At 70.3% G+C, this 57,241-nt stretch carries 49 protein-coding genes and 1 pseudogene (2 of these 50 only partly in view); 29 read left to right on the forward strand and 21 right to left on the reverse strand.

Annotated elements, in window-relative coordinates:
* The 6 genes from ACYVGQ_RS12930 to guaA form a co-directional block, all read left to right on the forward strand.
* Positions 1-38, forward strand: the final stretch of a protein-coding gene (locus ACYVGQ_RS12930; protein ID WP_460785048.1) for an ABC-F family ATP-binding cassette domain-containing protein. 1,651 nt of this gene lie to the left of the window's left edge; 38 of the gene's 1,689 nt are visible here — the last part of the coding sequence; its start codon lies beyond the left edge, outside the window; its stop codon occupies positions 36-38.
* A 70-nt stretch (positions 39-108) separates the two neighbouring features.
* Positions 109-1,227: a GuaB3 family IMP dehydrogenase-related protein gene (locus tag ACYVGQ_RS12935; protein WP_460785460.1), complete on the forward strand. Its 1,119-nt coding sequence runs from the start codon at positions 109-111 to the stop codon at positions 1,225-1,227.
* A 13-nt stretch (positions 1,228-1,240) separates the two neighbouring features.
* Complete coding sequence (locus tag ACYVGQ_RS12940; protein ID WP_460785049.1) at positions 1,241-2,041, forward strand: SURF1 family protein; 801 nt, start codon at positions 1,241-1,243, stop codon at positions 2,039-2,041.
* A 224-nt stretch (positions 2,042-2,265) separates the two neighbouring features.
* The gene (locus ACYVGQ_RS12945; RefSeq protein ID WP_460785051.1) at positions 2,266-6,951 is read left to right on the forward strand and encodes an ExeM/NucH family extracellular endonuclease; all 4,686 of its coding nucleotides are present in this window, start codon (positions 2,266-2,268) and stop codon (positions 6,949-6,951) included.
* Between the two features lie 111 nt (positions 6,952-7,062).
* Complete coding sequence (locus ACYVGQ_RS12950; protein ID WP_460785052.1) at positions 7,063-7,545, forward strand: DUF3817 domain-containing protein; 483 nt, start codon at positions 7,063-7,065, stop codon at positions 7,543-7,545.
* Positions 7,542-9,119 (forward strand): glutamine-hydrolyzing GMP synthase, encoded by a 1,578-nt coding sequence (gene guaA / locus ACYVGQ_RS12955; RefSeq protein ID WP_460785053.1) that lies wholly within the window; start codon positions 7,542-7,544, stop codon positions 9,117-9,119. Before ACYVGQ_RS12950 ends, guaA begins: the two co-directional genes overlap by 4 nt.
* Before the next feature lie 148 nt (positions 9,120-9,267).
* Here guaA and ACYVGQ_RS12960 read toward each other — a convergent pair whose 3' ends face one another.
* On the reverse strand, positions 9,268-11,286 hold the full coding sequence (locus tag ACYVGQ_RS12960) for a TPM domain-containing protein (RefSeq protein WP_460785054.1): 2,019 nt from the start codon (positions 11,284-11,286) through the stop codon (positions 9,268-9,270).
* Between the two features lie 222 nt (positions 11,287-11,508).
* Between ACYVGQ_RS12960 and ACYVGQ_RS12965 the strand changes: the two genes are divergently transcribed.
* Both ACYVGQ_RS12965 and ACYVGQ_RS12970 read left to right on the forward strand, forming a co-directional pair.
* Positions 11,509-11,934 (forward strand): YciI family protein, encoded by a 426-nt coding sequence (locus tag ACYVGQ_RS12965; protein ID WP_460785055.1) that lies wholly within the window; start codon positions 11,509-11,511, stop codon positions 11,932-11,934.
* Between the two features lies 1 nt (position 11,935).
* Entirely contained in the window at positions 11,936-13,243 is a 1,308-nt protein-coding gene (locus tag ACYVGQ_RS12970) for an RNA polymerase sigma factor (protein WP_460785056.1), read from the forward strand.
* Here the strand turns inward: ACYVGQ_RS12970 and ACYVGQ_RS12975 are convergent.
* Positions 13,209-13,481: a GlsB/YeaQ/YmgE family stress response membrane protein gene (locus ACYVGQ_RS12975; protein ID WP_460785057.1), complete on the reverse strand. Its 273-nt coding sequence runs from the start codon at positions 13,479-13,481 to the stop codon at positions 13,209-13,211. The genes ACYVGQ_RS12970 and ACYVGQ_RS12975 overlap by 35 nt on opposite strands.
* Positions 13,482-13,603: 122 nt before the next feature.
* Entirely contained in the window at positions 13,604-14,515 is a 912-nt protein-coding gene (locus ACYVGQ_RS12980; protein ID WP_460785059.1) for a Bax inhibitor-1/YccA family protein, read from the reverse strand.
* 87 nt (positions 14,516-14,602) lie between these two features.
* Here ACYVGQ_RS12980 and ACYVGQ_RS12985 point away from each other — a divergent pair, with 87 nt between their 5' ends.
* On the forward strand, positions 14,603-15,589 hold the full coding sequence (locus ACYVGQ_RS12985; protein WP_460785060.1) for a glycerophosphodiester phosphodiesterase family protein: 987 nt from the start codon (positions 14,603-14,605) through the stop codon (positions 15,587-15,589).
* A 37-nt stretch (positions 15,590-15,626) separates the two neighbouring features.
* On the opposite strand, the gene ACYVGQ_RS12990 is transcribed toward ACYVGQ_RS12985, so the two are convergent.
* Genes ACYVGQ_RS12990 through ACYVGQ_RS13020 form a run of 7 tightly spaced genes read right to left on the reverse strand, consistent with a single transcriptional unit; the run spans position 15,627 to position 21,864 of the window.
* A complete protein-coding gene (locus ACYVGQ_RS12990; RefSeq protein WP_460785061.1) occupies positions 15,627-16,394 on the reverse strand; it encodes an HpcH/HpaI aldolase family protein in 768 nt (255 codons plus the stop codon).
* Positions 16,395-16,416: 22 nt separating this feature from the next.
* Positions 16,417-17,739: a M20/M25/M40 family metallo-hydrolase gene (locus tag ACYVGQ_RS12995; RefSeq protein ID WP_460785461.1), complete on the reverse strand. Its 1,323-nt coding sequence runs from the start codon at positions 17,737-17,739 to the stop codon at positions 16,417-16,419.
* Complete coding sequence (locus ACYVGQ_RS13000) at positions 17,739-18,473, reverse strand: HpcH/HpaI aldolase family protein (RefSeq protein ID WP_460785062.1); 735 nt, start codon at positions 18,471-18,473, stop codon at positions 17,739-17,741. The genes ACYVGQ_RS12995 and ACYVGQ_RS13000 overlap by 1 nt, the downstream gene beginning before the upstream one ends.
* On the reverse strand, positions 18,470-19,186 hold the full coding sequence (locus ACYVGQ_RS13005) for an RraA family protein (protein WP_460785063.1): 717 nt from the start codon (positions 19,184-19,186) through the stop codon (positions 18,470-18,472). Before ACYVGQ_RS13005 ends, ACYVGQ_RS13000 begins: the two co-directional genes overlap by 4 nt.
* Positions 19,183-19,962: an amino acid ABC transporter ATP-binding protein gene (locus ACYVGQ_RS13010; RefSeq protein WP_460785064.1), complete on the reverse strand. Its 780-nt coding sequence runs from the start codon at positions 19,960-19,962 to the stop codon at positions 19,183-19,185. Before ACYVGQ_RS13010 ends, ACYVGQ_RS13005 begins: the two co-directional genes overlap by 4 nt.
* Positions 19,959-20,894, reverse strand: a complete 936-nt coding sequence (locus tag ACYVGQ_RS13015) for an amino acid ABC transporter permease (RefSeq protein WP_460785065.1) — start codon at positions 20,892-20,894, stop codon at positions 19,959-19,961. Before ACYVGQ_RS13015 ends, ACYVGQ_RS13010 begins: the two co-directional genes overlap by 4 nt.
* 43 nt (positions 20,895-20,937) lie before the next feature.
* Entirely contained in the window at positions 20,938-21,864 is a 927-nt protein-coding gene (locus tag ACYVGQ_RS13020) for a transporter substrate-binding domain-containing protein (protein ID WP_460785066.1), read from the reverse strand.
* 159 nt (positions 21,865-22,023) lie between these two features.
* Between ACYVGQ_RS13020 and ACYVGQ_RS13025 the strand changes: the two genes are divergently transcribed.
* A complete protein-coding gene (locus ACYVGQ_RS13025; protein ID WP_460785067.1) occupies positions 22,024-22,944 on the forward strand; it encodes an amidohydrolase family protein in 921 nt (306 codons plus the stop codon).
* A gap of 87 nt (positions 22,945-23,031) precedes the next feature.
* Here ACYVGQ_RS13025 and ACYVGQ_RS13030 read toward each other — a convergent pair whose 3' ends face one another.
* Positions 23,032-23,583 (reverse strand): Lrp/AsnC family transcriptional regulator, encoded by a 552-nt coding sequence (locus tag ACYVGQ_RS13030; RefSeq protein ID WP_460785068.1) that lies wholly within the window; start codon positions 23,581-23,583, stop codon positions 23,032-23,034.
* Positions 23,584-23,662: 79 nt separating this feature from the next.
* Positions 23,663-24,895, reverse strand: coding sequence for an MFS transporter (locus ACYVGQ_RS13035; RefSeq protein ID WP_460785069.1), 1,233 nt, complete (start codon positions 24,893-24,895; stop codon positions 23,663-23,665).
* A 93-nt stretch (positions 24,896-24,988) separates the two neighbouring features.
* Here ACYVGQ_RS13035 and ACYVGQ_RS13040 point away from each other — a divergent pair, with 93 nt between their 5' ends.
* From ACYVGQ_RS13040 to ACYVGQ_RS13060, 5 genes are all read left to right on the forward strand, one after another.
* Complete coding sequence (locus ACYVGQ_RS13040) at positions 24,989-26,200, forward strand: aminotransferase-like domain-containing protein (RefSeq protein ID WP_460785070.1); 1,212 nt, start codon at positions 24,989-24,991, stop codon at positions 26,198-26,200.
* The gene (locus ACYVGQ_RS13045; RefSeq protein ID WP_460785071.1) at positions 26,197-27,354 is read left to right on the forward strand and encodes an amidohydrolase family protein; all 1,158 of its coding nucleotides are present in this window, start codon (positions 26,197-26,199) and stop codon (positions 27,352-27,354) included. Before ACYVGQ_RS13040 ends, ACYVGQ_RS13045 begins: the two co-directional genes overlap by 4 nt.
* 126 nt (positions 27,355-27,480) lie before the next feature.
* Positions 27,481-30,384, forward strand: a complete 2,904-nt coding sequence (locus ACYVGQ_RS13050; protein ID WP_460785072.1) for a lamin tail domain-containing protein — start codon at positions 27,481-27,483, stop codon at positions 30,382-30,384.
* Positions 30,385-30,546: 162 nt separating this feature from the next.
* Positions 30,547-31,515, forward strand: a complete 969-nt coding sequence (locus ACYVGQ_RS13055; protein WP_460785073.1) for an ABC transporter ATP-binding protein — start codon at positions 30,547-30,549, stop codon at positions 31,513-31,515.
* A complete protein-coding gene (locus ACYVGQ_RS13060) occupies positions 31,512-32,549 on the forward strand; it encodes an ABC transporter permease (RefSeq protein ID WP_460785074.1) in 1,038 nt (345 codons plus the stop codon). Before ACYVGQ_RS13055 ends, ACYVGQ_RS13060 begins: the two co-directional genes overlap by 4 nt.
* Positions 32,550-32,583: 34 nt before the next feature.
* Here the strand turns inward: ACYVGQ_RS13060 and ACYVGQ_RS13065 are convergent, their stop codons facing one another.
* Complete coding sequence (locus ACYVGQ_RS13065) at positions 32,584-32,979, reverse strand: pyridoxamine 5'-phosphate oxidase family protein (RefSeq protein WP_460785075.1); 396 nt, start codon at positions 32,977-32,979, stop codon at positions 32,584-32,586.
* A gap of 122 nt (positions 32,980-33,101) precedes the next feature.
* On the opposite strand from ACYVGQ_RS13065, the gene ACYVGQ_RS13070 reads away from it, so the two are divergent.
* Both ACYVGQ_RS13070 and ACYVGQ_RS13075 read left to right on the forward strand, forming a co-directional pair.
* The gene (locus tag ACYVGQ_RS13070) at positions 33,102-35,591 is read left to right on the forward strand and encodes an ATP-dependent helicase (protein WP_460785076.1); all 2,490 of its coding nucleotides are present in this window, start codon (positions 33,102-33,104) and stop codon (positions 35,589-35,591) included.
* Positions 35,592-35,615: 24 nt separating this feature from the next.
* Entirely contained in the window at positions 35,616-36,737 is a 1,122-nt protein-coding gene (locus ACYVGQ_RS13075; protein WP_460785077.1) for an SseB family protein, read from the forward strand.
* 8 nt (positions 36,738-36,745) lie between these two features.
* On the opposite strand, the gene ACYVGQ_RS13080 is transcribed toward ACYVGQ_RS13075, so the two are convergent.
* Positions 36,746-37,405, reverse strand: coding sequence for a type 1 periplasmic-binding domain-containing protein (locus ACYVGQ_RS13080; RefSeq protein WP_460785078.1), 660 nt, complete (start codon positions 37,403-37,405; stop codon positions 36,746-36,748).
* A gap of 132 nt (positions 37,406-37,537) precedes the next feature.
* Between ACYVGQ_RS13080 and ACYVGQ_RS13085 the strand changes: the two genes are divergently transcribed.
* The 4 genes from ACYVGQ_RS13085 to ligD all read left to right on the forward strand — a co-directional run bounded on the left by ACYVGQ_RS13085 (position 37,538) and on the right by ligD (position 43,223).
* A complete protein-coding gene (locus ACYVGQ_RS13085) occupies positions 37,538-38,782 on the forward strand; it encodes a HupE/UreJ family protein (RefSeq protein WP_460785079.1) in 1,245 nt (414 codons plus the stop codon).
* A gap of 159 nt (positions 38,783-38,941) precedes the next feature.
* Positions 38,942-40,870, forward strand: coding sequence for a purple acid phosphatase family protein (locus tag ACYVGQ_RS13090; RefSeq protein WP_460785080.1), 1,929 nt, complete (start codon positions 38,942-38,944; stop codon positions 40,868-40,870).
* Between the two features lie 67 nt (positions 40,871-40,937).
* Entirely contained in the window at positions 40,938-41,993 is a 1,056-nt protein-coding gene (locus ACYVGQ_RS13095) for a WxL protein peptidoglycan domain-containing protein (protein ID WP_460785081.1), read from the forward strand.
* 177 nt (positions 41,994-42,170) lie between these two features.
* A complete protein-coding gene (gene ligD, locus ACYVGQ_RS13100; protein ID WP_460785082.1) occupies positions 42,171-43,223 on the forward strand; it encodes a non-homologous end-joining DNA ligase in 1,053 nt (350 codons plus the stop codon).
* A gap of 1 nt (position 43,224) precedes the next feature.
* Here the strand turns inward: ligD and ACYVGQ_RS13105 are convergent, their stop codons facing one another.
* Complete coding sequence (locus tag ACYVGQ_RS13105; protein ID WP_460785083.1) at positions 43,225-44,265, reverse strand: ATP-dependent DNA ligase; 1,041 nt, start codon at positions 44,263-44,265, stop codon at positions 43,225-43,227.
* 251 nt (positions 44,266-44,516) lie between these two features.
* A complete protein-coding gene (locus ACYVGQ_RS13110; RefSeq protein ID WP_460785084.1) occupies positions 44,517-45,968 on the reverse strand; it encodes a phytoene desaturase family protein in 1,452 nt (483 codons plus the stop codon).
* A 71-nt stretch (positions 45,969-46,039) separates the two neighbouring features.
* Between ACYVGQ_RS13110 and ACYVGQ_RS13115 the strand changes: the two genes are divergently transcribed.
* Positions 46,040-46,540 (forward strand): hypothetical protein, encoded by a 501-nt coding sequence (locus ACYVGQ_RS13115; RefSeq protein ID WP_460785085.1) that lies wholly within the window; start codon positions 46,040-46,042, stop codon positions 46,538-46,540.
* A 6-nt stretch (positions 46,541-46,546) separates the two neighbouring features.
* Here the strand turns inward: ACYVGQ_RS13115 and ACYVGQ_RS13120 are convergent, their stop codons facing one another.
* Positions 46,547-47,782, reverse strand: coding sequence for an acyl-CoA dehydrogenase family protein (locus ACYVGQ_RS13120; RefSeq protein WP_460785086.1), 1,236 nt, complete (start codon positions 47,780-47,782; stop codon positions 46,547-46,549).
* Between the two features lie 134 nt (positions 47,783-47,916).
* Positions 47,917-48,579: a TetR/AcrR family transcriptional regulator gene (locus ACYVGQ_RS13125; RefSeq protein ID WP_460785087.1), complete on the reverse strand. Its 663-nt coding sequence runs from the start codon at positions 48,577-48,579 to the stop codon at positions 47,917-47,919.
* Positions 48,580-48,708: 129 nt separating this feature from the next.
* Between ACYVGQ_RS13125 and sucC the strand changes: the two genes are divergently transcribed.
* Entirely contained in the window at positions 48,709-49,875 is a 1,167-nt protein-coding gene (sucC, locus tag ACYVGQ_RS13130; RefSeq protein ID WP_460785088.1) for an ADP-forming succinate--CoA ligase subunit beta, read from the forward strand.
* Positions 49,876-49,895: 20 nt separating this feature from the next.
* Entirely contained in the window at positions 49,896-50,798 is a 903-nt protein-coding gene (gene sucD, locus ACYVGQ_RS13135) for a succinate--CoA ligase subunit alpha (protein ID WP_460785089.1), read from the forward strand.
* A 234-nt stretch (positions 50,799-51,032) separates the two neighbouring features.
* Here the strand turns inward: sucD and ACYVGQ_RS13140 are convergent, their stop codons facing one another.
* Positions 51,033-51,443 carry a hypothetical protein gene (locus ACYVGQ_RS13140; protein WP_460785090.1) on the reverse strand — a complete coding sequence of 137 codons (411 nt, stop codon included), beginning with the start codon at positions 51,441-51,443 and terminating at the stop codon, positions 51,033-51,035.
* A 12-nt stretch (positions 51,444-51,455) separates the two neighbouring features.
* On the opposite strand from ACYVGQ_RS13140, the pseudogene ACYVGQ_RS13145 reads away from it, so the two are divergent.
* The 5 genes and pseudogenes from ACYVGQ_RS13145 to purH all read left to right on the forward strand — a co-directional run bounded on the left by ACYVGQ_RS13145 (position 51,456) and on the right by purH (position 56,197).
* Positions 51,456-51,562 (forward strand): annotated as a pseudogene (locus ACYVGQ_RS13145).
* A gap of 47 nt (positions 51,563-51,609) precedes the next feature.
* Positions 51,610-52,350 (forward strand): hypothetical protein, encoded by a 741-nt coding sequence (locus ACYVGQ_RS13150; protein ID WP_460785091.1) that lies wholly within the window; start codon positions 51,610-51,612, stop codon positions 52,348-52,350.
* A 230-nt stretch (positions 52,351-52,580) separates the two neighbouring features.
* Positions 52,581-53,954, forward strand: a complete 1,374-nt coding sequence (locus ACYVGQ_RS13155; protein WP_460785092.1) for a cell division protein PerM — start codon at positions 52,581-52,583, stop codon at positions 53,952-53,954.
* Between the two features lie 21 nt (positions 53,955-53,975).
* Positions 53,976-54,563: a phosphoribosylglycinamide formyltransferase gene (gene purN, locus ACYVGQ_RS13160; RefSeq protein WP_460785093.1), complete on the forward strand. Its 588-nt coding sequence runs from the start codon at positions 53,976-53,978 to the stop codon at positions 54,561-54,563.
* Positions 54,564-54,589: 26 nt separating this feature from the next.
* A complete protein-coding gene (gene purH, locus ACYVGQ_RS13165) occupies positions 54,590-56,197 on the forward strand; it encodes a bifunctional phosphoribosylaminoimidazolecarboxamide formyltransferase/IMP cyclohydrolase (RefSeq protein ID WP_460785094.1) in 1,608 nt (535 codons plus the stop codon).
* 22 nt (positions 56,198-56,219) lie between these two features.
* Here the strand turns inward: purH and ACYVGQ_RS13170 are convergent, their stop codons facing one another.
* Complete coding sequence (locus ACYVGQ_RS13170; protein ID WP_460785095.1) at positions 56,220-56,750, reverse strand: hypothetical protein; 531 nt, start codon at positions 56,748-56,750, stop codon at positions 56,220-56,222.
* Positions 56,747-57,241, reverse strand: partial view of a C45 family autoproteolytic acyltransferase/hydolase gene (locus tag ACYVGQ_RS13175; protein ID WP_460785096.1) — the final stretch only. It continues 600 nt past the right edge of the window; the window shows 495 of its 1,095 coding nt (coding positions 601-1,095); its start codon lies beyond the right edge, outside the window; it ends in the stop codon at positions 56,747-56,749. The genes ACYVGQ_RS13170 and ACYVGQ_RS13175 overlap by 4 nt, the downstream gene beginning before the upstream one ends.

Consider the following 57,241-nt stretch of genomic DNA (forward strand, 5'->3'; position numbering starts at 1 on the left):
CGGTCTGGGACGAGCGGCGCGTCGCGCGGTCCCGCTGACCGGGCGGGCTCGCGGGGCGCGGGTCCGTCTCCTGGCCATGGCGGCCCCGGGTAGTCTGGGAGGGTGACCATGGATATCGAGCTCGGCCGAGGAAAGCGCGCGCGTCGCGCGTACACGTTCGACGACATCGCGGTCGTGCCCTCCCGGCGCACGCGCAACCCCGAGGACGTCTCGACCGCGTGGACGATCGACGCCTACGGCTTCGACATCCCCGTGCTCGGCGCCCCGATGGACTCGGTCGTGAGTCCGGCGACGGCCATCCGTCTCGGGCAGCTCGGCGGTCTCGGCGTCCTCGATCTGGAAGGGCTGTGGACGCGCTATGAGGACCCCCGGCCGCTGCTCGAGGAGATCGCCGGCCTCGCACCGGAGCAGGCGACGGCGCGGATGCAGCGACTGTACTCGGAGCCGATCAAACCCGAGCTCATCAAGGCGCGCCTGGCCGAGGTCCGCGCCGCGGGCGTCACCGTCGCCGGCTCCCTCACTCCGCAGCGCACGCAGGAGCTCTACGAGACCGTCGTCGCCGCGGGCGTCGACCTGTTCGTCATCCGCGGCACGACCGTCTCGGCGGAGCACGTCTCCAGCGCCGCCGAGCCGTTGAACCTCAAGAAGTTCATCTACGACCTCGATGTCCCCGTCATCGTCGGCGGGGCGGCCACGTACACCGCGGCCCTGCACCTCATGCGCACCGGCGCCGCGGGCGTGCTCGTCGGATTCGGCGGGGGAGCGGCGTCGACGACCCGTGCCACGCTCGGCATCCACGCGCCGATGGCGACCGCCGTCTCCGATGTGGCGGCGGCGCGCCGCGACTACCTCGACGAGTCCGGCGGGCGCTACGTGCACGTGATCGCCGACGGCGGCGTCGGCACCTCCGGCGACATCGTCAAGGCGCTCGCGATGGGTGCGGATGCCGTGATGCTCGGCGTCGCGCTCGCCCGCGCCACGGACGCGCCCGGCCTCGGCTTCCACTGGGGACCGGAGGCGCACCACCCGCAGCTTCCCCGCGGACGCCGGGTCGCGGTCGACCGCATCGCGCCGCTGGAGGAGATCCTGTACGGCCCCGCTCCGGTCGCCGACGGCACCGCCAACCTCATCGGCGCGCTGCGCAAGTCGATGGCGACCACCGGATACTCCGATCTCAAGGAGTTCCAGCGCGTCGAGGTCGTGCTCGCCCCGTACCTGCAGAGCTGAGCCGCGCCGAACCGTGACCACACCCGAGGCGTTCCCGCCGACCCTGCGCGAGGTCCTGCTGCGTCCTCGCTGGATCGGGGTGCTGCTGCTGTGCCTCGTGGTCGCCGGCGTCTTCGCGTTCCTCGGGCAGTGGCAGCTCGGCCGCGCGATCGACACGGATCCGGCTCCGGCCGGCGTGACCGAGGAGCAGCGTCCGCTGGAGGACGTCGTCGTCCCGGGGGAGTACCTGTCGGAGCCCTATGTCGGGCAGCGCGTCCAGACCACCGGGACCTGGGTCGCCGGCGACTTCCTCATCGTCTCCTCGCGCTACAACGACGACGTGGAGGGGTACTGGGTCACCGGCCAGCTGCGCGTGGCGGACGGCGTCTCGATCGCCGTGGCGCTCGGCTGGGCGTCCGACAGGGAGAGCGCGGAGGCCGCCGCGGCGGCGCTGGAGCAGGACGCGGCAGGCGCGGAGGCCGTGATCAGCGGCCGGATCATCTCCGACGAGGGCGTGCAGGCGCCGCCGGCCGCCGACCCGCTCCGGCTGGACCGGATGTCGCCCGCGGCGCTGCTCAGCAGGTGGCACGACACGGAACGGCTCGCCGTCTACCGTCCGTATCTGGCCTCGGCCGACGCCCCGGACGGACTGATCGACATCTCGTCCCCTGCGCCGGAGGAGTCCTCGCCGGTCAACTGGCTGAACGTCTTCTACGCGGCCGAGTGGGCGATCTTCGCCTGCTTCGCGTTCTACATCTGGTACCGGCTCGCCAAGGACGCCTGGGAGCGCGAGGTCGAGGCTGTCGAGGAGACCTCGGACTCCTCGACAGCCTGATCCTCTGCGCACCTGCGCATCAGCTCCTGCGCATCTGAGCAGGTGTTTGTGCGCTCTCTCCGAACGCTTTTGGCGATCGTGTGAGCACTGGGTTACCAATCGGAGAACACCGTTGATCCCGTCCTCGGCCGTCCGTATGCTCACCAGCATGTGTGTGGGCTGAGAGCGTCCACCGCGGCGGTCTCCCCTGGACCGGCGCGCGATCTAACGAGGAGACAGCACCGATGAAGCCAGTCCCCGACGGAGGGAACCGCGTGGTTCCCTCGTCCTTCCGCAGCAACAGGGGGCGCATCGGCGTCCTCGCCGTGACCTGCGTCGCCGCCCTGGGCGGAGGCGCTCTGATGGCGCCTCCGGCCTTCGCCGACACGACCGGGACGGGCGTTGTCATCAACGAGGCCTACCTCTCCGGAGGCAGCGCGGGCGCCGCGTACACGAACAAGTTCGTCGAGCTGTACAACCCGACGTCGGAGGACGTCTCGCTCGACGGATTCTCGCTGCAGTACCGCGCGGCGACCGGAACGGGCCCCTCCAACGGCGTCGCCGTGCTCGAGGGGGAGATCCCCGCCGGCGGCTACTACCTCGTCCAGGGCGGCAGCAACGGGGGGAACGGTCAGGCTCTGCCCGCGGCGGATGCCGTCGGCAACCTGAACACCAGCGGCACGACCGGCACGCTCGCTCTCGTCGAGGGCACCGCAGCGGTCACGCTCACCCCGGGATCGACCGTCGGTGCCGACGGCGTCATCGATGCGCTCGGCTACGGCACATCGAACACCTTCGAGACGGCGGTGGCGACGGCACCCACCGGCAACACCGACGTCAGGTCGCTGAACCGCACGAACGGCGTCGACACCGACGACAACAGCGCCGACTTCACGCTCTCCGCGACGATCACTCCGCAGAACTCCGGCGGTACCCAGCCCGAAGAGCCTGAGGAGCCGGAAGAGCCGACCGTCGTATCGATCGCCGACGTGCAGGGCACGGGCGACGTGTCCCCCCTGAGCGGTCAGACCGTCCAGGTCGAGGGCGTCGTCACCGCCGACTTCCGCACCGGCGGCTACAAGGGCATCGTCATCCAGACCGAGGGATCCGGTGGAGCGGAGGACGCGACGCCCGGAGCATCCGACGGCGTGTTCGTCTTCCTGAACGCCCTCGCCCCGACGCTCGAGATCGGCGATCTCGTCTCGGTCACGGGCTCGGTCAGCGAGTACTTCGGCCAGACGCAGATCACTCCGGCCTCGCTCAGCGGCGTCGAGGTGGTCGAGGCCGGCGTCGGCGTGCCCGAGGTCACTCCGCTGCCGGACAGCGTCGTCGGAGCCGACCGGGAGCAGTACGAGAACATGCTCGTCGCTCCCACCGGCGCCTACCGTGTCGCCTCCAGCCACCAGCTGTACAACTACGGCACGCTGTGGCTGAACGCCGGTGAGGACCTCGCGGTCAAGAGCACCGAGATCGCCCGTCCCGGCGACGAGGCGGCGGCGATCGCCGCCGCGAATCGCGCGAACCGCATCCTGCTCGACGACGGCTACTCGATCCAGGTCACCAACAGCGGCCATGCGAACGACCAGCCGTACTTCACGGAGGACGTCGTCGTCCGCAACGGCGACACCGTCGACTTCAGCGACACCGGCTACGTTCTGCAGTGGGGCTTCGACGACTGGCGCCTGCAGCCCGTCGTCCCCATCGACGACACCTCCTCGGCCGATCTGAAGGCGACGTTCACCTCGAGCAATCCGCGTCCGGAGGCCGCGCCGACCGTGGGCGGCGACGTGCAGGTCGCGTCCTTCAACGTCTACAACTACTTCACGACCCTCACCAGCGAGAACTCCGACGCCCGCGGCGCCGAGACCTCCGAGGAGTTCGAGGTCCAGAAGTCGAAGATCGTCGCGGCGATCAACGGCCTGGACGCGGAGATCGTCTCGCTCATGGAGATCGAGAACTCGGTCAAGCTCGGCGAGCCGGTCGACTCCGCGCTGGCGGATCTGGTCGACGGGCTCAACGCGGACGCCGGCGACGAGGTGTGGGCCTACGTGCACACCCCCGATGAGCTGGACGACGCGTCGACCACCGACTACATCACGAACGCGATCATCTACAAGAAGGACGAGGTGACTCCCGTCGGCGACAGCCTGACGGTCGTGGACGAGACGGTCTGGGGCAATGCCCGAGAGCCGATCGCCCAGGCGTTCGACATCGACGGCCGTACGGTCACCGTCGTCGCGAACCATCTGAAGTCGAAGTCGGCGCCCTCGGGCGGAGGCGCGGAGCCCGCCGACGGCCAGGGCTTCTTCAACGCGGACCGCGTGGCGCAGGCGGAGTCGATCCTCGACTTCACCGAGACGATCGAGGAGACCACCGGCAGCAGCGACATCCTGCTGATCGGCGACTTCAACGCCTATGCGAAGGAGGACCCGATCGAGGTCTTCACCAGCGCGGGCTGGAGCGACGTGGCCCGGGAGCAGGCTCCCGACGAGCACACCTACACCTTCGACGGCGAGCTCGGCTCGCTCGACCACGTGCTGGCATCGCCGTCGCTGGCCGCATCCATCACGGGCGCGGGCGTGTGGAGCATCAACTCGCCGGAGTGGAGCGACCGCGGCTACGCGTTCGGAGCCGCGGAGGCGGGCACGCCGTTCCGGTCGAGCGACCACGATCCGATCATCGTCGGCGTCTCCAGCGAGATCCCGCCGGTGTCGATCGACGTCGTCACGATCAACGACTTCCACGGCCGGATCGAGGCGGACAACGCCTCGGCCGGGGCGGCGGTCCTCGCCGGCGCGGTTCAGCAGGTGCGCGATGCGAACCCGAACACGATCTTCGCCGCCGCAGGCGACCTGATCGGAGCCTCCACGTTCACGTCGTTCATCCAGGACGACAACCCGACGATCGATGCGCTCAACGCGGCCGGTCTCGACGTGAGCGCGGCGGGCAACCACGAGTTCGATCAGGGCTGGGCGGACCTCCGCGACCGCGTGCAGGACCGCGCGGACTGGGAGTACATCTCGTCGAACGTGTTCCTGACCGAGACCGGTGAGCCCGCTCTCGCACCCGCCTGGGTGAAGGAGCTCGACGGTGTGAAGGTCGGATTCATCGGCGCGGTGACGGAGGAGCTCGACTCGCTCGTCTCGCCGGACGGCATCGCGGATCTCGAGGTGCGCAGCATCGTCGACTCGGTCAACGACGTCGCGGCCGATCTCACCGACGGCGACGAGTCCAACGGCGAGGCCGACGTGCTCATCCTGCTCGTGCACGAAGGCGCGACGGGCACCGACGTCGCCAGCATCACCCCCGAATCGGCGCTCGGCGAGGTCGTCGAGGGCGTGGACGACAGCGTCAGCGCGATCGTGTCGGCGCACACCCACCTGGCCTACAACCACGTCATCGACGGCCGGCCCGTCATCTCGGCGGGGCAGTACGGCGAGAACTTCGGTCTGATGAACCTGCAGGTCGACGCGGAGACCAAGGAGCTGATCTCGATCAGCAACGAGATCAAGCCGCTGACCCAGGGCGGCCAGCCGCTGTATCCGGCCGTCGAAGAGGTGCAGTCGATCGTCGACGACGCCAAGGCCGAGGCGGACATCCTCGGTGCGGAGAAGGTCGGCGAGATCACGGCGGACTTCAACCGGGCGCGTCAGACGGACGGCGCGGAGAACCGCGGCGGCGAGTCGACGGTCGGCAACTTCGTCGCCGACGTCCAGAAGTGGGCGACGGATGCTGATCTCGCGCTGATGAACCCGGGCGGGATCCGTGCCAACCTCGCCTATGCGGGGACGGGGGCCGGCGACCCGGACGGCAACGTCACGTTCCGCGAGGCGGCGACGGTCCAGCCGTTCGCCAACACGCTCGTGACGCTGGATCTCACGGGCGCCCAGCTGAAGTCCGTGCTGGAGGAGCAGTGGCAGCCGGACGGATCGAGCCGACCGTTCCTGAAGCTCGGCGTCTCCGAGGGACTGGTCTACACCTACGATCCCGACGCCGCGCGCGGCGAGCGGATCACCTCGATCACGCTGAACGGCACGCCGGTCGATCCGTCCGCGACCTACCTGGTGGCGGCGAACTCGTTCCTCGCCGCGGGCGGGGACAACTTCACCACGCTCGCGTCCGGCACGAACAAGAAGGACACCGGCAAGGTCGACCTCGCATCGATGGTGGACTGGTTCGACGCCAACGGCACGGCGACGCCCGATCTCGCGCAGCGCGCGGTCGGCGTGACGCTGAGCGCCGCGGACGCCGACGGCTACAGCGCCGGCGACGAGGTCGCGATCGACCTCTCCTCGCTGGCGTTCAGCGCGGGCGAGGAGAACGGCGCCGAGGTGTCCGTGTCGCTCGGCGACACGGAGCTCGCCGCGGGTCCGATCGACACCGCGATCGTGGACGCGACCGACGAGGTCGGCCGGGCCAGCCTGAGCTTCACGGTCCCCGAGGGCGTGTACGGCGAGCAGTCGCTCACCGTCGCGGTCGAGGAGACCGGGACGAGCGTGCAGGTGCCGGTCGAGTTCGCCGCCGCTCCCACCGCCTCGGGGAGCATCTCGCTGAGCGTCGGCACCGTCGCCGCCGGCGGCTCGGTGACGATCACGGGCGAAGGATTCGAGGCGGGCCTCGACCTGGTGGTGGAGCTGCGATCCACCCCGGTGCGGGTCGGATCGGTCACGGTCGCGGACGACGGCACGTTCCGTCTCACCGTGATCGTCCCGGCGGACACCCCCGCGGGAGAGCACACGCTCGCGGTGATCCTGCCCGACGGCTCGGAGGTCACGGCCGCGCTGACGGTCCTGGCGGCGTCCGGCGGCGAGGGGCAGCTGCCCAGCACCGGAGCCGACTCGACTGCGGCGCTGACGCTGGCCGCTCTGCTGCTCCTGCTCGGCGCCGCCCTCGTCGTGGTGCGTCGTCGACGCATCCGCGCGGGGCTGTGAGAGCGCAGCGCTGACCGGCACCGCTGATCGCGCCGCTGCCCGGGACGAGAACGTCGTCCCGGGCAGCGGCGCGTCGGAGTGAGCGCACATGACCCGGGTAGACTGGATCCCATGCCAGAACCGAAAGCCGCCTCCTTTCCGAAGATCCGCGGGGCGCTGAAGTTCTATCAGGTCGCATCCATCATCACGGGCGTCATGCTGCTGCTGCTCGTCGCGGAGATGGTCCTGAAGTACACCCCGCTCCGGCTCGAGCTGTTCGGCGGCGGCTCCGGCGGCTTCCTGTGGTTCGCCCAGATGATCGAGGGGCCGGACGGGGAACTCGTCTCCACGGGTGACGGGGCGAACCTCTCGACCGGCATCCTCATCGCGCACGGCTGGTTCTACGTCGTGTACCTGTTCGCCTGCTTCCGGATGTGGAGCCTGATGCGCTGGCCGTTCCTGCGCTTCATCATGCTCGCCCTCGGCGGCGTCGTACCCCTGCTCTCGTTCTTCATGGAGGCGATCGTCGCGCGCGAGGTGAAGACGTACCTCGCCTCCCGTGAAGCGGCGCTCGCCGCCGAATCCGACCCCCAGACCCAGGAGGCCGCGCGATGAGCGCCGACACCGCCCAGCGTCCCGTCCTCGTCGTCGACTTCGGCGCCCAGTACGCGCAGCTCATCGCACGCCGCGTGCGCGAGGCCGGCGTCTACAGCGAGATCGTGCCGCACACGGTCACCGCGGACGAGATCTCCGAGCGCGACCCCGTCGCGCTGATCCTCTCCGGCGGGCCCTCGTCCGTGTACGAGGAGGGCGCCCCGGATCTCGACGGCGGGATCTTCGACCTCGGCATCCCGACGCTCGGCATCTGCTACGGCTTCCAGGTCATGGCGCGCGCCCTCGGCGGAGAGGTCGCCAACACCGGTCTGCGCGAGTACGGCGCGACGGACGCGGCGCTGTCCGGCGACGGCGGCGTGCTGCTGGGCGGCCAGCCTTCCGAGCAGAACGTCTGGATGAGCCACGGCGATCAGGTCTCGCGCGCGCCGGAGGGCTTCGCGGTGCTGGCGTCGACCTCGGCGACGCCGGTGGCCGCCTTCGGGAGCGAGGAGAAGTGCTTCTACGGCGTGCAGTGGCACCCCGAGGTGAAGCACTCCGACCACGGCCAGGAGGTCATCGAGAACTTCCTGCACAAGGCTGCGGGCCTCGCCGCCGACTGGAACAGCGGCAACGTCATCGAGGAACAGGTCGCCCGCATCCGCGAGCAGGTCGGCTCCGCTCGCGTCATCTCCGCGCTCTCCGGCGGCGTCGACTCCGCCGTCTCCACCGCGCTCGTGCACCGCGCCATCGGCGATCAGCTCACCGCGGTCTTCGTCGATCACGGCCTGCTCCGCAAGGGCGAGCGCGAGCAGGTCGAGCAGGACTACGTCGCCTCCACGGGCGTGCGGCTCATCACGGTGGATGCCGCCGAGACCTTCCTCGGCTTCCTCGCCGGGGTCACCGACCCCGAGGAGAAGCGCAAGATCATCGGGCGCGAGTTCATCCGCGCCTTCGAGAAGGTGCAGCGCGAGCTGGTCGACGAGGCCAAGGCTTCCGGTGAGCCGGTGAGGTTCCTCGTGCAGGGCACGCTCTACCCGGACGTGGTGGAGTCCGGCGGCGGCACGGGGACGGCGAACATCAAGTCGCACCACAACGTGGGCGGCCTTCCCGATGACCTCGACTTCGAGCTCATCGAGCCGCTGCGCACCCTGTTCAAGGACGAGGTGCGCGCGATCGGCCGCGAGCTCGGGCTGCCGGAGGCGATCGTCGGGCGACAGCCCTTTCCTGGACCTGGCCTCGGCATCCGCATCGTGGGCGAGGTCACCGCTGACCGTCTCGCGCTTCTGCGTGAGGCCGACGCCATCGCCCGCGAGGAGCTGACCAAGGCGGGGCTCGACCAGCAGATCTGGCAGTGTCCGGTCGTGCTGCTGGCCGACGTGCGGTCCGTGGGCGTGCAGGGCGACGGCCGCACCTACGGGCATCCGATCGTGCTGCGTCCGGTCTCCAGCGAGGACGCCATGACGGCGGACTGGACGCGTCTGCCCTATGACGTGCTCTCCCGGATCTCCAACCGCATCACCAACGAGGTGCGCGATGTGAACCGTGTCGTGCTCGACGTGACCTCGAAGCCCCCGGGGACGATCGAGTGGGAGTGACACGAAGAAGGGCGCGGGCTTCGGCCCGCGCCCTTCTTCGTGTCCGGCCTCGTTCTCCGGAGAAGCGTGCGCGATCTTCGGCAGGACTCCGCGAAGACATCCGAGGATGCCGCACATCTCCTGCGCCGTGCACCGTGGGAGGGGCGTCCTAGAAGCGTCGGCCGCCGGAACGGCCGGAGGACCTGCTCCCGCCGGAGGACCTGCTCCCGGACGATCCCGAGGAGCGGCTGCCGGAGGAGCGCGAGGAGCCGCCCCAGGAGGACGAGCGCGAGGAGCCGCCCCAGGAGGACGAGCGCGAGGAGCCGCCCCAGGAGGACGAGCGCGAGGAGCCGCCCCATCCGGAGGAGCTGCCTCCGCCTCCGCCCTCTCCTCCGAAGGCGCCGGAGAGGGCGCCGAGCACCACTCCGCCGATGACGAAGAGCACGATGAGCCCCGGTTGCTGATCGGCGACGCCGAGGCCGCCGAAGAACCCGACGGCGCCCCCGCCGATCCCACCCCACACGGCCTTGCCGCCGGTGCCCTCGTTCTCTTCGTAGACATATGAGCGCCGCCCCTCGGAGCGTGCTCCCGCGTCCGACGAAGGCGGGTCGTACATGACGGCGCCGCTCTCGGCGGGTGGTGCGGACCTGCTGAACCGGCGGCTCACCGACGACGCCGGCGTGCCGATGAGGCTCTGCACCTGCTCGGCACTGGCGAGCGCCGCCGACGCCTGCCGCTCGGCGTCCTCCTCGGACGCCTCCGCGGCCTGGGCCAGCTCTCGCTGAGCGGCATGCAGCCTGCTCAGTGCGAAGGCGCTCACCTGACCGGCTCTGGCCTGCACGGAGGCCTCGGCCGCGCGTACGGCGGCCGTGGCGCGATCGAGCAGAGGGGCGGCCTCCGCGGCGCCGTCCGCGGCTGGTGGCGTCGCAGAGCGCGCGGCGAGCGCGTCCGCCTGCGCGCCGACGGCGTGGTGCAGATCCTTCGTCTCGGCGAGCAGCCGCTCGATCTCATGGACGGCCTTCGTGATGGCCCGCGGCCTGCGCGCCTGCACCGCCTTCTGCAGCGCCGCGAGCTGCTCGTCCGCCGCGCTCAGCCGGCGGCCGATCTCCTCGGCGTTGCCGGACACCCCGATGAGATCGGCGGGGGCGAAGGCTGCGGTGAGGGAAGCAAGGCGATCCGCGGTCTCCTTCTGCAGCCCGTCCGCGTCCGCGCGCGCCGACCGCAGTCGGGTCAGGGTCTCCGCCGCGCTGTCCGCCAGAGCCCGAAGCGAAGCCAGCTCGCGCCTGCGCCCTTCCAGATCGCCGTCGACCTGTCCGCAGAGGCGGATGATCGTGTCGGTCCACGATCGGGTCTCCTGAGGCGTGTCCTCCTCGGCATCCTGGAGCTTCTCGAGGAGCTGGAACGCCTCCTGCAGACGGGATCGGCACTCGGCGAGCACGGCGGCGAACTCGGCGGTGGTCTCCTCGCCGAACTCGGCGGTGACGAAGCCGAGCTCCTGCTCGCTCGTGCGCACCGCCTCATCGGTCTGCACCAGCAGCCGTGCGGCGCGCTTCTTCTGGCCCTCCAGAGTCCGGAGCTCCGTGGCCAGCGCGACGCGGCGCCGGACGAAGAGCACGAGCTGGACGATGAGGAAGACGAGCAGCGCGAGCCCGACGATGCCGAGCACCCATACCCACCACGGCCATGGCGTCGTCGAGAACTCGTCGGCGACGTACTCGATCCCGCCGGCCCAGTCGTCATCGGCGAGGTAGTCCGCTCCCAGTGCGTCCTCGATCTCGAGGATCCGCTCCTCGGAGAGCGGACCGGCGGCGACGCCGCCGTCGCCGTACTCCGCCGAGATGGCGAGGCTGCGGCCCACGGTGGCGATCGCGAGGAGATATTGGTCCGGTGCGAGATTGCTGCGCTGCGCGGTCTCGTCCGCCCAGGCGAGCGCGTTGGCGGGGTCCTCGAAGTCGGGGACCAGGACGACGAACAGCTCCGGCAGCCCGTCCGCGGACGCGAGTTCGCCGAGACGCTGCTCGAGACTCGCCTCCTCCGCCGCGCTCAGCACGCCGGAGAGGTCGCTGACGTAGCCGGACTCGAGGTCGTCCGGAGTCTCGGCGTTCGCGACGATCCCGGGGCCGCCGAGGAGTCCGCCGAGCAGCGCCGCCCCTCCTGCGGCAGCCGCACGTCGTGTCCAGTTCCTCATATCGTGCCCCCCTGTGGTTCCCGCCCATCATGGCATGCGAGCTCGCGGCGCTCGGCTGTCATCGCCTTCCGCGGAGGGGCGCCATCCTCGGAGTCGTCCGTCGTTCGTCGCGCCGATGAGAGAATCCGGAAGAATCTCGCACGCCGTGTCGATTCGCGCCCTTTCCGTTCGACGTCTTCAGTGAGAGGGTCGAAGGACGGCCCGGAACAAGGAGACGAATCGATGAAGTACATGCTGATCATGCGCACCACGGATGAGGCTCTCGCGGCATCCGCCGACCTCGACTTCGCCGAGATCATCGAGGCCATGGGGAAGTACAACGAGTCGCTCATCAAGGCCGGCGTGCTGGCAGGAGGCGACGGCCTGGCGCCCGCCGAGGAGGGCGTGGTGGTCGACTTCTCCAGCGAGACCCCGCTGGTCACGGACGGCCCCTACGGCGAGACCAAGGAGCTGTTCAACGGCTTCTGGATCCTCGACGTCGCGTCTCAGGAGGAGGCGGTCGAGTGGGCCAAGCGTGCTCCGCTGGGCGCCGGGGACAAGCTGGAGGTCCGCCGGATCCCGGGGATCGAGGACTTCCCGCAGGACAACGAGTGGATCCAGAAGGAGAAGCAGTGGCGCGAGGACGCCGCGTGGACCGGCGAGGCCTGACATGACGGATGCGGCGAGGGTGCGCGCAGGATCCGAGACGGACCCTGCGCGCACCCTCGCCGCCGTCTGGCGGATGGAGTCGGCGAAGATCATCGCGACGCTCACCCGCCTGGTCGGCGACTTCCCCCTCGCCGAGGACCTGGCGCAGGAGGCGCTCGTGGACGCGCTCCGACAATGGCCGCAGGAGGGCGTTCCCCGCAATCCCGCCGCATGGCTCACCGCCGTCGCCAGGCGCAGGGCGATCGACGGCTGGCGGCGGAGGGAGCGTCTCGGCGAGCGCGTGGCGGCGATCACCCACGATCTGGAACGGGAGCAGGCGGATGCCTCCGCCGATCCCTGGGACCCGGACGCCGTCGGCGACGACGTCCTCCGGCTGATCTTCATCTCCTGTCACCCTGTTCTCTCCCGGGAGGGTCAGGTCGCGCTCACGCTCCGCGTCGTCGGGGGCCTGTCCACCGAGCAGATCGCCAGGGCGTTCATGATCCCGGTCGCGACCGTGCAGCAGCGCATCGTGCGCGCGAAGAGGACGCTGGCCGCGGCGAACGCGCCTTTCGAGGTCCCGCCCAGGCAGGAGCGGCCGCAGCGGCTGGGAGCCGTCCTCGGCGTGCTCTACCTGATCTTCAACGAGGGGCACGCGGCGTCCAGCGGGCCCGACTGGATGCGGCCGGAGCTCGGCTTCGAGGCGATCCGGCTCGCCAGGGTGCTCGCCGCGCTCCTTCCTCGTGCGCGGGAGCCGCTGAGCCTCGTCGCGCTGATGGAGCTCACCGCGGCCCGCTTCCCGGCGCGCACGGACGCGAACGGCGATCCCGTGCTCCTCGCCGACCAGGACCGGCGTCGGTGGGACCGCGACCGGATCGCGGCGGGACGCGCCGCCCTGGCCCGCGCGGACGCGCTCGGGGGAGGACGTACCGCGTACGGGCTGCAGGCGGCCATCGCGGAGTGCCATGCCGTGGCGTCGTCCGTGGAGGACACCGACTGGGAGCGCATCGTGCTGCTCTACGAGGCGCTCGGCCGGATCGCCCCTTCGCCCGTCGTCGATCTCAACCGCGCTGCCGCGATCGCGATGGCCACAGGGCCGGCATCCGCGCTCCGAGAGGTCGACCGGATCGCGGCATCCGGTGCGCTGAAGGGCTACCACCTGCTGCCGGCGACGCGCGGTGAGCTCCTCGTGCGCCTGGGACGATCGGACGAGGCGCAAGACGAGTTCGCGGCCGCTGCCCGGCTGGCGGGCAACGACCGCGAACGATCCCTGCTGGAGGCGAAGGCCGCCGAGGCTAGTCGTCGACCTTCTGGCCCCGGCCCACGATGAGGCCGTAGATCAGCAGCACGATGATCGCACCGCCGATCGCGAGCAGCCAGCTGCTGAGCTCGAAGAACCCGTCGATGCCCACGCCGAAGATGACCGATCCCAGCCAGCCGCCCAGGAGCGCGCCGACCACGCCGAGGAGCAGGGTCACGAACCAGCCGCCGCCCTGGCGCCCGGGCAGAATCAGCTTCGCGATCGCACCGGCGATCAGTCCGAGGAGGAGGAATCCGAGGAAGCTCATAGGGGGCTCCGTTTCTGTTGACGATGTCCCATCATGCGCGGAACGGCATGAACGCGGACAGCCCCTTGACAAAGCGAACGGCCCGCCTCCGAGGAGACGGGCCGTTCGCCGGAGCGCCGGAGTCAGTCGTTGCCGCGCAGGATCGCGAGGATGCGCAGGATCTCGACGTAGAGCCAGACGACCGTGACCATGATGCCGAAGGCGCCGACCCATCCGTATTTGCGCGGGGCGCCGTTGCGGACGCCCTGCTGGATCTGGTCGAAGTCCATCACGAGCGAGTAGGCGGCCATGAAGACGACGAGAATGCCGATGATGAGACCGAGCGGGATTCCCGCGATCTCGGCGCTGTAGAGGCCGAAGGCCTGACCGGCGGGAAGGACGCCCGTCCACATCAGGATGAGATTGAGCACCGAGAAGGCCAGGTAGCCGAACATCGCGATCATGACGATCTTGGTCATCTTCGCGGAGGCGCGGATCTTGCCGCTCGCGAAGAGCGCGAGCGTCACGCCGACGACGGCCACGGTCGCGAGCGTGGCCTGCATGACGACGCCGGGCCAGATGGTCTCGAAGAAGGCCGAGATCCCGCCGACGAACAGGCCCTCGAAGGCCGCGTAGGCGAAGATGAGCGCGGGGCGGACCTTCTTGCGGGACGTGAAGGTGACGACCATGGCGAGGACGAAGCCGCCGAGCGCGCCGAGCATCCAGGGGACGAGCGAGGCGTCGGTGTACGGCGTGGCGCGCAGACCGCCGAGGGTCCACACCCAGCCGATGGCGGCGGTCACGAGGAGGATGCCGAACAGGCCGGCCGTCTTCCAGACCGTGTCCTCGACGCTCATGCGGTCGGTCTCGATGGCGCCGGCGGCGGGCGCGGCGTACATGCCCTCCAGCTGGGCGTTGGCTGCGGCGTCCATGCTCGCGTGCTGGAAGGACGCTGCCTGCGCGCCCTGGGCGGCCTGCGGTGCGCCAGGATACGTCGCAACGTTCCGCGGATCCTGCTGCTGGAACGCCGGATTGTTGAATGCGAAGTTGCTCATCGTGGCCTCACTCCAAAGGGGGTCTCGTATCGCTTGTGTCCACGATACCGGGCCCGTTCGCAGGATGTGCTGTTCTACGCTGAGAGCATGCCCAGGAAGTCGCCGCTCATCATCGGACACCGCGGCGCCTGCGGCTATCGCCCTGAGCACAGCCGCTCGGCGTACGAGCTCGCGCTCGCGATGGGCGTGGACGCGGTCGAGCCGGATGTGGTGGCGACGAAGGACGGCGTGCTGGTGGTCCGGCACGAGAACGAGATCTCCGGCACGACGGACGTCGCCGAGCATCCGGAGTTCGCGGACCGGCGCACCACCAAGCGCGTGGACGGGCAGGAGCTCACCGGATGGTTCACCGAGGACTTCACCTGGGCGGAGCTGTCCGTCCTGCGCGTGCGGGAGCGCCTGCCGCAGCTGCGACCCTCCAGCGCCAGCTTCGATGACACCCAGCCGATCCTGCGCCTCATCGACGTCCTCGACATCGTCCGCAACGGGTCCGCCGACCACGGCCGCGAGATCGGCGTGGTGCTCGAGATCAAGCACGCGACCTATTTCGCGGATGCCGGTCTCGATCTCGTGCCGCTGATCGAACGCGATCTGCGGCTGGCCGGATGGGCGAAGGGGGAGCTGCCGCTCACGATCGAGTCCTTCGAGTCCACGGTCCTCGCACAGCTGCGCACTGCGAGGATCCCGGCCCTGTACGTCTATCTCATCGAGTCGTCCGGTCGTCCCTATGATCTGCGACGGGCGCAGGGCAAGGCGGCGCTGACGTACAAGGCGACCGTCGCACCGCGCGGGCTGGACGGTCTGGTCGGCTCCGTCGACGGGGTGAGCGTGAGCAAGAAGCTGCTGCTGGACAGGGGCAGCACGATCGTCGCCGACGCCCATGCGCGAGGTCTCGCCGTCTTCACCTGGACGTGCCGTCCCGAGAACGGCTTCCTCGCGCCGGAGTATCGCGGCGAGGGCGGGAAGGCGGCCTTCGGCGACTTCGAGTCCGAGTGGGACGTGATCGCGCGCACCGGCGTCGACGGCGTCTTCGTCGACCACCCGGATCTCGGGGTCGCCTTCTTCCGCGGATGATCCGTCCGGGTGCCGCGGTGTCTCGCTCCCGCGACGGTCAGCGGGTCCGCGTCGACGGCGGTGCGTAGCCGGATCCGGGAGGCTCGGCCGCACTGCCCCCGAGGATCGCAGACGCTCCGTGCGCGATGACGCTCGCGTCGGTGGCGACGGCGACCGTGCGGAAGCCGAGCTCGGCGAGCCTGTCGCCCCGGATCGGGTCGCCTGCGAAGGCTCCCGCGCGGACACCGGAACCGCGCGCGGCCGCGGCGATCCGGGGCAGGGGGTCGCCCGGATCGGCGGCGGCGAGAAGATCGGCCAGGGTCGTGCCGAGCGCGAGCGACAGGTCGAGCGGGCCCACGAGCACCCCCGACACGCCGCGCACCGCGAGGATGTCCTCGGCCGCGTCGAGCCCGGCGCGCGTCTCGAGCATGACCCACAGCTCGGCGTCGGCGTCATCCGCCGACGGCGGCTCCTCGCCCCAGAGCCCGGAGAGCGGCCCCCAGCTGCGACGGCCCAGCGGCGGGTAGTGCGCAGCGCGCACCGCCGACTCGGCCTGCTCGACCGTCTCGATCATCGGCACGATGACGATGTCGGCACCGGCGTCGAGTGCCCTCCCGATCATCGCGTCGGAGAGCGCGGCCACTCGGACGGCGATGAGGGGCCGCGCGGGCAGCAGGGCGAGCGCGCGCATCGTCGCCACCACCGCGGCGTCGTCGAACGCGCCGTGCTGGGCGTCGAGGCACAGCCAATCGAAGCCCGAGAGCGCCAGCTGAACCGTCGTCAGCGACTCCCCGAGCATGCACCAGGCGCCGTCCGTCCGCATCATCGTCTTCCTTCCGGTCAACTGCTCAGCTGCGTCGCAGCAGGCGGACGAGCACGTCCTCGCCGAACTCCAGCGCCTCGAGCGGCACCCGTTCGTCGACGCCGTGGAACATGCGGGGGAACGCGAAGTCGGCGGGCAGGCGCAGCGGGATGAACCCGTAGCCGTCGATGCCGATCCGGCGCAGGGGCTTCGCATCTGTGCCACCGGGGATCAGGTGCGGCAGCACGATCGCGCCCGGATCGGCCTCGGCGATGATCTGCTGCAGCTGGTCGACGACCCGGCCGGAGAAGGGGGCCTCGAAGGCGGGCAGCTCGAGGAGCATACGGATCTCGATCTCCGGCCCGACGACCTCCCGCACATGCGCGATCGCCGCCTCGGCGCGTCCGGGGATGTAGCGCAGGTCGACCGTGGCCGTCGCGCTCTCCGGGACGACGTTCTCCTTGTAGCCGGCCTGGATCCTCGTGACGTTCGACACCTCGCGAAGTCCTGCGCGGATGCGCGTGGCGCTCGGGCCGACGAGGTCGGCGAGCTCCTCCGGAGGCACGTCCGGGCCGGCGCCGCCGAGCTCGCGCAGCCGCTCCAGGAGCGCCGCGGTCGTGTCGCTCATGACGAGCGGCCATTCGATCTCGCCGACCCTGCGCACCGCCTCGGCGATCTTCAGAGCGGGATTGTCGACGGCGGGCAGCGAACCGTGCCCGGATTGGCCGCGGGCGAGCAGCTCGAGCCAGAGCACGCCTTTCTCGCCGGTGTTCATGAGGTACGCGCGCTGGCCTTCGACGGAGACGCTGTATCCGCCGCCTTCCCCGATGGCGGTCTCGACGCCGGCGAAGACCTCGGGGTGGGCGTCGACCATCCAGTCGGACCCGTTGTCGGTGCCGCCCTCCTCGTCGGCGAAGAACACGAGCACCACGTCGCGCGCCGGTCGGTATCCCTCCTCGACGAGGCGGGAGACGGAGGCGAGGATCATCGCCGCGAAGTTCTTCATGTCGACGGCGCCGCGGCCCCAGAGCATGCCGTCGGCGATGACGCCGGCGAACGGCGGGTATGTCCAGGTCGCGGGATCGGCGGGCACGACGTCGAGGTGCGCGTGCAGCATGAGAGCCGGCAGCGTGCGATCCACGCCGGCCCAGCGGGCGACGAGGTTGGTGCGTCCCGGAATCCGCTCGTACCGCGTCGAGGCGATGCCGATCCGGTCGAGGAACGCCTCGACATAGTCGGCCGCGACCGACTCCGGCTCGAAGCGGCCGCCTCCGTAGTTGGACGTGTCGATGCGGATGAGGTCGCGCGCGATCCGCACGACGGCGCTGAGGTGCTCGTCGGCCGGCTGCGGCTCCAGGGGCGCGGCCATCACGGCAGCAGGTTCCGAACGCTTTCGAGGGCTCCGGTGAATGCGAGCCGCAGCGCGGTGAACTCCTGCAGCACGCCGATGGTGTGGGCCCCTTCCTCGATCGCGAGCCGCTGCTCGGTCTCGCTCCACGCGGGCATCATCCACGGCTTGCCCGCTTCACGCGCCGCTCGGGCGATGCGGCGTATCGACCGGTCGCTGAAGTCGTCGAAGACGTAGCCGCCGCCTCCTCGTCGCGCGAACAGGTCGCCCGGGCCGATGAAGACGCCGTCGACGGTGTCGAGTGCGAGGATCGCCTCGATGTCGTCGAGCGCCGCCGGATCCTCGATCATCGGCAGGCAGAGGGTCTCGCGGTTGTGCCTCGGCGCCCATTCGGCGTCGAAGCCGACGTAGTCCATCGTGCGGCCGCCGGCGAGGCTGCGGTCGCCGAGTGGGGGCAGCTTCGCGAGCGAGCAGACCTCGGCGGCCTGGGCGACGTCGAGGATGTGCGGGATGATCACGCCGTCGGCGCCGAAGTCGAGCGCCTGCTGGATCGGCGCCCGTTCGGGCGCCCCGACCTTGACGAGCATCCTCATCCCGAGGGCCTTCACGAACGGGATCGTGCGGTTGAGGTCGGCGAGGTCGAAGTTGCCGTGCTCGACGTCGAAGATGACGGTGTCGTATCCGGCGCGGCTGACGATCTCGATCCCGGCCACGTGAGGGGTGCTGAACCAGGCAGCGAATTCGACGGCGGTCACTCGGCCGCGCTCCTTCCGGCGCTCGCGAGCGCATCGAGGGCCTCGAGATCCTCCGCGGGGAGGATCAGCTCGGCCAGGGTGGTCTCTCCGGCGCGTACCCGCGCCATGGCCGGGGGCTCCCAGGCCATCATGCCGCGCACGCGGTCGACGAGTCGCTCGAGCACGACGGGCTCGGCGAAGAGCACTCCGTTCTCGTCGGCCATGGCGATCATGCCGGGACGCACGCTCGCGCCGCCGATCGTGACGGGCACGTTGATGCCGCCCTGCACGGGACGATCCGGCTGGGTGCGCGTCGTGAGCGGGGCGAGCCCGGCGGCGAACACCGCCATGCCGCTCTCGCGCAGCTCGACGACGTCCGTCACGGTGCCCTGCACGGCCACGCCCACCGCGCCGCGCGCCGAGAAGGCGCCGGCGACGCCGCCGCCCACGCTCGCGTGCGTGGTGTTGTGGCCGTTGTCGATGACGACGAAGTCCCCGGGCTCGATGAGCATGGACATGTAGTGGACGAGGCGCGAGTCGGTGACGACGAGCTTCACCGTGACCACTCGGCCGACGGTGAGGCGCTCGGCTCCGGAGATGCGATGGATCCCCCGGGCGAATCCCTCCTCGAGGATGTGGCCGAAGGTCGGCAGATCGAGCCCGCGGAGGATCGCGATCAGATCGGCGTCGACGGCGGGCGCCGGGAGGACGCGCACCTCGGAGGCGACGCTCATGCCTTCGCCCCCACGCTCGAGAGGAAGGCGCGCAGTCGCGGATTGTCGCTGCCGTCGAACACCTCGTCGGGGGTGCCGACGACGCGGATCGCCCCTTCGGTCATGAAGACGACCCGGTCCGCGACGTCACGGGCGAATCCCATCTCATGGGTGACGATGATCATCGTCTGCCCCTGGGCGCTGAGCTCGCGCATGACGGCGAGCACGTCCTCGACGAGCTCGGGGTCCAGTGCGCTCGTCGGCTCGTCGAAGAGCAGGATCTCGGGGGCGCCGGCGAGCGCCCGAGCGATGGCGACGCGCTGCTGCTGGCCGCCGGAGAGCTCGAAGGGGTAGTGACCGGCGCGGTCGGCGAGGCCGACCCGCTCGAGGAGCGCGGTCGCCGCGGCGCGCGCCTCCTTCGGCCTGACGCCGCGCACGTGGATTGGCGCGTGCGCCACGTTCTCCAGGGCCGTCATGTGCGGGAAGAGGTTGAACTGCTGGAAGACCATGCCCAGCCGGGCTCGCTGGCGGGTGATCTCCCTGGGCGGCAGGTGCAGGATGCGGCCGTCGCGCACCTCGTAGCCCATGAGCTCGTCGCCGAGGTAGATCGAGCCGCTGTCGATGGACTCGAGCATGTTGAGGGTGCGCAGGAACGTCGACTTCCCCGCGCCGGAGGGGCCGATGAGGACGACGGTCTCGCCGTGGTCGACGTCGAGGGAGACGTCGTCGAGCACGAGGTTGTGCCCGAAGTGCTTGCTGACCCGGTGGGCCCGCAGGAGGGGGGCGTTCGCGGTCATCGTACGGTGCCTTCCGTGTCGGTCTCGGAGGGGGTGAGCGCTGCGGCCGCTGCGGGCGTGGGCGAGGCGGCGCCCGTCATGACGCGCCGGTTGAAGCCGCGGCCGAAGCGCTGCTCGAGGCGGCCCTGGAGGAAGTAGAGGACGGTCGTGCACACGAGGTACCAGATGCTGGCGACGATGAGCAGCGGGATGACCTTGCCGGTCGTCACGTAGATGCCCTGCGCCGTGTAGAAGAGGTCGGCGACGGCCATCACGGAGACGAGCGAGGTTCCCTTGAGCATGATGATGATCTGGTTGCCGGTGGGCGGCACGATCGCGCGCATGGCCTGCGGCAGCACGATCTGCAGGAAGCTCTTGCGGTTCGAGAGGCCGACGGACTGGGCGGCCTCGATCTGGCCGTGCGGCACGGCGAGGAGGCCGCCGCGCACGACCTCGCCCATGTATGCGGCCTCGTTGAGGCCGAGGCCCAGCAGGGCCGCCATGATCGGGCTGATGAGGTCGTTGGTGCTGGCGGTGAAGAACGGCTCCGAGCCCGGGAGCCCGATCTCGATCACCGGCAGGAAGATCGCGATGTTGTACCAGAAGATCAGCTGCACGAGCGTCGGGGTGCCGCGGAAGAACCAGACGTAGACGTTGCTCACACTGCTCACGAGCCTGTTGCTCGACATGCGGCCGGCCGCGAGCAGTATCCCGAGCACGATGCCGATGGCCATCGCGCCGACGGTCAGATAGATCGTGACCCACAGGCCCTGCATGATCGCCGGGAAGAAGAGGTACCCCGCGATGACCGGCCATTCGACGGTCGGGTTGCTGCCGAAGATCCACAGCACGGCGGCGGCGAGCAGGCCGACGGCGATCGTGGCCAGCCACTGCCCCGGCCGCTGTCGTCGTCGGGCGGTCGACACATCGACCGGTGCGGATGATGCGCTCATCTGGGTATACCTCCTCTTCTCGGGCGGGTGCTCGGTCAGTCCGTCAGGACATGTCCGCCATGTTGATGCCGAACTCGTCCATCGCGTTGCCCTCGATGCCGTACTTGGCGAGGAGCGCGTCGTACGTGCCGGCTTCGCGCAGGTAGTCGAAGACGGCCAGCATCGGGTCGATCAGGTCGCTGCCCTTGGGCGCCGACGCGCCGACCCAGAAGGGAGGGAAGCCGTTGTCGGTGCTGTTCGCCCCGGAGAGGACGAGGGTGTCGTCTCGCTGCGTGTAGTAGGTCAGTGGGATCTGCGAGGAGAACGCGGCGTCGGCACGGCCCGACTGAACCGCCAGGATGGCGCTGTCCTGGTCGGCGAAGAGCGCGATGTCGATCGGCTCGTCGCAGTCGGCCTGGGCCTCCTCGAGCACGGTCTGCGCGGTGCCGCCCTGAAGGGTCGCGATGGTGTGGCCGCAGGCCGTGATGAGCGAGTCGACGGTGTCCTCCGCCGTCTTCGGCTGGATGAACACCACGTACTCGGCGATCCAGTTGGCGAAGTCGTAGTTCTCCTGCGTCGCCGGGATGTCCGACAGCGGCGAGAGATTGAGATCGAAGCGGTCGCTCTCGAAGCCGGTGAAGACGTCGGAGATCGTGGGCACGAGCTCCACGTCGAAGTCGAGGCCGGTCGCCGTCTCGAATGCGTCTATGGCGTCCCAGATGAGGCCGGTGTCGGTGGTGCCGTCGGTGTCCTTGTAGGAATAGGGCGGCAGGGTGATGGTCGCGGCGCGCACGACGCCCGACTCGATGACGTCGGCAGGGAACAGATCCTGCAGTTCCTGGCTGAACTCGGGCATGGGGATGTCCGAGGCGGGCCCGGACTCCTCCGCGCTCGGCTCGGCGGTGCTCGGGGAGCAGGCGGCGAGGGTGAGCAGCGAGAGGGTGGCGACGCCGGCGACGGCGGTGCGGACGAGAGTGGTGCGAGTGGCCATGCGGCCTCCTCCTTCAGGGCTGTGGAGCTCGGGTGGTTGGGGATGATGCAACCCTCACTGTAGACAGGTTCATGTTTCCTTCGTGTAACATAAACGTACCTGAAACCTAACTTTACTAAACAATCCGTTTCAAAAACCTTACTTCGAGAGAGGTGTCCTGTGTCTGAACAGCGCTACGAGGGTCCGATCATCGACGCCCACACCCACCTCTGGGACCTGTCCATGGGCAAGCACCCCTGGCTGCAGCCGTCCGGGGGCTTCGGCCCTCCCGGGCGACTCGACCGGCTGAAGGGCAAGGACTACCTGCTCGAGCACTATCGCTCCGACATCGCGGGCACCGGCGTCATCGGCTCTGTGCACGTCGAGGCGCTCTGGGATGCCGCGGCGAGCCCCGTCGAGGAGACTCGCTGGCTGGAGACCCTCGACGGAGGGGACTTCGCCTCCCGCTATGTCGGCGGCATCGTCTTCGGTCGTGAGGACACGACGGAGATCCTGCGGGAGCAGGCGTCGTTCGAGCGCATGCGCGGCGTGCGGCAGGTGATCGCGTGGACGCCGAACCCCGACCGCCGGATGGCTGCCGAGGCCGACATCACCCGTGGCGAGGCCTGGCGGGCGGCGATCGCCACGCTGCTCGAGCACGATCTGCACCTCGAGCTGCTGCTCTACCCGCAGCAGGCCGAGAACGTCGCCGAGCTCGCCCGCGACTTCCCCGCCCTGACGATCGTGGTGAACCACATCGGCAGCCCCATCGAGCAGGACGCCGCCGGCCTCGCGCGCTGGCGCGCCGCGATCGGCACCATGGCGGCATCGCCCAACGTCATGATGAAGCTCTCCGCCGCGGCCGCCTACCCCGAGGAGAAGTCGGTCGAGGCGATGCGCCCCTTCGTGCTGCCGATCGTCGAGGAGTTCGGCGCCGAGCGCGTCCTGTGGGGCAGCGACTTCCCGGTCGGCGCGCTCGTCGGATGGAGCTACGCCGACTACCTCGAAGCGTACCGGGCCCTGCTCGACGAGCGGTCTGCCGAGGAGCAGCGTGCCATCCTGTTCGACACCGCGAACCGGCTCTACCGCTTCGGGTTCTGACGCGCAGCCGCCGCTTCGCGATCGGCGGACGACCTCGTCCGCCGCGTCCTCGAGGCGACGCCGATGCCGGACCTCCGCCCGGAGGGCCTAGTGCTCTCCGGCGCCGGCGAGCGCCGCCAGCATCCGCTCGGCGACTCCCTCGGGCTCCTCGCGGACGATGACGATCGAGGTCTCGGTCTGCTGCACGCCGGGGATCGCCCAGATCTCCCCGGTGAGGATGCGACGCAGGTCGTCGAATCCGTGTGCGCGTATCTTCACCACCATGTCCGATCCGCCCGTGATGACGCTGATCTCCTCGACCCCGCGCACTCCGAGCAGCGCATCGAAGACGGCGCCCTGGTCCTGTTCCACGGCCCGGTCGATCGAGAGGTAGGCGACGGTGGAGTAGCCGAGCACCTCCCAGTCGATGTCGACGCTGAAGCCCCGGATGACGCCCTTCGCCTTGAGTCGTGCGATGCGGTCGGCGACGGCGGGGGAGGACATGCCGAGCACCTCGGCGAGATGCCGCTGCGCGACGCGCGCGTCGCGCGAGAGCTCGATGAGCAGCTGCGCGTCGATGGCATCGAGCTCGACCTCCGGCTCCGAGGGGCGGATGCGATCGACGATGCTCTTGAGCGGTGACGTGGCATCTTCGGTCATCAGTGCATCCCCTCGGATGTGGCGGCTCGGCTCGAACGACCCTCTCGCCTTCGAATGGAAGGCCGGGCGAGAGTGAAACCTACCACAATCGTGTTTCCGACCCCCGTCGGACTGCGCGAGCGGTGTGATCGACGGTGTCCCGCAGCCGCGGCGCCCAGAGCAGCGTCGCAAGGGCCAGGACTCCGGTGAGGGCGAGGGCGCCGAGCGCCGCCGGGACGACGCCGGTCGCGTTGCCGACCCAGCCGACCGACAGCACGACGAGTGCGGCGGCCGCATAGGTGACGGCCGCGTAGAGCGAGGAGAGCGCGCCGTGCCGGGCGGGCGCCGCGCCGCGGGTCAGCGTGACGAGCCCCGCCCGGTAGGAGAGTCCGATGCCGACGCCGAGCAGTGCGAAGCCGGGCAGAGCCAGGGCGTCGATGCGCAGCGCGGCGCCGCCGATCACGCCGGCCGCTCCGACCGCCATGGCGAGCAGGCCGCTGGCCCAGGGGGCGATGCGGGCGATCCCCGGGCTCATCAGCTGGGCGACGGCGCTGGCGCCGAGCAGCAGGGCGGGGCCTGCGGCGCGCACGATCGGCTGGTCGAGATCGGCGAAGATCGTGGCGCCGAAGACGATCGCCACGCTCACGCCGACCCAGCCGACGCAGCCGGTGGCGAGCATCCGCACCGCGTGCGCATCGATCCGGACGGAGGCGACGTCGTCCACGACGCGGTCGAGCGCCGACCGGTTGATCGCGCGCCGCAGCCATAGCACTATGGCCGTCGCGAGGAGCAGGGCCGTGACGATCGTCGCATGGCCGAGGGCGACGGCCTGAGGGGAGGCGTCCGCAAGACGGGTGACGATGAATTGAGAGGCGGCCGTGCCGAGGACGGCGCCGACGAGGTTTCCCGTGGCTGCGAGGGCCCGGCCCTGGGCGCCGATCGCGGCGACGACGAGAGCGGCCGCTGCGCCGGTGGCCAGGCCGCCGGCGACGCCGGCGACGGCACGGCCGAGCAGGAGGGACCATTCCGCGGCGTGGGCGAGCAGCAGATCGGAGCCGATCGCGATCGCCATGCCCGTGAGCAGCAGCGGCGCAGCGCGGCGTGCGAAGCGCGGCCGGGCGAGCAGCAGCAGTACGAAGACCAGCACCGTCACATAGCTGACGAAGGTCAGCGAGAGCAGGATCGGCTCGAGATCGAGCAGATCGCGGTAGACGGGCAGCAGCGGATTGACCGCGTTGGTACCGGCGAGCAGTGCGGCGAAGGAGACGGCGACGAGCGCCGCCTGCGTCGACGCGGCAGTGCGTCCGAGCGTGGAATTCGGGTCCGGTGCCATGAGTTCCTCACTAGGAAAGCAGAATCGTGCTATTTTTCTCATATTCTAAACTAGTCGAGAGCTTGAGCCGAACTTCGAAAGGTCTCCGTTTCTATGCCCATGTCCTTCGCCCGTCGGATGGAGCGAGTGCGTCCCTCCGCCATCCGCGAGCTGCTCAAGCACGGCGCCGATCCCGGGCTCATCTCGTTCGGCGGCGGCTATCCCGATCAGCGGATGTTCCCGGTCGACGATCTGCGCGCGGCGCTCGACGGCCTCCTGCGCCCCGGACGCGCCGACAGCCTGCAGTACACGGCGTCCGACGGGCTTCCCCGGCTGCGTACGCAGATCGCCGAGCGGATGAGCGCAGCCGGGACCCCCACGGGAGCCGATGACGTGCTCGTGCTCAGCGGCGGCCAGCAGGGACTCGACCTCGTCGCCAAACTGCTCATCGATGCGGGCGACACGGTCATCGTGGAGAATCCCACGTTCCTCGGGGCGCTCATCGCGTTCGCGCCCTTCGAGCCCGATCACGCCGCCGTGCGCATCGACGGCGAGGGCATGGACACCGAGCACCTCGAACAGGTGCTACGAGACAATCCGCGCGCGAAGCTCATCTACACGGTGCCCGACTTCCACAACCCGACGGGCGTGACGATGAGTCTCGAGCGCCGCCGCCGACTCATCGACCTCGCCAACGAGTACGACGTGCTCGTGCTCGAGGACAGCCCCTACCGCGAGCTCCGCTTCGAGGGCGAGCAGCCGCCCACTCTGCGCAGTCTCGACACCGAGGGCCGTGTCGTACATCTCAGCAGCTTCTCGAAGATCCTCGCCCCCGGGCTGAGGCTCGGCTGGCTGACCGCCTCGTCGACCGTGCGCGAGAAGCTCGGCCTGCTCAAGCTCGCCGCCGACACCCAGTCGGGCACGCTGGCGATGGCGGCGGCCGCCGCCTATCTGGAGGACCACGATCTCGACGCGCACGTCGAGCGGCTGCGCGACGCGTACCGGGTCAAGCGCGACCTCATGATCCGGACGATCGACGAGACGTTCCCCGAGACCGTCGAACGCACCTATCCGTCCGGCGGTCTCTTCACCTGGCTGACGTTCCCCGACGGCTTCGACTCGGCACGGTTCATGGCCGAGGTCGCCGTGCCGATCGCGAAGGTCGCCTACGTGCCGGGGGCGACCTTCTTCGCCACGGATCCGCGACCGAACCACGCCAGGGTCAACTTCTCCAGTGCCACCGAGGAGCAGATCGTCGAGGGCATCTCACGGCTCGGCCTCGAACTGCACCGCGTCCTCGACACCCCCCAGGAGCTCAGCGCATGACCGTCCTCCCCGAACTCGCCGCCGCCATCGACGCCCTGCCGCTCGTCGACCATCACGTGCACAGCGTGCTGCGCGCCCCGCTCGCCGAAGCCGACCTGCTCGGCGCGCTCACCGAGGCCGACCATCCGATCGGCCGTCAGGGCACGTTCGACACCCAGATCGGCTTCGCCGTGCGCCGCTACTGCGCGCCCCTGCTCGGCCTCGAGCCCTTCGCGACGGCCGACGACTACCTCCGAGAGCGCGAGTCCCTCGGCTTCGAGGAGGCCACCCGTCGTCTGCTGCAGGACTCCGGCATCACCACGTACCTCATTGACGGCGGTTTCAACCCCGAAGCGCTCCTGCCGGTCGAGCGGATGATGGAGCTCGCGGGCGGCGCGCGCGCGGAGGCGATCATCCGTCTCGAGACGACGGCCGAGGCGGTCATGGCCGCATCGTCGTCGGGCGCGGATTTCCTCGAGCGCCTGCATCCGGCGCTCGAGATGGCTGGCGAGGGCGCGGTGGGCTGGAAGACCGTCGCCGCCTATCGCACGGGTCTCGACCTCGAGGCGGCGAAGCCGACCGATGCAGAGGTCGCCGCCGCGGCGGACGCGTGGTTCGCCCTGGGCGAGCCCGGCCGGCCCGCCCGGCTGGCGGACGCGGTGATCGTGCGCCACCTCGTCTGGTGGGCGCTCGAACGCGGCGACGTGCTGCAGGTGCACGCGGGCTTCGGGAACACCAATCTGCGCCTCGAGACGGCCAACCCCGCCGTGATGCAGCCGCTCGTCGCGGCTACGCAGCGCACGGGGGGCCGCATCGTCTTCCTGCACTGCTACCCCTATCTGCGCGAGGCCGGCTTCCTCGCGCAGATCTATCCGCATGTCTTCCTCGACGCGGGGCTGTCGATCAACTACCTGGGCGCCAACGCCGACAGCGTCGTGCGGGAGACCCTCGACCTGGCGCCGTTCGGCAAGGTGCTCTTCTCGAGCGATGCGTGGGGCCTCCCCGAGCTCGTGCAGCTCGGGGCGAGGCTCTGGCGCGACGCCACCGCCCGGGTGCTCTCCGACTACATGACCGTGCACGGCTGGCCGCTCGCCGAGGCTGTGCGCGTCGGGGAGCTCGTCGCCTGGCGCAACGCCGAGACCCTCTATGGCAGGGCCTTCCCGACGGCGCGCTGAACCGGACCGATCGCGCCTCCTGCGGCCTCTGGGCCCTCCTCCGCGAGCGGTGCAGGGCCGATCCGTTCAGCTTCTCGTTCCCCCCACGTCACCTGCTGTTCGCACAGCGCGGCCAAGGTGGCAGACGTGCTGACCAACGCCTCCCGCCCCCTCGCCCTCACCGCCGGCTCGGCCATCGTGCTCGCCGGCCTGCTCGCCCCCTCCGCTGCGACAGCCGCGGAGAGCACGGGCCAGATCAGGATCACGGAGTGGGAGTACAACGGCTCGGAGTTCGTGGAGTTCACGAACCTCGACACCGTCTCCGTCGACCTCGCCGGCTGGTCCTTCTCCGACAGCGGCGCCGCGGCCGGAGATGTGGACCTCAGCGCCGCGGGCGTCGTCGCCCCCGGCGAGTCCTTCCTCCTCAGCGAGGAGTCCGCTGCGGCCTTCCGCGCGGAATGGGATCTCCCCGACAGCATCGCGGTGGTCGGCGGCAACGGGACGAACCTCGGTCGCAGCGATGCGATCAACCTCTACGACGCCGCGGACGCGCTGGTCGACACCTTGACCTACGGCGATCAGGACGGCAGGGGCCCGCGCACGGACACCGCCAGTGCCTGGCCGTCCGAGGAGGGCCTCATCGGCGCGGACGACGCCGCCGGCTGGACCCGCTCCACCGTCGGCGACGCGGAGGGCAGCTGGACCTCGGCATCCGGATACGTCGCCTCGCCGGGCGTGAGCCGCTTCGGCACCGCGCTGCGCTGGCTGAAGATCAACGAGATCGAGACCGACGGCAGCCCGGACTGGGCGGAGCTCGTCAACCTGAGCACGCAGCCTCTCGACGTCTCGGGCTACGTGCTGACCGCGCGGGAGAACGACGTCACCCTGACGCTGCCGAGCGGCACCGTCATCGAGCCGGGCGGAGTGCTCGTCGCCGAGGACGCGGACTTCAAGTTCAAGAAGAACGACCTGCTGAGCCTGTTCGCGCCGGACGGCGAGACGCTGCTCGACTCCTACGAGTGGGGCGACTTCCACCTCGACACCTACGGCCGCGTCCCGAACGGCACGGGCGACTTCGTGCCGCAGGAGACGCCCTCCAAGGGCGTGCTCAACCCCGAGACGACCGAACCCGAAGAGCCGACCGACCCCGACGACACCACATGGCAGTCGATCAAGCTCAACGAGGTCACGTCCGCGAACGACGACCCCACCCACGACGCCTACGAGCTCGTGAACACGAGCGATGAAGACATCGACGTGGCCGGCTGGAAGCAGGCGGACAGCGGCAGCAACCCGGCAGCGCTGGACGCCCCCCACGGCACGATCGTGCCTGCACATGGCTTCCTCGTGCTCCTGTCGAACCAGGGGCTCAGCTCCGACGGCGACTCGGTGAAGCTCTACCTCCCGGACGGCTCGACCATCGTCGACACGGTCGGCTGGGGTCCGAACGACGCGCAGCCCGGGTCGTGGTCGCGCTGCGGCGACGCCACGGGCGCCTGGGTCCACACCGCCGCTGCGAGCTGGGGCGAGTCCAACGCCACGGCCTGCGCCGGCGAGATCATCCCGCCGAGCGATCCGGGCAGCGGCGAGGAGGTGCCCTGCCAGACCGAGGCCGCCTCGGGCAGCGGACCCGCCATCGCCGGAGGCCTCCCGTGGCCGGGCAGCCAGGACTGGACCGTCTCCGACGCCGAGTGCCAGTTCGTCACGCCGATCTCCGGGCAGGACCTCTCCGGCCTGGACATCGATCCGAGCGACCCCGATGTGATGTGGGGCGTGAAGAACAAGAGCCAGGTCTACCGTCTCATCAAGAGCGGCGACCTCTGGGTGCCGGACACGGCGAACGGCTGGGCCACCGGCAAGACCGTCGTCTTCCCCGGCGGCGGAGGGCAGCCGGACTCCGAGGGCATCACGGTCGGCCCCGACGGCTTCCTCTACGTCACCACCGAGCGCGACAACACCGCGAGCGGGGTGCCGCTGGAGAGCGTGCTGCGCTACGACCCGAACGCCTCGGGGACGACCCTGCAGCCGACGGATCAGTGGGTCCTGACCGCCGACCTCGCCGACGTGATCAGCACGGTGGGCAGCGCGGACTCCAACCTCGGCTTCGAGGGCATCACCTGGGTCCCGGACTCCTACCTCACGGAGAACGGCTTCGTGGACCAGAGCACGAGCGAGGCCTACGACCCCGCGGACTATCCGAATCACGGCACGGGCCTGTTCTTCACCGCGCTGGAGAAGGACGGACGTCTCTACGCCTATGCGTTGAGCAGCGACGGCGGGTTCGACCGGATCGCCGCGATCGACACCGGCCTGCCGATGATCCAGGAGACGCAGTGGGATCCGGATGCCGAGCGCGTCTGGGCCGTCGCCGACAACACCTCGGCCGGCTCGACGACCCTGCTGGGGATCGGCGACGACGGCGCCTTCGCGGTCGACCGCGTCTACGACCGCCCCACAGGTCTGCCGGACTACAACCTCGAGGGCTTCGCCATTGCGCCGAACTCCACCTGCGTGGACGGCGTCAAGGAGGTCATCCGCTCCGACGACGGCAACAACGGCGGTCACTCGCTCTGGTCGGGCACGATCGCCTGCGACCTCGGGCTGACCCCGCCGGCGGAGCCGAGCCCGACCCTGACCGCGACGTCGTCGACGGTGCGGGCGGGAGACGCGATCACGATCGCGGGCGCCGGACTCGAGGCGGACACGGAGTACACCGTCGTCCTGCACTCCGATCCCGTGACGCTCGGCACAGCGACGGCTGACGCCGACGGCGAGCTGACGCTGACGGCGCGGATCCCGGCGGCCACGGAGGCGGGAGCGCACACGCTCACCCTCGCCGCGGCATCCGATCCCGGCACGGTGCTCGCCAGCCTGGCGATCACGGTGACGTCGGCCTCGGGATCGGCGCCTGCGGGCGACGGCGACCCGGAGCCGGGCGCGCTGGCCTCCACGGGTGCGGATCCGCTGCCCCTGGCGGTGCTCGGCGCGCTGCTCCTGCTCCTCGGCGGCGGCGCGGTCATCGGACGCCGTGCCCTGCGCAGGAACGCCTGACGCTCACCCGCGCCGGCCGGTGCGCCTCATCCCGGGGGAGGGAGGCGCACCGGCCGGCGTCGCGCGGGTGCGAAGGGTGCGGGCGTGACGGGATGCGGGAGCGGACCTGCGAATCCGCCGACCGTTCCCGGGTTCTGCGTCCGGCGCCCATAGGGTGAACCCATGACAGGGATCATCGCGGAGTCCGTCGACCGGTCGTTCGGCGCGGTGCACGCGGTCAGGGGAGCGACCTTCGAGGCGAGACCGGGACGCGTCACCGGTCTCGTGGGGCCGAACGGATCGGGCAAGACCACGCTGCTTCTCATGCTGGCGTCGCTGCTGGCTCCGGACGCCGGCCGGCTGAGCGTCGGCGGCGTCGATCCCGTCGCGGACCCGCAGCAGGCGCGGCGGATGCTGGGGTGGATGCCGGATGCGCTCGGCGCCTGGCCCGCGCTGACGGCACGCGAGACGCTCGTCACGACCGGACGCCTCTACGATCTGCCGGCGGATGCCTCGGCTGCACGCGCTGCGCAGCTCCTCGCGCTCGTGGGACTCGATGCGCTCGCCGACTCGCCCGCCCGCGTGCTGTCCCGCGGACAGAAGCAGAAGCTCGGCCTGGCGAGGGCCCTCGTGCACGAACCAGCGATCCTGCTGCTGGACGAGCCGGCGTCCGGACTGGACCCGCACGCCCGCGTCCAGCTGCGCGAGCTGCTGCGGCGCTTCGCGGGCGAGGGACGGACGGTGCTCCTCTCCAGCCACATCCTCTCCGAGCTGGAGGAGGTCGTCGACGACGTCCTCTTCCTCGTGGAGGGCCGCGTCGTCGAGGCGATCCCCGGTGCGGAATCGGCCCGGGAGTGGCGCATCCGGCTTCTGGAGGCCGAGCCGGACACGAGCGGCCTCGCCGCCGCGCTCGGTCTCGCGCCCGCGGCCGTCCGGCTGGACCGCGGAGCCGCGCACACGGTCTTCGCCACCGAGACGGATGCGGTGAACGGCCTGCGCGCGCTCGTGGCGGCCGGCGTCCCCGTGGTGGAGTTCGGTCCCGCGCGGAGCGCGCTGGAGAGCGCCTTCCTCACGCTGGACGGCACGCCCCCTGCGCCTGTCGCTCCGCCGCGGCCCCCGGCGCCGGGATCCGAGGAGGGGAGTGCATCGTGAACGCGACCCGCATCGGCGTCATCGCGCGACTGGAGCTGACCCAGCGCGTCCGCAGCGTCGCCTGGTACGTGCTCCTCGGCGTCTTCGTCCTCGTCATGCTCGGCGTCACCGCCTTCGCCTACATGGCGTACTCCTGGATCGACTCGACCGGCGCCGGGGTCTACTCGATCGTGGTGAACTTCGTGCTCCTGCTCGTGGTGCTCGTCTCGCCGACGCTGAGCGGCAACGCCATCAACGGCGATCGCGACAGCGCGACGCTCGCCCCGGTGCAGATCACGATGGCCACGACCGGCGACATCCTGATCGGCAAGCTGATCGCGGCGGTCGCGACGGGCCTCGCCTTCGTCGTGGTGTCGATCCCGTTCCTCCTGCTCGCGACGCTCGCCGGAGGCGTGCCGCCCGAGACGATGGCCGTCTCGCTGCTCGTCCTCGTCGCCGAGATCGTCGTCATCGCCGCGATCGGCGTCGGCCTCAGCGGCCTGCTCGCCAGACCGCTGTTCTCGGTCGCCTCGACCTATCTCGTCGTCGCGGCGCTCGTGATCGGCACCCTCATCGTCTTCGGGCTCGCGGGCTCGGCCATCCGCTCGGAGCAGACGGTGCACACCAGGACCATCATCTGGACCGACGAGTCCGGCGAGGAGGGCGCCTGCGGGGAGTGGGAGACGTACACCTCCGAGATCCCGAGATTCGACCTCGTCTGGGGCGTCCTGGCGGCGAACCCCTTCGTCGTGCTCGCGGACGCGACGCCGGTGCGCTTCGACGCGGAGGGCTATCCGATCGATCTGTTCGGCCAGCTCAAGTTCGGCCTCCGCTCCGCGCAGCAGGCGCCGGACCTGGAGACGAGGTGGGACGACTGCGCGCCATACCAGGGGGAGTCGTACCCGACGCCGGAGGAGGTCATCGCGAACAGCGTGCCGAGCTGGTTCGTCGGACTCGCCGTCCAGGTCGTGATCGCCGGCGGACTGCTGGCCGGGGCCTGGTCCCGGACGAGGACGCCCGCGAAGCGCCTCCCGCCGGGGACCAGGATCGCCTAGGGGGGACCGGAGGACGCCGCGACCGGGGCGCCGGTCAACGGCGATCGCGCTGGACGCTCCGACCGGTGATGCTCTCGATCGTGAAGCGCAGCGGGACCCAGCGGTCGGCGCCGGCCCAGGGGGAGACGCGCGCCGCGAGAGCGTCGGCCTCCTCCTCCGCCACGCGGGTCAGCGGTCCGTGCAGGAGCACGCTCCAGGCGGATCCCGCGATGTCGGTGTGATGGTCGACCTCGAAGGCGACGTCGGCGGCCGCCTCCGCGAGGGGGAGGAGAGGGCTGTCCGGCGCCGTGCGCAGGATGAGGTCGCGGTCGGAGAGGACGTAGTTCACGGGGTGGATCTCCACGCGTCCTTCGGCGAGGAATCCGATGCGCCCCACGGTCGTCGAGGTCAGGAGCTCGTAGCTCTGCTGCTCGCTCAGGATGCCGATCATGTCACCCTCCTTGCCTTCTGCTCCCAGACTACTCCGGCGGCGCTCGGCCGGAAGGGCGCGTCCTCGGCCCGCCGACCTCGACGGCTCACGACGTCGGTGCGGCGGCCTAGACTCGTAGGGCCATGACCGACGCACCCCTCATCGTCCCCGGAACCAGCGGTCCGCAGCAGACGGACGACCTCCTCGCGGGCCTGAATCCGCAGCAGCTCGAAGCCGTGACGTACCGCGGACCCGCGCTGCTCATCGTGGCGGGCGCCGGTTCAGGCAAGACCAGCGTCCTCACGCGCCGGATCGCCTCGCTGCTGCGCGGTCGGGAGGCCTGGCCGAGCCAGATCCTCGCCATCACGTTCACGAACAAGGCGGCGGGCGAGATGCGCGAGCGGGTCGCCGGACTCGTCGGAGACGCATCCAGGGGGATGTGGATCTCGACGTTCCACTCCGCCTGCGTGCGGATCCTCCGCCGCGAGGCCGAGCAGTTCGGCTTCACGAAGACGTTCACGATCTACGACTCCGGCGACTCGCGCGCCCTCATCAAGCGGCTCGTGAAAGAGCACGAGGCCGACGCATACGGGCTGACGCCCGCCGCTGTGCAGTCCCGCATCTCGAAGCTCAAGAACGAGCTGTCGGATGCCGAGGCCCACGCGCGCCAGGCGAACATGTCCGATCCGGCCGAGCGGCTGTTCGTGGAGATCTTCGCGGACTACCAGCGCCAGCTGCGGAGGGCGAACGCCTTCGACTTCGACGACCTCATCGGCCAGACGGTGTTCCTGTTCCGGGCCTTCCCGCACATCGCCGACACCTACCGGCGCCGGTTCCGTCACATCCTCGTCGACGAGTACCAGGACACCAACCACGCCCAGTACGCCCTCATCCACGAGCTGACCCGGCCGGTGCCGGCCGAGGCCTCCGACCCGTATGCCGCGAACGGCATGCGCGTCTCGACTCGCCCTTCGGGCTCGCTCAACGAGCGGGACTCCGGAACGATGATGATCTTCGAAGCCCCGTCCGACGATCCTCTGCCGGGCGCATCGCTCACGGTGGTCGGCGACTCCGATCAGTCCATCTACGCGTTCCGCGGAGCGGACATCCGCAACATCAGCGAGTTCGAACGCGACTTCCCCGGCGCGAAGGTCGTGCTGCTCGAGCAGAACTACCGGTCGACGCAGAACATCCTCTCCGCCGCGAACGCCGTCATCGGGAACAACTTCGACCGCAAGGACAAGAAGCTGTGGACCGACCGCGGCGACGGCGACAAGATCGTCGGATTCACCGGCTACTCGCAGCACGACGAGGCGCAGTTCGTCGCCGACGAGGTGGAGTCCCTGCGCCGCGCCGGATACCCCTACTCCGAGATGGCGGTGTTCTACCGCACGAACTCGCAGTCCCGCGCGCTGGAGGAGATCTTCATCCGCGCGGCCGTGCCCTACAAGATCATGGGCGGCACGAAGTTCTACGAGCGCGCGGAGATCAAGGACGCGCTGGCCTACCTGATCTCGGTCGCCAACCCCGCCGACGAGATGTCGCTGCGACGGATCCTCAACAAGCCCCGGCGAGGTATCGGCGATGTCACGGAGACGGCCATCGCGCGGTTCGCGGAAGATCACGGCATCACGTTCCGCGAGGCTCTGACGCGTCCGGCCGAGCTCGGGGTCGGTCCCAAGATCCAGGCGGCCATCGGCCAGCTGGACGCCGTCCTCGCCGAAGCGGCGGAGATCGTGCTTCCCTCTTCGGGGGAGGTGCCGCCGCCGACCTCGGTCGCCGAGGGGCTCATGGTGCTCCTCGGCAAGAGCGGCTACCTCGATGCGCTGCGCGCCAGCCGCGACCCGCAGGACGAGGCCCGCGTGGAGAACCTCGACGAGCTCGTCGCGGTGACGCGCGACTTCGCCCGCAACAATCCCGAGGGGACGATCGTCGACTTCCTCACCGAGGTGGCCCTTGTCGCCGACGCGGATGATCTGGACGACGAGTCCGGGGCGGTCTCGATGATGACGATGCACACCGCCAAGGGGCTGGAGTACGATGCCGTGTTCGTCACCGGCGTCGAGGAGGATCTCATCCCGCACCGCATCTCCGCGGGGGAGCCCGGTGGTCCGCAGGAGGAGCGCCGGCTGTTCTACGTCGGCATCACCCGGGCGCGCAAGCGCCTGCACCTCTCGCTGGCGATGACCCGCGCGCAGTTCGGCGAGGTGTCCGTGGCCATGCCGAGCCGCTTCCTGCAGGAGATACCGGCCGACCTCGTCGACTGGCGTCAGTCGCCGGGGGATGTCAACTCCCGCGGCGGCACGCAGTCACGCGCGCTGAACGCGCGCCGTCCCGGCGGCGGATTCGGGTCGACAGGCGATCGCTTCGGGGTCAGGCCGCTGGCGCCTCGCGAAGGTCTGAAGCCGCTGTCGACGGCGATGGATCGCTTCCCCAACAAGGTCACCGCGAAGGTCCGAGACAACGGCGACCTCGACCTCGCCGCCGGCGATCGGATCCGTCACGCAGACTTCGGCGAGGGACGGGTGGATGCCGTCACCGGCGAGGGCGCCAAGCGCATCGCCCATGTGCGATTCGACGCGGCAGGCCTCAAGAAGCTGCTGATCAAGATCGCCCCGATCGAGAAGCTGTAGCCCGCGACGATTAGGCTGACAGGCATGGCCCTGTTCTCCCGCCGCAAGAAGTCCGCCGACGAGTCCGTTCCGGTCAGCGAGCCGGCGTCGGTCGAGGCAGAGGAGAGCGGGTCGTCCGAGGAGATCGTCGGCGAGCCCGCGGCTCCGGCGCCGTCGGTCAGGATCTCGGTGCAGGCGTTCCGCGGCGTGGGCGCCGAGGCGGGGCCGGAGGTCTCCCTCCCGAACGAGGAGGCGCCCGTACGGCCCCGGACCCCGGTGTCGTCGTCCTCCCCGTCCGCGCAGGCTGCGACCGCGCCGCAGGCGCCGAGGAGGCTTCCCCTGGCAGCCGCCCTTCCTCCGGAGCAGACCGAGACCGTGCCGGGGATGAAGGACAACGTCCTGCTGCGTGAAGCGCTCGCCGAACTCGAGGAGGGCGCGAGCAACGAGCAGCTCATCGGCGTGCTCCGTCAGGCGCTCCAGGGCCATCTGTACCTCCGGGTGCACGGCGACGCGCGCACGCAGATCAGCGAGGGCGCGCAGCTCTCCATCGCCGTGGTGCGCGACGGGGAGCGCTCGTTCATGCTCGCCTTCAGCAATGCGGCATCCGTGCGGGAGTCGGTGCAGCGCGAGACGGACCCGACGGCGACGTCCGCCGTCGCGCAGCCGGTCGTCTCCGTGCTCCAGCAGGTGGTCGCGGGCGGTTTCACCGGGCTCATCCTCGACAACGCCTCCGGCGTGCACAGGGCCGTCTTCCCCGTCGAGATCCTGAAGCAGGCGCTCGAGCAGGCGGATGCCGACCTCACGCTCAAGACCCTGATCGCCGCTCCTCGGCAGCCCGACTCCGCGGCGAAGGTCGGCGAGGCGCTCGCGAAGACGAAGGCCTGGGTGGCCGTGAACCAGGGCGGCAACGGCCGAGAGGTCGGCATCGCGGAGGCGCAGACGACGGACGGGAAGCGGTTCCTGCAGCTCTTCTCCCACCCGCTCGAGGTGGTGGCGCTCGGACGAGGCGACCGTCCTCTGCCGTTCACTCCCGAACAGCTCGCCAAGGTCCTGTCCACGCATCCCGAGATGGCGGGCGTCCTGGTGGACGCCGCCGGTCCCTCGATCATCGTCGAGCGCGACGCCCTGGCGCCCGTGCTCGTGCTGGCCGTGAACCTGGAGGACTGACTCCGGGATCAGCCGATCCAGAGGACGACGCCCGTCATGCCGCTGAGCACGGCGGCGGAGCCGGCGCGGATCGCGGCGCCGGCCCGCTCCGGCGTGAACGTGCTCTCGTCGTAGGGGGTGGCCGCGTCGAGGCCTGCGCCGCGGAACGAGGCGCCGGACCACTCCACCGCGGTCACGTTCGCGGTCGGCTCGGCGACCTCTGCGCCCACGACCAGGAACTGCTTGTCGAGGTGGTTGGCGGAGACGGTCGTGAGGGGATCGATCAGGTCGTTGCCCGCGCTGACGATGAGATCCGCGTTCATGTCCATCGCCGAGACGATCCCGGCGATGAGATCGTCATCCGCGGCGACCTCGCGCAGATCCACGTCCTCGTCCCGAGCCCAGGAGCGCACCGCTTCCGCGAGCGTCCTGGCGGCCGCATCCTCGCCGGCGGTGAGAAGGACCACACGGTATCCGGAGGGAGGATGCACGTCGCTCCAGGAGCCGTCCACGGGGGTCACGGTCGCCTCGGGGCTGGGCGTCGGCGTCGGGATGAAGCCGGCGGCCGGCGTTCCGACCGCGGCGGGAGCCTCACGGGGCTCGGCCCAGCCCCCGGCGGACGAGCATCCGGCCAGCAGCAGAGCCGTGCCCGCGAGGAGCAGGGCCGGGACTCGGACGTCTCGGCGCACGGGAGATCCTCCGGGAGAGCAGGGGCAGGTTCTTCTCACCCTTCCACACCGGGCGGAGAGCTCTCCGGCGGTTCGCCCGGTGTTCGCCTGCCGGGCCCCAACCGTTCACCTCGACCGGCGAACGTGGTCGCGATGAACGCCGCCGCCCCCCGAAACCGCCCGCCCCTCCTCCGAGCGATCACGCCCCGTGCGCTCCTGATCGGTGGACTCGCCCTCCTCGCGCTCGGCGCGAGCGCGCTCTCCGCCTCGGCCCACGGATTCAGCTCGGTCGTCTTCGCCGACATCGCGGAGGGCTCGCAGCCAGGGCACGTCGCCGTGGAGCTGCAGCTCGAGTACGACCTGCTCGCCGTGTCCGCGGCGGATGCTCAGCAGGATGACGGGCTCTTCGACGAGGGCACCTACGCGTTCGAGCTCGGCGACGACGAGACGAGGGCGATGGTCCTCCAGGACCATGAGGACGCCGTTCTCGGGTACATCGCCGATCGCTTCACTCTGGGCGCGGAGGGAGCGCCGTGCACGCCGGCGCCGGCCGGCGACATCACGATGACCGTCCAGGAGGATGCGCCCTACGCCGTCATCCCGCTGGACTTCGCCTGCGACGAGGAATCCGAGGGCCACCTGGTCACGAGCACGCTGTTCGCGGACGCCGAGGGGTATGTCACCGGCACGACCACGATCCTCACCTACGAGGTCGACGGTCACTCCGGCAGCGCCGCCCTCGATCAGGACCAGACCTCGTTCTCCACCGCGCAGAGCCTCGGCGAGCGCTTCGGCGAGTTCTTCCTCCTCGGCGCCGAGCACCTGCTGTTCGGCATCGACCACATCCTGTTCCTGCTCGCGCTCATCGCCGGATCGCGCCGGCTGCGCGAGATCGTCCTCGCCGCCACCGCGTTCACGGTGGCGCACTCCATCACGTTCATCCTCGCCGCGGTGGGCGTGGTCAGCGTTCCCGCCGCGGTGATCGAGCCGATCATCGCCATCTCGATCTCGATCGTCGCCGCCTGGTACCTGTTCCGTCTCGCGACGGACCGCAATGACATCGACAGGCTGGAGAAGACCGCCGGGCCGCTCGGCCTCGACAGGGCGGGCTGGATCAGACTGGCCGTCGTCTTCGTGTTCGGCCTCGTGCACGGCCTCGGCTTCGCCTCGGCCCTCGGCATCGACGAGCCGTGGTCGTGGACGCTGCTGTGGTCGCTGCTCGTCTTCAACGTGGGCATCGAGGCCGTGCAGATCGGGATCATCGTCGTGGTGTTCCCGCTGCTCGTGCTGCTGCGCAGGCACTGGCCGCGGCTGGGCATGTGGATCACGGGAATCCTCGCCGCGGCCGTCACCGTCGTCGGTCTGGTGTGGTTCGTCGAGCGACTGCTCGGCGCCTGACCGGCCTCCGTCCGCCCCGCGACCAGAACTTCGGGGCAGGGCCACCGGCCGTGCCCCTGCTGTTCACCGCGATTTCATCGCACGGGTCGATCGTGGACGACGTCCCTCCCCTCGGGACGAACATCGCTCCGACCCGGAGCTGAGAGAAACGGAACCCCCATGCCCTCTGTCAGCATCCCTGACAACAGACGGCTCCCGCGCCGCAGCACTGCCGCGTGGATCACCGCCGCCGTTCTCGGTGCGACCCTCGCCCTCTCGGGCGTCGTCGTCGCCCCGGCCACCGCCGCGGAGACGTCCGACTACACCGGCATCGTCCTCGGCGTCGGTGCGGACGAATCGCAGCGCATCGTCACCTGGTACTCCTCGGAGGACACCACCCAGACGGTCCAGGTCGCCCCGACCTCTCAGATCGCGAACGGCGAGTTCCCGGCTTCCGTGCTGAGCTTCTCGGCGACCGGAACGGCGAACATCGCCTCCAGCGGCGGCTACAACCGCCACGCGACCCTCACCGGCCTGTCCGCCGACACCGCGTACTCGTACCGGGTGGGCAGCGAGGGCGACTGGTCTTCCGCGTACGAGTTCACCACGCAGTCGTTCGAGGGCGACTTCGACTTCCTGTTCTTCGGCGACCCGCAGATCGGCGCCTCCGGCAGCATCGCGAACGACGCCGCGGGCTGGGCAGACACGCTCGACGTGGCGCTGGGGGCCAACCCGGACACCGAGCTGCTCGTCTCGGGCGGCGACCAGGTCGAGAACGCGAACACGGAGTCCCAGTGGGACGCGTTCCTCGCCTCCGACAAGCTCCGCCAGTACCCGTGGGTCGCGACCATCGGAAACCACGACGTCGGCGGCAAAGCCTACGAGCAGCATCTGTACACCCCGAACACCGACCGCTCCGGCGCGTACTACTCGAACGGCGATCCCGCATCGAACACGTCCGGCGGCGACTACTGGTTCATCTACAAGGATGTGCTCTTCGTCGACCTGAACAGCAACAGCTACTCCACCTCGCAGGGCGGCGGAGGCGATGCGGCGCACGTGCAGTACGTCACGGACGTGGTCAACGCGCACGGCTCCGAGGCGAAGTACACCGTGCTCGTCTACCACCACTCGATCTACTCCGGCGCGTCTCACGCCCAGGACGGCGACAACGCGATCCGCCGCACCGACTTCCCCGAGACGTTCTCGGAGCTCGGCGTCGACCTCGTCCTGCAGGGGCACGACCACGTCTACACCCGCAGCTATGAGCTCAACAGCGGCCAGAAGGCCAATCCTGAGGAGCAGCCGGGTGCCGAAGAGGTCTTCACCGGCCCCGGCGGGGTCATCTACGTGACGGCGAACTCGGCCTCCGGCTCGAAGTACTACAACATCACGACGCCGAACCCGAACTCGCCCTCGAGCGGCTCCGGCGTCGGCCCCGACCCGCTCAACCCCTCGAACTACTGGGGCAACTCGGTGCAGAGCCAGGAGAAGACCCGCTCCTACATCAAGGTGCAGGTCCAGAAGGACCAGCTCGTCGTCCAGGACGTCCGCAGCCAGACCGGCCCGAAGTCCGAAGCGGTCGGCACGATCGTCGACGAGGTGACCATCCACCAGGATCACGGCGACGGCCAGGAGATCCAGGTCGACGTGGCCGAGGCTCCGCCAGGGGAGTTCGGCTGGACGATCGACGGACACAACGGCCTCGTCGACCTCGGCACCGCCGAGGAGGTCGAGGGCTCGTACCTCGAGGCGACCGGCGAGATCAATCCGATCACCGTGTCGGACACGCGCCGCTCGCTCGCTCCGTGGTCGCTCACGGCATCGGTCGGGGATTTCCAGGACGGCGACAAGACGTTCTCCGGCAAGTACCTCGGCTGGACGCCGAAGCTCGTCGAGGCAGGAGCCGGCGCCGTCGCCGGCGCCGCGGTCTCGTCCGGCATCACCTCCGGTGAGGGCCTCGCCGTGTCGCGTGCGCTCGGTGGCGCGGCTCAGGGCCACGAGCGCGGGGACTCCACGCTCGGTGCGGCTCTCGATCTGAAGCTCCCGACCGGCATCGATCCCGGCAGCTACCGCACCACCCTCACGATCACGGCGCTCGCCGGCTGATCGGTCCATCCCACCCGTCGCGGGGCAGGCATTCGTGCCGGCCCCGCGACGGCATTCGAGGAACAGCATGATCATTCGCTCCACCACCCGGCTTCTCGCCGCCTTCGCCCTGGCGGCGGCATCGGTCCTCGTCCCCGCGGTCACCGCATCCGCGGCCGGTGCGGACGACGTGACCTGGACGGTCCGCACCGCGTCGAACGATCTCGGCGACGATCGCACGAGCTACTCGTACGCGATCAATCCCGGAGCCGAGGTGGCGGACGCCCTCGTCGTCGCCAACCACGGCGACGAGGACCTCACCCTCGCGGTCTACGCCGCGGATGGCTACACCACCGATGGCGGCCAGTTCGATGTCGACACCCTCGACGAGGAGGCGACCGGGATCGGCGACTGGGTGGGCGTCGACGAGGCGACCGTGACGATCGCGGCCGGTGAGACGGCGTCCATCCCGTTCACCGTCGCCGTCCCGGCGAACGCGATGCCCGGCGACTACGCCGGCGGCATCGTCACCTCGCTCGCCGAGGACTCCGGTACGGCCGGCGTCAGCGTCGACCGGCGCCTCGGCATCCGCATGCAGGTCCGCGTCAGCGGCGACCTGGTGCCCTCGATGAGCGTCGAGGACGTCCGGATCGGGTGGGACGGCGGCCTCAACCCCTTCGCGGGCGGAGACGCCACGTTGACCTGGACGATCCGCAACACCGGCAACGCGATCGTCTCCGCGAACCAGGGCGCGACGATCGCAGGACCCTTCGGATGGTTCGCCGCGGATGCCCCGGACGTCGCCTCCCCGCCCGGCCTCCTGCCCGGTGAGAGCTGGGAGCAGTCCGTCATCGTGCCGGACGTGGCCGCGCTCGTGATGCTCACCGGCACGGCGACCGTCATCCCGCTCGTGACGGATGCCTCGGGCAGCACGACCGCCCTCGAGCCGGTCGCGGCGACGGGTCTGGGATGGGCGGTGCCCTGGACGCTCCTGGTGGTGCTCGTCCTCGTCGTCCTCGTCCTCGTGCTCCTGCCCCGGTACCTGCGTCGTCGGCGCATACGACGGGAGGCCGTCGAGGAGGCCCGCGTCGAAGAGGCGGTCGCCCGGGCTCTGGAGGAGGCGGCGGTCGGCGCCGGGCGCTGACCCCGGCGCGCGCCGTCGCCGCCGCGACGGATCACGGGCGCCGTGACGGTTCGCGGACCGATCATCCGGGATCAGACTGCGAACCGTCACGACGTCCGTGAATCGCCGTCTCCGACCCCTTCCCGGGACGGCGCACCGGGCCTGTCGCCGGACGCCCGATCGGCATAGGGTCGAGCCATGGCCTCCGAACGCGTGACGCTGAACGTCAGAGACCCCGAGGGCGAGCGCTCCATCGAGCTGTCCAGCCCGAACCGGGTCGTCTGGCCGGAGGCGGGCATCACCAAGGCGGAGCTGGCCGAATACGTGCAGCTCGCGTCGGAGCCGTTCCTGAGCGCCAACGGTCACCGGCCGGTGTCGCTGGAGCGCTTCCGGGACGGCATCGGCGGGGAGGGCTTCTTCTCGAAGAACCCGCCCAAGGGCACCCCGGACTACGTGGACGCGGTCACCGTGACCTATAACAGCGGCAGGCGGCATCCGCAGATCGTGCTGAACCGGCCGAGCGCCATCGTGTGGGCCGTGCAGATGAACACGATCGTCTTCCACCCCTGGGCGTCGCTCGCCTCCGACACCGACGACCCGATCGAGCTGCGCATCGATCTGGATCCCCAGCCGGGGACCGGCTTCCCCGATGCGGTGCGGGCCGCCCACGGGCTCCGCGAGGTCCTTCGCGAGGCGGAGCTCGAGCCGTTCGTCAAGACCAGCGGCAACCGCGGGCTGCACGTGTTCTGCCCGATCGAGCCGGTCCACGAGTTCCTCGACGTGCGGCATGCCGTCATCGCCGCGGGGCGTGAGCTGGAGCGGCGGATGCCCGAGCTCGTCACGATGAGCTGGTGGAAGGAGGAGCGCGGGGAGCGCGTCTTCATCGACTTCAACCAGGCCAACCGCGACCGCACGATGGCGGGCGCATACAGCCCGAGGGCGCTGCCGGCCGCCACGGTGTCGACGCCGGTGCACTGGGAGGAGCTCGACGACGTCGATCCCGCGCGGTTCACGGTGCGCAGCATCCCGAAGCGCCTCGCGGAGACCGGCGACCCGTGGGCGGATCTGCAGAAGGCGCCCGGCCGCATCGACGCCCTGCTCGGCTGGTGGGAGCGGGACGTCGAGAACGGGCTCGGAGAGCTGTCGTTCCCGCCGGAGTTCCCCAAGATGCCGGGGGAGCCGCCGCGCGTCCAGCCCAGCAAGAAGGTCGCGGGCAACTGGGACGAGCGCGGGGGGCGCGTGGAGGACTGAATCAGTCCAGGACGTCCGACAGCGCGTAGCGGGCCACGACCTCCAGTTGCTCGTACGTGCAGGAGGCCGCCTCCCGATCAGGGCGCCAGCGCTCGAACTGCACGGTGTGACGGAAGCGCGCGCCCTCCAGCTGGTCGTAGCGGACCTCGAGGACCCGTTCGGGACGCAGCCGGACGAAGGAGACGTCCTTCGCCCCCGTGAAGCGCGAGCGCTCGCCCTCGCCGGTCACCGCCCTTCCCTCCTCATCCCGCTCGACGAAAGGGGCGAGCTCGTCGACGAGCTCCTGCCGTCGGGCGTTGCTCCACGCGGCGACGCCGCCGACCTGGCGCAGCACGCCGTCCGGACCGTACAGGCCCACCAGGAGCGATCCGACACCGGAGCCGGAGGCATGGACGCGATAGCCGAGCGCCACGACATCGGCCGTCCGCGCGTGCTTCACCTTGACGAGCGCGCGCTTCCCCGGAGCGTACGGCTGGTCGAGCGGCTTCGCGACGACGCCGTCCAGCCCGGCGCCCTCGAACTCGGCCAGCCATCGCGTGGCCAGTCCGGGATCGCGGGTCGTGCGGGTGAGGTGGAAGGGATGGGGGACGCCGCCGAGCAGGCGCTCGAGCCGTTCGCGGCGCTCGACGAACGGACTCTCCTGGAGCCGCTCGGCGCCGTCGGCGAGCAGGTCGAAGGCGATGAACATCGCGGGGGTCTCGGCGGCCAGGCGCGCGACGCGGGATGCCGCGGGATGGATGCGCTGGCTGAGCGCCTCCCAGTCCAGCCGCTGGTCGTCGTCCCCGGTGGCGACGACGATCTCGCCGTCGAGCAGGCACGGGCGGGGGAGCAGGGACGCCGCGGCCTCGACGAGCTCGGGGAAGTACCGGGTCAGCGGCTTCGCGCCGCGCGAGCCGATCTCCGCCGACTCGCCGTCCCAGGCGAGGATTCCGCGGAAGCCGTCCCATTTCGGCTCATACAGCAGACCGCCAGGGTGCTTCGAGGGATCCGGTATGGTCGGGGCGGCCTTCGCCAGCATCGGCGCGGGGATCTCGTACGGCATGAGGCCATCCTGCCGCGCGGCCTCCCGCCCGTCCATAAGGCGCCGCGGACCCCTCCATGACGTTTTCTCTGACATCGACGAGTCACGTGTCAGGGAAGCTGCGGGTATACCTCTGTGCAACCCCTCTTCTCCGACACGCACTGAGCGGGTGTCCGGGAATCAGCGGGTGTCCGGGAACCGGCGGGTGCAGGTTCGCGCAACCCGCCGGTTTCCCGAGGCGTTCACCCGCGCCAGACAGACGGGTTTCGGAGCTAGCGGAACAGCTCCTCGAGCGTCGTCGGCGTGCCGGCATCCTTCAGCGCCGTGCGTGCGGCGTGCCAGCCGGCCATCGCGTTCACGCCGGGGCCGGGGGGAGTGGACGCCGAGGCGAGGTACACCCCGCGCATCGGGGTGCGCCATGGCGCGGTCGACAGCACGGGGCGCCGCACGGCCTGGCGGATCGTGAAGGCGCCGGCCAGGATGTCTCCGCCGATGTCGGAGGGGTTGATCGCCTCTCTGGACGAGGCGGGCACGGCGGCGTGCGCGAGGATCAGATCCCGGAATCCGGGCGCGAACCGCTCCACCTGGCGGGTGATGAGCTCGGTTGGGTCTAGCGTCGATCCCGATGGCACGTGGATGTACGCCCACAGGACGCCCTTGCCCGCGGGTGCCCTGGTGTCGTCGAAGATCGACGGCTGCACGGCGAGGACGTACGGCCGGTCGCCGACGCGGCCCCGCGCAACGGCGTTCTCGCTCGCCCAGACCTCCTCGCGGGCGCCGCCGAGGTGCACGGTCGGCGACTGCGCGACGTCGGGGTTCGCCCACGGGATCGGGCCGTCCAGCGCGAAGTCCACCTTGGCGGCCGCCGGTCCGTAGCGATATCCGCGGATCGCCCTGGCGTACCCGGCCGGGATCTCCGGGTGCGTCAGGACGAGCCGCGGCGAGGTGTTCAGCAGCAGGAGATCGCCCCGGGCGGGATCGCCCCAGTCCAGATCCGCGAGGTCGGCGACGTGCGCGCCGGTCTCCACGGCGCCGCCGTGCGCCTCGAGGTCCGCGACCATGGCATCGGGGATCCGCTGCGCGCCGCCGCGGGGATACATCCATCCGCCGGTATGCGCCTGGGCGGCGAGCAGAAGGCCGGCGGCCGCTCCGGCGAGCGAGGGGAGCGGCGTGTTCGCATGCGCGAGCACGCCGGCGAGGAGCGCAGCGGCCTCCTCGGTGCGGAACGCGCTTCGGGCGAGGGGCGTGCCCGCATCCAGCATCCGCAGCGCGAAGCGCACAGCCGTGACCGGGTCTTTCGGGATGCGGATCATCTGATTGCCGGTGAAATCGACCACGCCGTCGATGTGGGAGCTGAGCGGGCGCAGACGGGAGAGCCAGGCGCGCCCGTCCGTGCCGAGTCCTGACGCCGTACGTTCGATGTCGCGCCAGGCGATACCTGCGCGGCCGTCGTCGAGGGGGTGGGCGTAGGAGATCTCCGGAGTGATCCAGTCGACCCGCTCGGACAGCCCGAAGGCGCGGAAGAACGGCGAGGCGAGGGCGGCCGGATGCGAGGCGGAGCCGACATCGTGCCGGAAGCCCGTGAGCGTGGACTCCGCGGTGCGGGTGCTGCCGCCGACGGTGGCCGACGCCTCGAGCACACGCGTCTCGTACCCGGCCCTGGCGAGGGACACGGCTGCCGCCAGTCCGTTCGTCCCGCTGCCGATGATCGTCGCACGCGCCATGCCGTCAGTCTCGCACGGCCTGGACGAGGTGTGTCCCCGGCGCTCGGGCGGACGTGAGAAGCTGGAGTCAAATGAACGAAGCACAGGGGCCGACCCCCGCAGGCACCTCCCGTCCCTATCGGAATCTTCCCGAAGCGCTTCGCGCGCATCGGATCGATCCCGCGAACCACGCCTTCATCAAGGCGATCACGGATGCCGTCGGCATCTCGAGCTTCATCGACCGAGGCCGCTACATCGAGGCGATCCGTCTCGGGCAGGGCGCGGCTCTGCACATCGGCAGGACCTACACCAACGGCTTCACCGAGGACGAGACGATCGTCGTCGGCTCGGCCGTGCTGCGGCTGCAGCCCAGCGACGGCCGCGCACCGTACTTCTTCGTCACGCATCCCAGCGAGTTCCCCGCCGTGCCGGGGCGCGTCTCAGCTCCTCGGGCGCCGCGGGCCTCGGCGCCCAGGAAAGCGACGCCCGCTTCGGGCGCGCCGCGGGCGACCAAGCTCGAGGAGCGCGACTACGGGGTGTGCGACGTCTGCTTCATGACGCGCACGCCGTCTGGGACGTGCGGCTGCAGCTGAGTCGTCTCACGCGAAGGCGCTCATCCCGGTGATGTCCCGGCCGAGGAGAAGCGCCTGCACGCTCTCCGTGCCCTCGTAGGTGTGGATCGCCTCGATGTCGGCCATGTGCTGGATGACGCCGTTCTCGAGCAGGATGCCGTTGCCGCCGAGCAGATCGCGCGCCGTCGCCGCGATGCGCCGCGCCGCGCGGGTGTTGTGGAACTTGGCCAGGGACGCCTGTGTCGGCCGAAGCTCGCCGGCCGTCTCCAGATCGGCGAGGCGACGGCAGTACAGCTGCATGGCGGTGAGGTCCTCCAGCATGTGCGTGAGGCGCTCCTGCACCATCTGGAACCTCGCCAGCGGCCTGCCGAACTGCACGCGCTCGAGCGCATAGGACAATGCGGCCTCGTAGCAGGCGGTCGCGTGGCCGAGCGCCGACCATGCGACGCCGGAGCGGGTGGCGTACAGCACCACGGAGGCGTCCTTGAAGCTGCGGGTGCCGGGGAGGACCGCCTCCAGCGGCACGCGGACGTCGTCGAACACGATGTGCGCCTGGTGTATCGCGCGCAGCGAGCCCTTGCCTGGAATCACCGTGCCGGTGTATCCGGGCGCGGTCTGCTCGACGAGGAAGCACCGCACGGCGCCGTGCTCGGCGGCGTTGGGGTCGTCGACACGCGCCCAGACGAACGTGATGCCTCCCGATGCGCCGTTGCCGATCCACTTCTTCGCGCCGCGGATCACCCATTCCTCGCCGTCCCGACGGGCGGTGGTCTCCAGTGAGACCGAGTCGGATCCGTGATCGGGCTCGGTGAGCGCGAAGGACCCGAGGACGGAGCCGTCGGAGAGCGGGACGAGCCATCTCTCCTGCTGCTCCTGGCTCCCGAACAGCGCGAGCGTGCGCAGAGCGAGCCCGCCCTGCACGGCGAGGACGGTGCCGAGGGAGCCGTCCCCGCGGGAGATCTCCATGTTCACGAGTCCCGCGGCCAGCGGGGACATCGGGGTGAGCGAGGGATGCCGGATGCCGTCCGCGACGAGGTCCATCTCGCCCATCCGACGGGCGGCTGCGAGGGGGTACTCGCCCTTGTCCCAGGCCTCGGCCATCTGCGGGCCGACCTCGTCGATGTATGCTTTGGCGCGATCCCAGGCCTCGCGGTCGGCGTCAGGGATGCCGTCGAAGACCGCGTAGTAGTCCGTGTCCCTCCGCGACGTGGTGTCGTAGCCCGAGACGCGCTCGCCGGGGAAGGAGGGGGCTTCATCGCTCATGACGTCACTCTACCCCCGCGCGGAACTCGGTTTCTCTGTCCTGAAACTCAGTCCCACCCCATCGAGACTGCGACACCACGCCGAGACCGCAGCGATACGCATGCGGCTCGGCGTGGTGTCGCAGTCTCGATGGGTCAGGCGAGCTCGGCGCCGAGACGGCGGGTGAGCTCGGCGACCGGCATCGACCGGGGGAACACCGCCACGACGAGGTCGTCCGTCGACGGTGCGGCGGGATCCGCTCCCACCCCGTACCGGCGGCGGACGTCCGCGAGCGCGGTCTGCAGCGTCGACACCGGCACCTTCTTGACGTCGCGCAGCAGCCGCCTGAGCACATGGTTGTGCACGGCGGTGACGAGTGCGGCGAAGCCGACGGCATCCAGCGGGTCGATGCCGGGCAGCGCCCGCCGCAGATAGTCGTCGAAGAGCCGCTCGTAGCGGAAGACCGTGATGATCTCCCTCTCGCGAAGCGCGGGGATCTGCCGGACGACCTGATAGCGCTGCCGCGCCATCTCCGGATCGCGTGCGAAGTGCGAGAAGACGTGCTCGGACGCCTCGCACACCGCCGTCCACGGGTCGTCATGCCCCTCGGCGAGGAAGTCGCGCAGCTCGTCGAGCAGGACCTCGTGGTCGGCGAAGACGACATCCTCCTTGCCGCCGAACTGACGGAAGAACGTCGAGCGGCTCACGCCGGCCGCCTTCGCGATCTGCTCCACGGAGGTCTGATCGTACCCCTGGGCCCGGAACAGCTCGAGCGCTGCGGCGACGACGGCGGAGCGCGGTTCTGCGGATTCGTGCATGGGCAGAAGCCTAGACCGCGGCGAAAGCATGATGACAGACGGTAGTAGGCTGGGGGATCGGGCCGATTCAACGATCGGCAACCGACATTCTGTCGCGTCCCACCCGCCGCAACCAGCGAAGGACTGCACGTGGATCTCTACGAGTACCAGGCACGAGACCTTTTCGAGAAGTACGGGGTGCCGGTTCTCGCCGGTATCGTCGCGGACACTCCCGAGGAGGTGAAAGCGGCGGCTGAGAAGATCGGCGGTGTCGTCGTCGTCAAGGCGCAGGTGAAGACCGGCGGACGAGGCAAGGCCGGCGGCGTGAAGGTCGCCAAGACCCCCGAAGAGGCGTACGAGGCGGCCAAGGCGATCCTGGGCCTGGACATCAAGGGCCACGTCGTCAAGCGCGTCATGGTCGCGCAGGGCGCGGCGATCGCCGAGGAGTTCTACTTCTCCGTGCTGCTGGACCGTGCCAACCGGTCGTACCTGTCGCTGTGCTCCGTCGAGGGCGGCATGGAGATCGAGCAGCTCGCCGTCGAGAAGCCCGAGGCCCTGGCCAGAGTCGAGGTCGACCCGATCGTCGGCATCGACAAGGCGAAGGCCGTCGAGATCGCGAAGGCCGCGAACTTCCCCGAGGACCTCGTCGAGAAGGTCTCCGACGTCTTCGTGAAGCTCTTCGAGGTCTACAAGGGCGAGGACGCCACGCTCGTCGAGGTCAACCCGCTGGTGCGCACCGAGGACGGCTCGATCATCGCCCTCGACGGCAAGGTCACGCTCGACGACAACGCCAGTGAGATCCGCCACCCCGAGCACGAAGCGCTCGAGGACAAGGATGCCGCGGATCCGCTCGAGGCCAAGGCCAAGAAGAGCGGCCTGAACTACGTCAAGCTCGACGGCGAGGTCGGCATCATCGGCAACGGCGCAGGACTCGTCATGTCCACGCTCGACGTCGTCGCCTACGCCGGCGAGAACCACGGCGGAGTGAAGCCGGCGAACTTCCTCGACATCGGCGGCGGCGCCTCGGCCGAGGTCATGGCGAACGGCCTGGACGTCATCCTCGGCGACCCGCAGGTCAAGAGCGTGTTCGTCAACGTCTTCGGCGGCATCACCGCCTGCGACGCGGTCGCCAACGGCATCAAGGGCGCCCTGGAGACGCTCGGCGCCACGGCGTCCAAGCCGCTCGTCGTCCGCCTGGACGGCAACCGCGTCGACGAGGGCCGTGCGATCCTCGCCGAGTACGCCCATCCGCTCGTGACCCTCGCTGCCACCATGGACGAGGGCGCCGACAAGGCCGCCGAGCTGGCGAACGCCTGAGTTAGGACCAGGACAAGGAAATGTCGATCTACCTCAACAAGGACTCCAAGGTCATCGTCCAGGGCATCACGGGCGGTGAGGGAACCAAGCACACCGCGCTCATGCTCAAGGCCGGCACGCAGGTCGTCGGCGGCGTGAACGCCCGCAAGGCCGGCACCGCCGTCTCGCACACGGACAAGGACGGCAACCCGGTCGAGCTGCCGGTGTTCGCCTCCGTCGCCGAGGCCATGAAGGAGACCGGCGCCGACGTGTCGATCGCCTTCGTCCCCGGCGCGTTCACGAAGGACGCGATGATCGAGGCCATCGACGCCGAGATCCCGCTCCTCGTGGTCATCACGGAGGGCGTGCCGGTGGGCGACTCGGCCGAGGCATGGGCCTACGCGAAGAGCAAGGGCAACAAGACCCGCATCATCGGCCCGAACTGCCCCGGCATCATCACCCCCGGCGAGGCGCTCGTCGGCATCACGCCGGCGAACATCACCGGCAAGGGACCGATCGGGCTCGTCTCGAAGTCGGGCACGCTGACCTACCAGATGATGTTCGAGCTGCGCGACCTGGGCTTCTCCACCGCCATCGGCATCGGCGGCGACCCGGTCATCGGCACGACGCACATCGACGCGCTCGCCGCCTTCGAGGCCGATCCCGAGACGAAGGCGATCGTCATGATCGGCGAGATCGGCGGCGACGCGGAGGAGCGCGCCGCGGACTACATCAAGGCGAACGTGACGAAGCCGGTCGTCGGCTACGTCGCCGGTTTCACCGCGCCCGAGGGCAAGACCATGGGCCATGCCGGCGCCATCGTCTCCGGCTCGGCGGGCACCGCGCAGGCGAAGAAGGAGGCCCTCGAGGCCGCCGGCGTCAAGGTCGGGAAGACCCCGTCCGAGACCGCCGACCTCATGCGCGCCATCATCGAGGCGCTCTAGGCGCTAGACTCGTCGCGAAGGCCCCGGGCTCCACCCCGGGGCCTTTCTCGTGCCCGGGGCACGGCGCGCAGTTCGCGGGCGAGGCGCACACGATGGGGGCCGACACGCCAGATGTCGGACCCGTTCGCCCGTTCGGTCCGATATCTGGCGTGTCGGCCGCCGGGTGGTGACGCCGTGCGGGCGCGGAAACGGCAAGGGGACGGATGCCGGAGCATCCGTCCCCTTGCCGTTTCGTCAAGCGCCGAACAGGGCCTCGACCGGACCGCGGGCGAAGAACAGGATGAAGCCGACGCCAACGACCCACAGGAGCGGATGGATGGAGCGGGCCCTGCCGGAGAAGGCGTGCACGAGCACCCAGCTCACGAAGCCCGCGCCGATGCCGTTCGCGATCGAGTAGGTCAGCGGCATCACGGTGACCGTGAGGAACACCGGCAGCAGCACGCGGAAGTCCGCGAAGTCGATGTTCTTGATCTGGGCCATCATCATCGCCCCGACGATGACGAGCGCCGCGGCGGCGATCTCGGTCGGCACGATCGAGGTGAGCGGAGTCAGGAACATCGCCAGGAGGAACATCGCCCCCGTGACGATGTTCGCGAAGCCCGTGCGGGCGCCCTCGCCTATCCCGGCGCCGGACTCGATGAACACGGTGCTGGAGGAGGAGGAGGTCGCGCCGCCGGCGATCGCGCCGACGCCCTCGACGATCAGCGCGGACTTGATGCGCGGGAAGTCGCCCTTCTCGTCGGCGAGTCCCGCCTCCTTCGCCAGCCCCGTCATCGTCCCCATCGCGTCGAAGAAGTTCGAGAACACGAGCGTGAACACGATCATGACCAGGGCGACGGCGCTGACGCGCTGGAGGTCGAACGCGAAGTCCACGTCGCCGATCAGGCTGAGGTCGGGGATGCTGAGCGGCGAGCCGCTGAGGGCCGGGACCGTGAGGCTCCAGCCGCCGGCGTTGCCGTCCGCGGCCGCACCGAGATGCCAGACGGCCTCCACGATCACCGCGAGCACGGTCCCGGAGACGAGGCCGATGAGCAGGCCGCCCTTGACGCGCAGCGCGACGAGGGCGCCGGTCAGCAGCAGCGTCACCACGAAGAGCAGAGTCGGGACGGTGGCGACGGATCCGCCGACGCCCAGGCCCACCGGGGGAGAGGCGTTCCCCGTCGCCGTCACGAAGCCGGAGTTCACGAAGCCGATGAAGGCGATGAACAGCCCGATCCCCACGGTGATCGCCAGCTTGAGCTGGATCGGCACGGCATCGAAGATCGCCTTGCGCAGTCCCGTCGCGGCGAGCAGCACGATGATGACGCCGTTGATCATGACCAGCGCCATCGCCTCGGCCCAGGACACCTGGCCGACGACGGAGAATGCGACGAAGGCGTTGATCCCGAGGCCGGCGGCGAAGCCGAACGGCAGCCGGGTGACCACGCCGAACAGGATCGTCATGACGCCGGCCGTGAGCGCGGTCGCGGCTCCCACGGCGGGGAACTCCAGTGCGCGTCCGTCGACGTCCGTCGTGGTCGTCAGGATGATCGGGTTCAGGATCACGATGTAGGCCATCGTGACGAAGGTCACCAGACCTCCGCGCACCTCGGTGCCGATGGTGGAGCCGCGCTTCGAGATCTCGAAGAAGCGATCGAAGGCGCTCTTCGGCTCGCGCACGTCGTTCGGGGTGGACGCAGGGGCAGTTGTCATAGGGAACCTCCAGGAAAGACGATAGACCGTGCGGGCTCCCGCGCGCGCCCCCGAAAAGTCGTCCGCAACTCGTCGTAGTCTCGTTGAGTCATGCAACGCCTCCTCGTCGTGCTCCTCGCCGCCCTCGACGCCGCCATCGCGGCCGCCGTCGGGGTGACCGTGCTGCTCGCGCCGCTCACGCTGCTGTGGACGATCGCGTTCGGCAGCGCCGCCGACTGGGGCGCCCTCTGGCCGGTGGCGGGAACGCTCTGGCAGTTCGGCCAGGGTGTTCCGCTCGACATCGTGATCTCCCCGGAGATCCTCGTCGCGGTCGGCGTCTCGCAGGAGGCCGCGGAGTTCGCGCTCTCCCTCACGCCGCTCGCCTTCGCGATCTTCACGCTGTTCTTCGCCGCCCGCTCCGGCGCGAGGGCGGCGCGCTCGGGATCCTGGCTGCTCGGCGTGCTGAGCGGGACGGTCGTCTTCGCGGTCATCACGGCGCTCGTCGCGGTCACGGCGCAGGTTGCCGCAGCCCGGACGTCCGCGATCCTCGGGATCGCCGTCCCGGTCGGCGTCTACTTCGCCGGTGCGCTCGCCGGCGCGGTGCAGCACGCGTGGCGCGAGGGGGATGAGGGAGTCGTGGACCGCGTGCACGACGTCGTCGACTCCTGGGGCGACTTCAGCGCGGTGCCCGCCGAGATCGTACGGGGCGCCGCGATCGCGCTCGTGCTGCTGACCGGCGTCGGCGCGCTCGCGGTGACCGCGATGGTGCTGCTGCGCGGGGGAGAGGTCATCGCGCTGTTCGAGCGCGCGCACGTCGATGTGCTCGGCGCGAGCATGATCGCGCTCGCCCAGCTCGCCTATCTGCCGACCCTCGTCGTCTGGGCCGTGTCCTGGCTCGCAGGGCCGGGATTCGCCGTCGGAGCCGGAACCGCCGTCTCGCCGGTCGGGACGCAGCTCGGAGTCGTCCCCGGCATCCCCCTGTTCGGCCTGCTGCCGGACGGCGGCTCGATCTGGATGCTCATCGTCGTGCTCCTGCCCGTGGCCGCCGGCGCCGTGGCCGGATGGATGGTCCGCTCCCGCCTGGTCTGGGAGGACACCGCCCGCGACTGGCGTCCGCGTGCGGCGATCGCACTCGGCATTCCGCTCCTGGTCGCCGCTGCGGCGGCGATCGCCGGAGTGGCGGCGTCGGGGTCGATCGGCCCCGGCCGTCTCGCCGAGGTCGGACCGGATGCGGGGATGCTCGCCCTCGCCCTGGGCGGCGAGGTCCTGGTCGGGGCCGCCATCCTCCTGCTCTCGCCCCGGCATCGCGACGAGCTCGCGGAGGAGCGCATCGATCGATGGACCGCGGTGATGGGAGCATCCCCTGTGGCCGTGGACGAGCCGATCCGTGCTCCGCATGCCGCGACCTCGCCCTTCGACGACGAGACGGCGCCGATCGAGGAGTCCGGCTTCCTCGGCCGACCCGGCGGGGACAACGGCGCCTGATCCCCCCGCTAGACTGACCGGGTGCTCACGGTCGCCGTTCTCATCTCGGGCACAGGCTCGAATCTCCGGGCCCTCCTCGAGGCCGCTCGCCATCCCGACTTCCCCGCCCGGATCGTCGTGGTCGGCGCCGATCGCGACGCCGAGGGCATCGCGCATGCGGAGGAGTTCGGCATCCCGAGCTTCGCCGTGCCGTTCCGGTCCTTCGAGAGCCGAGAGGCGTGGGGCGAGGAGCTGGGGCGCCAGCTCGACGTGTGGCAGCCCGATCTGATCGTGCTCTCCGGACTCATGCGGCTGCTGCCCGCATCCCTCGTCGGACGCTACGCGCCGCGCATCATCAACACGCATCCCGCGTACCTGCCCGAGTTCCCCGGAGCGCACGGCGTGCGCGACGCCCTCGCCGCCGGTGTCACGGAGACCGGCGCGAGCGTCATCGTCGTGGACGACGGCGTGGACTCGGGGCCGATCCTGGCGCAGGAGCGCGTACCCGTGGAGCCCGGCGACACCGAGCACACCCTGCACGAGCGCATCAAGCCCGTCGAGCGCCGGCTGCTCATCGACGTCGTCCGCCGGATCGCCGCGGGCTCCCTCGATCTCACCGCCGTTTCCTGATCCATCCCCGTACGAAGGAGCATTCCATGGCCGGTCCTCGCCACGATCCCTCTCTCTACCGCGACCGCGATGTGGTGCCGATCCGGCGCGCGCTGGTGTCGGTGAGCGACAAGACCGATCTGCTGACCCTGGCCGAGGCCCTCGTCGGCGCGGGGGTCGAGATCGTCTCGACCGGGTCGACGGCGTCGACGATCCGCGACGCGGGCTTCGAGGTCACGGACGTCGCCTCGGTGACCGGTGTCGCGGAGATGCTCGACGGTCGCGTGAAGACCCTGCACCCCCGCATCCACGGCGGCCTGCTCGCCGATCTCCGCCTCGCGGACCACGAGCGCCAGCTCGCCGAGCTGGAGATCTCGCCGTTCGAGCTCGTCGTCGTGAACCTGTACCCCTTCGTCGAGACGGTCGCCGCAGGCGCGCTCGGCGACGACGTCGTCGAGCAGATCGACATCGGGGGACCGGCGATGGTCCGCGCCTCGGCGAAGAACCACGCGAACGTCGCGATCGTCGTCTCGCCGGAGTCGTATCCGGCGATCATCGACGCCGTCGCCGGCGGCGGCACCACGCATTCCCAGCGCCGCGAGCTCGCGGCCCGCGCCTTCGCCCACACCGCCGCCTACGACACGGCCGTTGCGGCCTGGTTCGCCGAGGGGACGCTGAGCGACGGGGGCGAGCTGCCGGCCCATCTCACCATCAAGGCCGAGCGCCTGGCCACGCTGCGCTATGGCGAGAACGCGCACCAGCGCGGTGCGATCTACACTCGCGCCGGCGGGCATGGCATCGCCCAGGCGGTGCAGCTGCAGGGCAAGGAGATGTCGTACAACAACTACGTCGACGCGGATGCCGCGCTGCGGGCCGCCTTCGACATGGTGATGCCGGCCGTCGCGATCGTGAAGCACGCGAACCCGTGCGGCATCGCGACGACGGCGCCCAACGCCCTCGACCCGATCGCCAGCGCCCACCTGCGTGCGCACGAGTGCGATCCGGTGTCGGCGTACGGCGGCGTGATCGCCACGAACGGCACCGTGACGCTGAAGATGGCCGAGAACCTGAAGGACATCTTCACCGAGGTCATCGTCGCCCCCGCCTTCGAGCCGGCCGCCCTGGAGGTCTTCAAGGCGAAGAAGAACCTGCGGCTGCTTCAGCTGCCGGCCGACTGGCGCCAGGAGCAGATGGACGTGCGACTGGTGTCGGGCGGCCTCCTGCTGCAGGACGCCGACCGCTTCCCCGCGGACATCGAGTCCGTGGCCACGAACTGGAAGCTGATCACGGGCGAACGTCCCGGCGACCAGGAGATGCGCAACCTCATCTTCGCCTGGAAGGCCTGCCGCGCCGTGAAGTCGAACGCGATCGTGCTCGCGAAGGCGAACGCCACGGTCGGCATCGGCATGGGGCAGGTCAACCGGGTCGACTCGTGCCGGCTCGCGGTCGAGCGCGCGGGAGACCGCGCGGCCGGCTCCGTCGCGGCATCCGACGCCTTCTTCCCTTTCGCCGACGGGCCTCAGGTGCTCATCGACGCGGGGATCACGACGATCATCCAGCCCGGCGGCTCGGTGCGCGACGACGAGGTCATCGCGGCGGCGGAGGCCGCGGGGGTGACGATGTTCTTCACCGGGGAGCGGCACTTCTTCCACTGATCCCGGCGCACCGCGGACGACGTCAGGAGAGCACGACGGCGCCCATCGCGACGGTGGATCCCGCCATGGCGACATGATGCAGTCGATGATGCCAGGCGCGGTCCGTGCGCAGCGCTGAGGCCGTGAACGCCACCGAGCCGAGCACCAGTCCCGCGCACAGGACCGCCGGCATCGCGCTGATGCCGCCGTGGTGTCCCGAGGCCGCAGCGGTCGCGGGGGCGGACCCTGTCGGCATCAAGAGGATCAGGGCGGCGGTGACGATCAATCCGAGCGCCAGATGGGTCGACACGGCGGCGGACCCCCGCCCGCCCGTCCCCGCGGTCCCGGAGGGCATGCACCTGCGCCACGCGGCCAGCCCGATCCCGGCGGGGACCATGACCGCGAACCATGCCACCGGGGTCAGGATCGTCGAGGTCATGGCATCGGCCATGCCGAGGAGCATCAGGATCGCGGCCAGCCGTTCCGGCGCACCGCTGCCGTGCTTCACCCCGCACAGCGCGCCCGCACCGAGGGCTGCGGGGACGACGGCGCACAGATGCAGCAGGTCGCTCACCGCTCCGCCGCGATGCTCTCGGACACCCCGATCCTCCGCCACGGGGCCGCGGCGACGTCCGCGGGCGCTCCGGCGGCGAAGGCCACACCCGGGTCCGCGACGTCCAGTGCGATGGTGAGCTTCGTCTCCCACCTCAGGTGCGCCGGTTGATCCTGCCGCGCGCGCACCGAGATCGGCGCGTCCGGGATCGCGCCGAAGGCGAGGGCGCGCTGCCGATCGTCGGCGATGCGCGCGAGATCCCCGGCGTCGACCAGGCATCGGTAGCGCGGCACGCTGGTGGTCTCGTACGGCGAGTACTCGCCGGCGGCGAGCCTCTCGTCGAGGAAGTGGTTGGTGTGCGCGAGCACTCCCCCGGCCGGCGCGCGCAGCACGGCCACCCCCGCGGGGGAGACCTCGATCGCCGCGGACTCCGCGGTGCGTCCGTCGAAGGCGACCACGGTGAGCACGCTCGACGCCGCGAGCGGCACGCCCCTCGCGATCTCGGCGGCCTC

The sequence above is a fragment of the Microbacterium tumbae genome (assembly GCF_054780175.1).

Coding starts and splice junctions, on each gene's coding strand:
- ACYVGQ_RS12935 (WP_460785460.1), top strand. CDS start 109: ATGGATATCGAGCTCGGCCGAGGAAAGCGCGCGCGTCGCGCGTACACG.
- ACYVGQ_RS12945 (WP_460785051.1), top strand. CDS start 2,266: ATGAAGCCAGTCCCCGACGGAGGGAACCGCGTGGTTCCCTCGTCCTTC.
- ACYVGQ_RS12950 (WP_460785052.1), top strand. CDS start 7,063: ATGCCAGAACCGAAAGCCGCCTCCTTTCCGAAGATCCGCGGGGCGCTG.
- guaA (WP_460785053.1), top strand. CDS start 7,542: ATGAGCGCCGACACCGCCCAGCGTCCCGTCCTCGTCGTCGACTTCGGC.
- ACYVGQ_RS12960 (WP_460785054.1), bottom strand. CDS start 11,286: ATGAGGAACTGGACACGACGTGCGGCTGCCGCAGGAGGGGCGGCGCTG.
- ACYVGQ_RS12965 (WP_460785055.1), top strand. CDS start 11,509: ATGAAGTACATGCTGATCATGCGCACCACGGATGAGGCTCTCGCGGCA.
- ACYVGQ_RS12970 (WP_460785056.1), top strand. CDS start 11,936: ATGACGGATGCGGCGAGGGTGCGCGCAGGATCCGAGACGGACCCTGCG.
- ACYVGQ_RS12975 (WP_460785057.1), bottom strand. CDS start 13,481: ATGAGCTTCCTCGGATTCCTCCTCCTCGGACTGATCGCCGGTGCGATC.
- ACYVGQ_RS12980 (WP_460785059.1), bottom strand. CDS start 14,515: ATGAGCAACTTCGCATTCAACAATCCGGCGTTCCAGCAGCAGGATCCG.
- ACYVGQ_RS12985 (WP_460785060.1), top strand. CDS start 14,603: ATGCCCAGGAAGTCGCCGCTCATCATCGGACACCGCGGCGCCTGCGGC.
- ACYVGQ_RS12990 (WP_460785061.1), bottom strand. CDS start 16,394: ATGATGCGGACGGACGGCGCCTGGTGCATGCTCGGGGAGTCGCTGACG.
- ACYVGQ_RS12995 (WP_460785461.1), bottom strand. CDS start 17,739: ATGGCCGCGCCCCTGGAGCCGCAGCCGGCCGACGAGCACCTCAGCGCC.
- ACYVGQ_RS13005 (WP_460785063.1), bottom strand. CDS start 19,186: ATGAGCGTCGCCTCCGAGGTGCGCGTCCTCCCGGCGCCCGCCGTCGAC.
- ACYVGQ_RS13010 (WP_460785064.1), bottom strand. CDS start 19,962: ATGACCGCGAACGCCCCCCTCCTGCGGGCCCACCGGGTCAGCAAGCAC.
- ACYVGQ_RS13015 (WP_460785065.1), bottom strand. CDS start 20,894: ATGAGCGCATCATCCGCACCGGTCGATGTGTCGACCGCCCGACGACGA.
- ACYVGQ_RS13020 (WP_460785066.1), bottom strand. CDS start 21,864: ATGGCCACTCGCACCACTCTCGTCCGCACCGCCGTCGCCGGCGTCGCC.
- ACYVGQ_RS13030 (WP_460785068.1), bottom strand. CDS start 23,583: ATGACCGAAGATGCCACGTCACCGCTCAAGAGCATCGTCGATCGCATC.
- ACYVGQ_RS13035 (WP_460785069.1), bottom strand. CDS start 24,895: ATGGCACCGGACCCGAATTCCACGCTCGGACGCACTGCCGCGTCGACG.
- ACYVGQ_RS13040 (WP_460785070.1), top strand. CDS start 24,989: ATGCCCATGTCCTTCGCCCGTCGGATGGAGCGAGTGCGTCCCTCCGCC.
- ACYVGQ_RS13045 (WP_460785071.1), top strand. CDS start 26,197: ATGACCGTCCTCCCCGAACTCGCCGCCGCCATCGACGCCCTGCCGCTC.
- ACYVGQ_RS13055 (WP_460785073.1), top strand. CDS start 30,547: ATGACAGGGATCATCGCGGAGTCCGTCGACCGGTCGTTCGGCGCGGTG.
- ACYVGQ_RS13065 (WP_460785075.1), bottom strand. CDS start 32,979: ATGATCGGCATCCTGAGCGAGCAGCAGAGCTACGAGCTCCTGACCTCG.
- ACYVGQ_RS13070 (WP_460785076.1), top strand. CDS start 33,102: ATGACCGACGCACCCCTCATCGTCCCCGGAACCAGCGGTCCGCAGCAG.
- ACYVGQ_RS13075 (WP_460785077.1), top strand. CDS start 35,616: ATGGCCCTGTTCTCCCGCCGCAAGAAGTCCGCCGACGAGTCCGTTCCG.
- ACYVGQ_RS13085 (WP_460785079.1), top strand. CDS start 37,538: ATGAACGCCGCCGCCCCCCGAAACCGCCCGCCCCTCCTCCGAGCGATC.
- ACYVGQ_RS13090 (WP_460785080.1), top strand. CDS start 38,942: ATGCCCTCTGTCAGCATCCCTGACAACAGACGGCTCCCGCGCCGCAGC.
- ACYVGQ_RS13095 (WP_460785081.1), top strand. CDS start 40,938: ATGATCATTCGCTCCACCACCCGGCTTCTCGCCGCCTTCGCCCTGGCG.
- ligD (WP_460785082.1), top strand. CDS start 42,171: ATGGCCTCCGAACGCGTGACGCTGAACGTCAGAGACCCCGAGGGCGAG.
- ACYVGQ_RS13105 (WP_460785083.1), bottom strand. CDS start 44,265: ATGCCGTACGAGATCCCCGCGCCGATGCTGGCGAAGGCCGCCCCGACC.
- ACYVGQ_RS13110 (WP_460785084.1), bottom strand. CDS start 45,968: ATGGCGCGTGCGACGATCATCGGCAGCGGGACGAACGGACTGGCGGCA.
- ACYVGQ_RS13115 (WP_460785085.1), top strand. CDS start 46,040: ATGAACGAAGCACAGGGGCCGACCCCCGCAGGCACCTCCCGTCCCTAT.
- ACYVGQ_RS13120 (WP_460785086.1), bottom strand. CDS start 47,782: ATGAGCGATGAAGCCCCCTCCTTCCCCGGCGAGCGCGTCTCGGGCTAC.
- ACYVGQ_RS13125 (WP_460785087.1), bottom strand. CDS start 48,579: ATGCACGAATCCGCAGAACCGCGCTCCGCCGTCGTCGCCGCAGCGCTC.
- sucD (WP_460785089.1), top strand. CDS start 49,896: ATGTCGATCTACCTCAACAAGGACTCCAAGGTCATCGTCCAGGGCATC.
- ACYVGQ_RS13155 (WP_460785092.1), top strand. CDS start 52,581: ATGCAACGCCTCCTCGTCGTGCTCCTCGCCGCCCTCGACGCCGCCATC.
- purH (WP_460785094.1), top strand. CDS start 54,590: ATGGCCGGTCCTCGCCACGATCCCTCTCTCTACCGCGACCGCGATGTG.